This window comes from Alphaproteobacteria bacterium, assembly GCA_025800285.1.
Taxonomy (GTDB): domain Bacteria; phylum Pseudomonadota; class Alphaproteobacteria; order JAOXRX01; family JAOXRX01; genus JAOXRX01.
Genome location: JAOXRX010000062.1, coordinates 1 through 57,671 on the forward strand (window position 1 = coordinate 1; position 57,671 = coordinate 57,671).

A 57,671-nucleotide genomic window follows, 5' to 3' on the forward strand; every position below is an offset into this window, starting at 1 on the left:
ATTCTTTAACTTTATGCTCATTATTCGTTCCTTTCCTTCGTTAAATTCATCTTCTTATATTTAACGAAAACTGTCCACGAATTATTTAACATCTACAAGAATGACGAAGTAAGAAAAACTATAAAAAAACTTATTAATTAAAGTTTTTCAATATACTCTCAAAAGGATTTGGAGAGGTTTGACCTAAGCCGCAACGATTAAGATTCTGATCTTTCATCATAATTATCATATCTTTTACATCATTCATTCTCTCTTGAGTCATGTTACCTGCTCTTATAGCTTTAACAGCAGCTAAAAGCTTAACATTGCCTAGAGGACAAACAGAGCATTGTCCGCAACTCTCGTGAACAAAGAATTCCATGAAATTTTGCAAAATCTCCAGCATATCTCTGGATTTATCAAACACCATAATAGAGCCTCCACTAAAAATATCTTCATAACCCATAATTCTATTATCTAATTCATCTACTGTTATGCACTCACCTGCGGCACCACTTATTTGAACCGCTTGTACATTCGATCTATCTATACCTATAGCATCAAAAAGCTCAGACGGTTTGCATCCACAACGATATTCATAAACACCTTTTTGCTCTACAGGTATGTCTCCTGATATAGAGTATAGTTTCGGACCAGTAGAACATTCTGAGCCCTGCTCTAAAAACCAGTCTGCTGATTTCAATATTATAGTGCTACACCAACAAAAACTTTCGACATTATTGACACAGGTTGGTTTTCCCCATAAGCCTTCTTCTGTTAATAAAGGGAATTTCTCTCTTGGGAAACCTGGTTTACCTTCTATTGACTCAACTAGAGCTGATTGTTCTCCACAAATATAGGCTCCCGCTCCCATGCGAATTTCAATGTCAAAATTAAGCCCAGAGCCTAATATATTTTCTCCTAATAGGTTTTTATCTCTTCTTTCTTGCAAAACAGAGTTTAATTTATCTTTCATATACTCATATTCGCCTCTTAAATATAAATAGCCTTTTTTAGCTCCAATTGTATAACCACATATAGTCATTCCCTCGAATAATAAGTTTGGAGTAGTTTCTAATACTTCTCTGTCTTTGAATGTACCTGGTTCTCCTTCGTCTGCATTACATAATACATATTTTGTTTGTGATACAGCATCATAAGCATTCTTCCACTTCATCCCTGTAGGAAATCCGCCACCGCCTTTGCCTCGCATTTTAGATTTACAAATCTCATCTACAATATCTTTTTTATCTGTGTTTAGAGCTTTTTTCAATGGCTCTAGTTTTTCTATTTCTATAAATGTTAAAGGACCTTTTTTAAGCATTTTTATACTCCTTTATTATATCAGAGATTTTATTAGATGTTAAAAACCCATAAGGCTTTTCATTTATTAACATGGCAGGAGCTTTATCACACTGCCCTATGCATTCTGTTTGCACGATAGAGAATAACCCATCAGGAGAAATTTCTCCAAGTTCGTTAACTCCTATTTCTTTCTTTATAGAGTCAATTATGCTATCTGCTCCTGCTATTTTACAGCAGGCAGTTTTGCAAACTCTTATAACATATTTGCCTTGAGGCTTTTTCGATAACATATCATAAAAATCAATAACATCTTCAACCTCTATATCCATAATACCTAACTCTTTAGATATTGTTTGCATGGCTTCTGAGGATATATAGCTATATTCTTTTTGTATTTCTCTTAATATCTCAATTAAATAACTTCTATCTTTTGGATATTTACTTATTATTTCTGTAAATTTATTCATTTCTTGACCTTAAAATATTTGATTTATAAAACTAATATATAAAATTTTGTATTAAAAAGTCCAGTATTTTTTTAAAACTCTGGTTTTGAGTATTTTTTTCTACTATGTTGCTTGTTATTTTTTATAATGTATTTATCAGGAAGCATACTAACAGGTATTATAACATTTGGGTCATGTATTTCAATTTCAACTATTTTATTTTTTGATTGCTGATTTTTAACTATTTTAGATATTTTATCCTTATCAGATTGAAACTCTTTGTCCCAAACCTCTTGCTCTGGAGCAAAAGCATCTTCAACCCAATGCATAGGAACTTCTATGGTATGTTTAACATTTTTACTGTTTATACAACCAGCAGAAGCTCCCGTCATTAGTATAATTGATAAAGATATTGCTTTATTTTTTAACTTAGAGGTCAAACCCATTCTTTAAACTTTCATTTCATTTAAATCAGTTAGTTTTGCTATTACTCTTTCTTCTTCAGCTTTAGGCTTATTCTGCTTTGTTGCTTTATGTTGCTCTCCATCAGGTAAACCTGCTTTAGGAAGAGATGTTGCAATATCATGATCACTAGGAGCCTTTTTTTGCTCTGGTTTAGGATCTATCATATCTTTTTTAGTTGATTCAGCTTTAGAATTTTGATTTTCGTCCTTAACTTTAATAGGTTCTTTTTCTTTAACTTTAGAATCTTGTTTTTTATTATCTATGTTTTCTATATCTACTCCATAAAGTGTTTTGTAAACTTCTCTTTTAGGGTTTATTAAAAATTTGCCACCTTTAACAATAGCTTTACCAGCAGTAACGGGTGCTAAAGCAATGTCTTTTAAATCTTTACCAACTCCAACAACTGGTTCTTTAACTAAGTCTTTAACCCCATTACCAATTTTAGAACCTCCTTCTTTAAAATTTCCTTTACAACATTCATATAAACCTCCAAAGGTTCCTTTTAAAAAGCTCCCTCCTCCTTTTATAACACCACTAACTGTATCACTTGCAAAACGAGGAGTTATACTGTGAGCTGCATCTTTAGTTTCTTTTAAGGCTGAATCTACATCTCCTTGTGCTAAATCTACAATTCCTCGAACAGCATTATCAGCAGGACCTAATAAACAATCACCTACACCACCAACAGCTTCTCCAGTTAGTGTAGAGAAATTACCTGTGTTTGGTCCTTCGTTTTTTCCTATTCTTTTAAAGAATGCACTAAGGAATCCATCTTTTTCTTCTTTTTTGTTTTCTTCACTCATTTTATATCTCCTTTAATTTTTAAACTTCCATGCCCAGTTTTTTTAACTGCTCTTTGGTTAAGTTTTGTTTGTTAATTTCTCTATTCAACTCTTTATGACTAGCTATGCCAATTGGAATTGCTCGTTTTGGTAATTTATTATTTATTTCTTCTGCTTTAGATCTTTCAGCATCGTTTAGTTCAATCTTTTTTGCTGTTTTCTCTTCTATCTTCTCTTCAATTCTAGTTTTACTTACTTGTTCTGTGTTAGCAGCAATATCAACAGTTTGTTTATTTTCTAAACTTGCGGATACTTTAGCTTCATCTGAAGAAGAAGATGCAACATTAGAGGCAACGGAAGATTTATCAGAAGACTCTGGAGCTATATCCGAGCTGAACTGTGCCTCTTCTACTTGTTTGCTATGTTTTTTTTGTTCAGTAATCATAAATACCTCTTTTTCTTAGTTTTTATAGTATGTATTATAATTCTTCTTTAAGAAAAAAACAAGAAAAAATTGATTTTTTAATTTAAAAGCATTATACATTATTCATATTTATCAATTGAATAAGAGGGAAATAAAATGAATGACATTAAAATAATGAAAGAAACTTTGCTAGAAGAAGCTAATGCAATGATTAAATTAGCGGAAACTCTTGGAGAAGAATGCTCTAAAATTATAGAACTTATATTAAATATAAAAGGTAGATTAATTATAACTGGAATGGGTAAAAGTGGGCATATCGGTAAAAAGATAGCTGCAACACTTGCTTCTACGGGGACTCCATCATTTTTTGTACATCCTGGAGAAGCTTCTCATGGAGACTTGGGCATGATTACTTCAAACGATGCGGTTATAGCTATATCTAACTCAGGAGAATCAAAAGAATTAGGAGATATAATAACTTACACAAGGAGGTTCTCAATACCTTTAATTTCTATATCTAGAAATTCAGAGTCAACATTAGGAAAAGCAGCAGACTATCACATCAATTTAAATTATGAGAAAGAGGCTTGCCCTTTAGGAATTGCTCCTACAACATCAACAACACTAACTTTAGCTATTGGAGATGCTTTAGCTGTAGCTCTATTGAAAAGAAGAGGTTTTTCTGCAGAAGATTTTGGCAATTTCCACCCAGGAGGAAAACTAGGTGCAGCTTTAATTAGAAATGAAGAAATTATGCATGATGATTATGATTTACCATTAGCAAAAGAAGATGATGCTATGAATAAAGTTATAGAAATTATGTCTAATAAGAAAATGGGTTGTGTTGGAATTGTAGATAATAGCAACAAGTTAGTTGGTATTATTACAGATGGAGATATTCGTCGTCATGTAGAAGATATAATGAATAAAACCGCTAAAGATATAATGACTGCTAATCCGATTACAACAACAAAATCATGCTTATCTGCAGAGGGGTTAGCGATTATGAATAACAAATCTATTACAGCTCTTTTTGTTGTGGATGAAGCTAATAAAGCAATAGGTATCATACATATGCATGACTATCTAAAAAATGGGGTTATGTAAAATCAATTCATCTAAATAATAACAAAAGATTTAACAAAAAAAGGCACTTAAAAAAGTGCCTTTTATTATCAATTTTAACTTAAACTATGATTTTGCAATTTTTTATAGTATGCAATTCTAGAGTTAGACATTGCCGCATCTTTAATCTTAATAGCTGGGATTTCTTTTTTAATCTCAATTGGTTTAACTTTTTCTTCAGTCTTTTTTTCTAATCCTTCACAAAGGCATACCGCTAAAGCTAATGAAATTAATACATCTTTTGCCATATCTGTTGCTTTATAATTCTCTTCCATATTTTCACCTTTCTATTATTTTTTTCATTGTTATATATGAAAAATATAGTTAATACTATCATAAAAAAAATGTAATTTCAATAACTTTACTAGTTTTTTATTGAAATAAAAATACTTTCAAAGCTTAAGGTTTTAAAATAACTTGACAAAGGAGCGATTTTATTGTATATAGAGTGCTTAAAAATTACTACAATTTATCAAAGAAAGAATCAACAAAAATGAGTACTGAAAATTTAGAATATTTATTCGCTCCTAAATCAGTTGCGATGATTGGTGCTTCCAATAGAGAACAATCAATTGGAAGAGTTGTTACAGAAAACCTAATTAAAGGTGAATTCCAAGGGGAATTAATGTTAGTTAACCCTAAAGGTGCTGAAATCTGTGGTATGCAATCATACCAAAGCATAGATGATTTACCTACAGTTCCAGAATTAGCTCTTATAGCTATTCGTCCAGATTTTATCCCAGCTACATTAGAGTCTTTAGGTCAAAAAGGAACTAAAGTTGCTCTTATCATCACTGCTGGTTTCGGTGAAATGGGAGAAGAAGGTAAGAAAAAAGAAGCAGAATTAGTAGAAATCGCTAAAAAATATGGCATGAGAATTGCTGGGCCAAACTGTCTTGGTGTTATGACTCCAGAGGTTGGACTTGCTGCTGGTTTCGTTATTTGTCCTCCTTTAAAAGGTAATATCGCTTTTGCTGCTCAATCAGGAGCTATCTTAAGTTCAGTTGTTGATTTAGCTATGGCTAAAAACATTGGTTTCTCACATCTACTATCTTTAGGTAACATGGCTGATGTTGATTTCGATGATGTTCTAGAACAATTTGGTAACGATGATGCAACAGATGCTATAATTATGTATATGGAATCTGTTAAAGAAACAAGAGAATTTATGAAAGCTGCTCGTGAAGCTGCTAAGAAAAAACCTGTTATTTTAATCAAATCAGGTAAATCTGATGCTGCTGCAGAAGCTGCTGCTTCTCATACAGGTGCTCTTGCTGGTTCAGATGCTGTTTATGATGCTGCATTCAAAAGAGCTGGTTTAATTAGAGTTGAAAACCTAAGCGAAATGTTCCAAATTGTTGAAATTATCGCTTCAGGTAAAAAAATTAATAATAACAAATTAACTATTGTTACAAATGGTGGTGGTATTGGTCTTCTAGCAACAGATGCTTTGATTTCTGATGGTGGTGAACTAACTGAACTAAACCCTGAAACAAAAGCTAAACTTGATGAAGTGCTACCTGAAACATGGTCTCATGCAAACCCAATTGATATTATTGGTGATGCTCCAGGAAAAAGATATGAAGATTCTGTAAGAGAAGTATTAGAAGATGAGAACGATGACTCAGCTGTTTTAGTTCTTAACTGCCCTCTTGCTGTTTGTGATTCTGCAGATGGTGCAAATGGTGTTGTTAATGCTATTAAAGCTACAAACTCTGATAGAGTTGTTTTAGCTAACTGGTTAGGTGCTGGTGCTGCAGAAACTTCAAAGAAAATATTTATGGATAACAAAATTCCTTCATTCAACACTCCTGCTGAAGCTACAAAAGGATTTATGTATCTTGCTAACTATAAAAAAGATCAAGACTTTTTAAACAGCCCTGCTGTTCCAGTTGCTGATGCTGAATACGATTATGATGCAGTTAAAGCTATTATAGATGGAGCAATTGCTGAAGGAAGAGAATGGTTATCAGAATATGAAGCTAAGAATGTAGCTCATGCATATTCAATCCCTGTAGCTAGAACTATTAATGTAGCTACTACAGAAGAAGCTATCGAAGCAGGTGAAGATCTAGGTTATCCTTTAGTGTTAAAAATCTTCTCTCATGATATTACTCATAAATCTGATGCTGGTGGTGTTGTTCTAAACATTAAAACTCCAGAACAGTTGAAAACAGAATGTGAAGAAATGCTTGTAAGAGTTGGTAAAAATTGTCCAGATGCAAAAATCGAAGGATTCTCAGTTCAAAACTTTGTAAATCTTGATCACTATCACGAATTAATCGTTGGTGTTAATGAAGATGCTCAGTTCGGTCCTGTTGTTCTATTCGGTAGAGGTGGTACAGCTGTTGAAATCATTAAAGATACAACTTTAGAACTTCCTCCAATGGATATGAATATTGCAACTTCTATGATTAATAGAACTAAAGTTTCTGAACTTATGAATGGATACAGAGATGTTCCAGCTGCAAGAAAAGACTTAGTTGCTAAAATTATGGTTAATGTTTGTAAACTAATTGAAGATTTCCCAGAAATCATTGAATTAGATTTAAACCCTATCTTTGCTAACCACGAAGAAGCTATTGCTCTTGATGCTAGAGTATTAGTAAAACCTTTCAATGGTGAAGATAGAAGTGCTAGATTTGCAATTAATCCAAAATCTACATCAAAAGATACAGCTGGTATTTAATAAATACTCAATCTGTTAAAGAAAAATACCTCTTGCAATTTGCGGAGGTATTTTTTTTAAAGTTGCATTTTTCAGCTTTATATGCTATTCAAAAAATATAGGTTTAATTAATATTAAAGGGAGACTCCATATGAAAAAGCTTTTATTTATAGCACTTTTATTAATTAGTGCATGTGCTAAAAACATAGATTCTAATGTTTACAATGAAAGAGAAACTCTTCAGACAAGAAGCATTTTAAAAGGTAAGATTCTTCAAGTATTACCAGTTAAAGTAGAAGGTGATAAAGTTGTTGGAACAGGAAGTGGTGCTATAATCGGTGGACTTGCAGGATCAACAGTTGGAGAAAATGATACAATTAAGGTTCTATCTGCATCTTTAGGAGCATTAATAGGCTCTGGCATAGGGAGAACTATCGATGGTTGGATTACAAACCAAGGCGGATATCAGTATATAATTGAATTAAGAGCTACAGGAGAAGTTATCTCTATAGTTCAAGGTGATGCTAATCCGTTAAAACCAGGTGATGAAGTTCTTCTTTTAGAGAACAGAAACCAGACTAGAGTTATAAAAAGTGAATTAAAATAATAGATTCATTTATAATATTAGTTATAAAAAGCAGTCTATAAATTTAGATTGCTTTTTTTTTATAAATATGATAAAAACAAGCATATTAATACAATATATTTAGGAAAGAGAAGTAATGAAAAAAGAATTAGTTGAAAGACTTATAAGTGATGATTTACCTTCAATCGCAGAAATTGAAGCTAAATACCCAAAAAGAAATCTGCCAGAAGGAGCCGTTGTTAGTAGAACAGGACCATCTCCTACTGGATTTATGCATATTGGAACTATATATCAAACAATGATATCTAAAAAGCTTGTAGAGCAGACTAATGGAAAGTTTTTCTTGAGAATTGAAGATACTGATACAAAAAGAGAAGTTTCTGGTGCTAGAGAAATAATTGTTGATTATCTTATTAAATATGGATTATTAAACAAAGAAATTGATGAGGGACCATTTTTAAATGATTCTGATAAAGATAACTATGGACCTTATACTCAAAGCAAGAGAGCTAATATATATAAAGCATACATAAAATATATGCTTGAAAATGATTTAGCATACCCTTGTTTTTGTACAACAGAACAGTTAAATGAAGTTCGTGAAGGACAAAAGAAAGAAGACTTAAGAACTGGATATTATGGTAACTTTGCTAGATGTAGAAGATTATCTGAAGAAGATATTATAGCTAAACTTGATGCGGGATTAGATTATGTAATTAGATTTAAATCTAATGGTAAACACTCAAATAAAATCCTAATTGAAGACTCTGTTAAAGGGAAAAGAAATATAGCAGAAAATGATTTTGATATTCCAATCCTTAAAGGAGATGGACTGCCAAGCTATCATTTTGCTCATTTAATTGATGACCATTTAATGGGAACCAATCTTGTAGTTAGAGGTGATGAATGGATATCATCTCTGCCTTTACACTTACAACTATTTGAAACAATGGGATGGGAGGCTCCTAAGTATGCTCATATATCCCCTATTGAAAAAATGGATGATGGAAAGAGAAGAAAGTTATCAAAAAGAAAAGATCCAGAAGCAAGTGTTGTTTATTATGATGAAGTTGGATATCCTGTGCAAGCAGTGTTGGAATATCTATTTAATATAGCTAATTCTGACTTTGAGCAATGGAGAAAACAAAACCCTTTAGCTGATTTAAAAGACTTTGAATTAAAAGTGAATAAGCTAAATAAAAGTGGAGCTTTATTTGATTTTGATAAGTTAAATCATGTTTCTCAAAATTATATATCTAGATTAACTAAAGATGAAGTCTATAATGAATTAGAGAAATGGGCTATTAATAGAGATGCTCACTTGCATAAAAAAATGGTGCAGAATAAAGATTACATCAAAGAAATAATTAATATTGAGAGAGAAAATACAAACAAACCAAGAAAAGACATTACTATGTGGTCTCAAGCTTGGGATACTATGTCTTACTTCTTTGATGATGAATTTTCTCTGACAAAAGAAGAGTTTATGGAAAAAGCTGGCAACCCAGATCCTGCAGTGGCAAAAGCTATTGTTATTGATTTTATTGCTGATTATGATAAAAATATGGCTCTAGATAAATCGGAATGGTTTAACTCATTTAAAGAGCTAGCAGAAAAACATGGATATTGCACAAATGGTAAAGAATATAAGAAGAACCCTGATGCATATAAAGGTTCAATGGCTAACTTTGCCAAGATATTCAGAGTTCTGTTAACAGGAGAGCCTCAATCACCAGATTTATACTATATGATGCATGTAATGGGCAAAGAAAGAGTATTTAAAAGAATATCTATATAAATTCTTTTAACCTAAATCAATTTTTCTGCAATTCTGACGAGCGGAGATGAGAAAGTTGTAGTGTCATTTTGAGCGACTGCAAGGAGTCGAAAAATCTTTTTATCATGCTATCTTATTCTATCGTCATTCTGAGTGCAACGAAGAATCTTTTCATGCCTGTGTAATATTGATTTACATCCTGCATCATAATGAGATTCTTCACTACCACACAAGTGTGTCCGTTTAGAATGACGGACTGAGTATTAAGGTAGTGTTTTTTTAGATAATGTCATTCTGAGTGTAACGAAGAATCTTTTCATGCCTGTGTAATATTGATTTACATCCTGCATAACAATGAGATTCTTCACTACCACATAACTGTGTCCGTTCAGAATGACGACAAATAGAAAGTTTGGCACTTCTTTAGCATAGTGAGATTCTTATTCGCTCTGCTCATCAGAATAATGAATAGGAAATATTGGAAGAATAGAATAACAATTTTACTGTCTCAAAAAATCTTCCAATAGACTTTTAAACAATACTGGTATTTGTTTCATCTCTTTTAGCTCTCTTACATAGGATATTCTCATTTGAGTTCTCCCCGGATTCTTAGATAATTTCTTCACACTATAAAATCCTAACATTGGAGATAAAAATAGAGTCCTATAATTCCCTTTTATTTTAACTTTACCATTTGCTGCACAAAACTTAATAAAGTCAACACAATTAAATTTTTCATCAACAATATTTCTAACATCTATAACGGAGTATAAAGAAGCTTCTGCTTTTGATACTATAATATCAGGCAGCTCTTTTTTAAAGCCCTCTTCTACAGCGGTTGCGATTTTATAATAATGCTTTCTTTGCTTCTCATACCATCTGTTTAATTCAGATTTTTTAGCTTCAGCAAGAGCTCCAAATATATACTGTCCAATAGAATTTGCACATAAATTAGCAGTATTCTCTGAAACAGACTTTTCTATAAACTCCTTGTTATCGGTTATAAGAGCCCCTATTCTCAAACCGCAAGCATTCCACATTTTAGAGCTTGTCTCTATAGATATTCGCCTTCCTTCAATTCCAGGAACTTCTTTATCTGTAATTCCCCAAATACTAATAACTTCTTTATCTTTAGTGTATATAAGCTCTCTATAAGCTTCATCACTTAGCATCCAAATATTATATTTAACACATAACTTTGCTAAATCTATCATTTGTTGCTTAGTAAACTTTTGTCCAGTTGGGTTATCACAAGGTATCACCAATAAAGAGTTAGGCTTATGCTTCTTTATTGCTTTCTCTATTTCTTTGATACAAGGAATAGCAAAAAGCCCATCTTCATTCAGGTGCCTAGTAATAGAAACAGTTTTTCTGCCTAATCTTCTTGCTATAGACATATAGTTAGTATAAGCAGCATCCATTACCATAAGAGGTTTATTCTTTTTGCCTGCTTCTCCGCATATACCTAAAATAGCTAATTCCATGGCCTTTGAACCACCGTCTGTTATTTGAGTATAAAGATTACTAATATCAAACCCTTCATGTTTTAATATATTCAAAAAAGCATTGTTAGCCTCTTCTGTTCCTCTAGTACAAGTATAACTGTTTACCCCATTCGCAAAGGGTGATGTCTCATTACATAAATTAAACATCCTTTTTTGTAAAATCTTAGGCATAGGCAAAGATACATTACCTACAGATACATCTAATACATTAATTTCATTTCTATCTTCTCTTTTTGAGAATTCTAATCCAGACAATCTAATTGCACTTGGCTGTATAGAGTCAAAATATTTTGACATTCTTGGCATATTATTTTTCATTTTTTTCTCGCTATATATTATATATTTTTCATACTTATAGCATAAAAAAATATTTTTTCAAACTAATTTTAATGTAATCAGGCATATACTTTTTATGAATTTTATGATATAATACTCCATAATTAAAAAGGAATGTAAAAATATTATGTCATCAGTATTAACAGTAGAAGATAAAAAGATAATTAATAGATTATCTGAAATTGAAAACTTTGATAATTACAAACCTGTATCTTCTAAAATTTTAAAACAAAAATTAAGGTATGAGTTTGAAAAAATACACTACACTTTAGACAGACTGTATAACTATAATAATGAAAAATTAGAGATAAAAAACTTTCCTATTCAAAAAATTAAGAACACTAAACAAAATAAATATTATTTTTATATGAATCCTCATAAGAAATGTTTGCAATGGGTCTCTGAAGAATTAAGAAAAGATCATGGAGAACCAGATTTCATACCAGAAAATTGGAAATCAACAGTATTATTAGCAAATATACTAAAGATTTCTAACAATAGACTCTATACTGAAGTAAAAAGAATATATGAAAACAAAAACTCTTGGGACCCCCAAAAAGAGGGGTTTGAGTTTCCTATTAAAGAAGGTCAAAAAATTAATAAAAAATATACAAAAGGATATTATTTAAATCCTGATAAAAAAGTAATGGAATGGTTTAAAAATATAGTAAACAAATCTCTTAAAAATAAAACTAAAAGAAGGGTTAATAATAGCTTTTACATAACTCCTTAAAAACTTAGCTGTACTTTTATTAAATAATGTGATATTATTATATAATATTTTAATAAAAGGAGATAGGTAAAGTGAATAATATTATAATAAATCACAACTGGTTATCCTCTGAAGATTTGGCTAAAAGATATAATATAAAAGTATTTGATGCCTTAGATGTAATAGATAAGTTAAAGAAACAAAAAGAAAATTTAGAATATATAAAAGTCGGTAGAAAAAAGAAAACAGATTTTGTTAATAAAACTTTTATTTCTCCAGAAGAAGACTTTTTAAAGAAAGTAAAAAAAGAATTACAAATAATTCATAAGAAGAGAATAGCTATATCACAAAAAATAAAAATAACAAAACAAAAAAGTTTAAGCAAAAAAAGAAATAGAGAGAAGGAAAAAATATAAAAATTTAGTTCCTGAAGATAGCTTATCTGCAAATGATTTAGAGAAAATTACCAAAATTAGAGCAAACACAATTAGAAAAATTCTAAAAGAATTATATAAATTGAAAGGTTCATGGGGGGCTCAAAAACTTTTCCCTTCCCTATAGTAAAAGGCTTAAAACTAAGAACTTCTGGTTATGAAGGGTTGTATATATTGGCAGATAAAAAATCAAAGAATTGGGCTTATAAGCAATTAGGAGCTAACATAAAATCATACATAGATGATTCTTTTTTAAGTTATAAAGATATATCTGAAAAAACAGGTTTAGATACCGAGCTAATCAAAAACTTTCTAAGAAATTCATTTGAAAATAAAGAAAACTTAGATAAGTATTTTAAGAACTCTATAGTAAAAGGAAGAAAAAAACATCATTCTTCTACACAAATTTATTTAGACTCTAGCGAAGAGGCCTTAAACTGGTTCAAGCAAGAAATAAAAGTAAAAAGACCTTCAATTGAAGAGGCTAAAAAGACTAAAATAGTACCTATCTTAAACACAAAAAAAGTTATATCTGAAAGTCTTGTTATATAATTTTAGTTAAGAACTAAATCGTTCTGTTTATTTATATTATCTTTACCGCTATTAGCAATGTTAATAATCTGCTTATTGTATTCTTTCATTAATTTTGGATTATTTCTAATTCTCTTTTTATAATTATTGATTCTTAATAAGCTATTTACACTACCTTTGTTTAAATTACCTTTTAAAAATGACTTTAATAAATCTTTATTTTTACTTTTAATAATTTTTCTTATAAAAAAAACTTCATAATCTTTAATTACAGGTTTTTTAGCATCTAATCTTTCTTTATAAGAGCTTAAACACTGTTTGTATTCACTGTTTTCTTCTAACAACAGATTAAACTTTTTTTCTTGTCCTACATTTATAATTTTAGGAGAAGCTGCTACAACAATAATAGCACCTAAAACAAGAGTTACATTTGATTTTAATATTTGTTTTAACATTTTTTCTTCCTTTTTTTACAGTATTTTATCATAAAAAAGAGTAAAAATCAACATAAGGTGGTAAATTTACCACCTTATGTTATTAAAAATTAAAAAATAAATTAACTTTAACCTAATTTTTCTTTAAGTAATTTATTTGCAATACCTGGGTTTGCTTTACCTTGAGACTTTTTCATAACCTGTCCAACAAAGAAACCAAATATTCTATCATTACCACCTTGATAGTCAGCTACTTGAGTTTGATTTTCAGCAATAACCTCATCTACAATAGCTTCAATAGCTCCAGTGTCTGTAACCTGTTTCAAGCCTTTTTCTTCAACTATAGTAGAAGGATCTTTGCTTGTTTCAAACATAACTTCAAACACTTGTTTTGCTATCTTACCAGATATAGTGTTGTCCTCAATTAACCCCACTAATTCACCTAATTGTTTCGCTGATATAGGGCTATTTTCTAACTCAATTAAGTTTTTGTTTAATATCCCTAATAATTCTGAAACTAACCAATTAGAAACAAGTTTACCATCTTTCCCTGCAGCAGCTTCTTCATAAAAATCTGCACGGTACTTCTCTTGAGTTAAGATATCTGCATCATAATCTGTAATTCCATATTCTTTTACAAATCGTTCTCTTTTAGCATCTGGAAGCTCTGGTAAAGTTTTTCTAACATCCTCAATAAACTCATCAGTAATTACTAAAGGAAGCAAGTCTGGATCTGGGAAGTATCTATAATCATGAGCATCTTCTTTTGATCTCATAACTCTAGTTTCTCCTTTGTTTATATCCCATAGAAGAGTACATTGATCGATAGTTCCACCAGCTTCAAGAGTTTTAACTTGATACATAGACTCATAAGCAATTGCATTTTCAATATGCTTAATAGAGTTCATATTTTTAATTTCACGACGAGTTCCTAATCCTTCACCCACTCTATTAACAGACACATTAACATCAGCTCTCATAGAACCTTGATCCATATTACCATCACATGTTTCTAGATATCTAACTATGGATCTTAGTTTTCTAAAGTAAGCACCAGCCTCTTCCGCAGAATGAATATCTGGCTTAGAAACAATTTCCATTAGACAAACACCTGAACGATTTAAATCAATAAATGTTTTTCTTGGATGCATGTCATGAATTGATTTACCAGCATCTTGCTCGATGTGTAACTGCTCAATTCTAACTTTTTTAATATAGTCTCCCATATTAACCTCGACAACACCCTCTCCTACTAGAGCTTGTCCAGCTGGCTGAGTAATCTGATAACCTTGAGGTAAATCAGCATAGAAATAATTTTTTCTAGCGAAAACTGATTTTTTATTAATAATAGCATTAAGACCAAGCCCTGTTTTAACAGCTTGTCTAACACATTCCATATTTACAACTGGAAGCATCCCCGGCATAGCAGCATCAACTAATGAAACATTGCTATTTGGTTCTGCACCGAATGTTGTTGGAGCTCCTGAGAACAGTTTACTATTTGAAATAACTTGAGCATGCACTTCAAGCCCGATAACTATTTCCCAATCTCCAGTATTTCCTTTTATAATTTTTCTCATTTTTTATTCCTTTTACCTCTTTTTTTTAATACTCTCCCCCTGTGGGAGGGTCGAAACTAGTTTTGCTAGTTTCGGGGAGGGGTGCAATTTTCATTGCATATTACATCATTTATTCTTTCAATGCAACCCTCAATATTTTCTAATATATCGTTGTTCCAAAATCTTAAAACTTTAAAATCACGATCTCTCAAATCTTTATCCCTTTGTTTGTCCTTTTCGCTACCACAATGTTGGCTACCATCTAATTCTATAATCAACTTTCTTTCTAAACAAATAAAGTCAACAATGTATTTATTGTCTAAGACATACTGTCTACGAAATTTAACTCCCAATTGTTTATTTCTAATAAACTTCCACAATATAATTTCTTCTTTTGTTGATGCCTTTCTCATATTTCTTGAAAATGTTTTGATATTTTCTTTTATTTGAGTATGACAAGGATTATCATATATAGAGCTATTAACCATATATACCCTCCCCTTGTGGTAGGGTCAAATCTGCGAGCAGATGTGGGGAGGGTTGCATAATTGAAAAGATAGAACTAAACACTTATATTGCACCCCTCACCCAATCGAGCTTCGCCCTTCGACAAGCTCAGGGAACTTGCTCTCTTGGACTCTCCCACAAAGGGAGAGTATTTAATGCATGTAATTTTCCTTTTGATAATTTTTCTTATCATTTGTTTGCTTTCTTTTATTTTTTATAAAAAGGTGCTATAACCTTTTTAGTTTCCCAACTAGAATCTCCTGTTAAAGATAAAATCTTATTAGTAAGCTTAACCACTTCTTTTATTTCTTTATTTTTAAATGATGTGTGAAAAACTTTACTAAATTCTTTATACATTTTTTCATCTTGCTTATTTAAAGCTCTTAATCTATGTTTTTCAACTCTAGTAGTTGACCACATTTTGTTATATCTTAAATAAAAATCAGAAAGAGTCCCATACAACAAACTAAGAGAAGTATAAAAATCACTTTCATTCTTTGCACCAATAACATCATCTCTAGCATCAGCTATTATATGTTTATAAGTGTATATTTCTTGTTTAGACAATACTTTAGGACCTTTTTTAAGAAGTTTCTTAGCTTTGTTCTGTATTCTTTTACTTACTTTGTTTTCTATCATAGGTTTAGCAAAACCTAACATATATAAAGCTCCACCGGTCCCCAAGTTCCTAGCTCTTTCAAACCATAAATTAAGGCTTTTTTCAGAATTAAAGAATAATTCAACAGGGAAATCTTTATAATAAAAACTTTTTCTATATGCTTTAGGTAAATCTTTATCTGACATAATTATTTGTATATCTATATCAGAAGCTTTTGTTTCTAATCCACTTGCAAAAGACCCGCATAAAAATACAGTTTTAGCTTTTGGATATTTCTTAATTATATCATTAACTATTTCTAAATGTTTCATATTACCCTCTTATATCTGGAGTTAATTCAAAGCCTGCTACTCTTTCAAGAGCATCTGCTACTTTTATAACTGTTTCTTCATCAAAAGCTTTACCTATTAATTGAACACCAATTGGTAATCCATTCTCTGCTTTAGCAACTGGAACTGAAATACCTGGCAAACCAGCCATTGATGTAGGAATTGTAAATACATCCCCCATATACATTTCAACTGGAGACAACTCATCTTCAATTGCATATGCTGTTGTTGGAGTAACTGGAGTTAATATAGCATCTACTTTCTCAAATGCTTCTTTAAAGTCTTGAGATATAAGAGTTCTAACTTTTTGAGCTTTTGTATAGTAAGCATCATAATATCCTGCAGAAAGAACATATGTTCCAACCAATATTCTTCTTCTTACTTCTTCACCAAAGCCTTCTGCTCTAGTTTTTGCATACATATCATCCAGAGAAGAAACTTTCTCTTCGGTTCTGTGTCCATATCTAACACCATCATATCTAGCTAAGTTAGCTGAGGCTTCAGCTGGAGCTACGATATAATATGTTGAAACAGCATATTTAGTATGAGGTAAAGAAATATCTATTATTTCCGCACCTTGTTTTTTTAATAACTCTGCTGCTTTATCCCATGCTGATTTAATTTCAGTTGACATATTATCACTTCTGTATTCAGCTGGAATACCAATTTTCATTCCAGCTATATCTTGCCCTATCATAGCAGATAAGTTTGGAACTGGCAAGTTAACTGATGTAGAGTCCTTTGGATCAAACCCCATCATGTTCTCTAGCATTAAAGCTGTGTCAGCAACTGTTCTACACATTGCACCTGATTGATCAAGAGAACTAGCAAAAGCTACAACTCCCCACCTTGAACATCTACCATATGTTGGTTTCATTCCCACAATACCTGTAAATGATGCAGGTTGTCTAATTGAGCCACCTGTATCAGTTCCTGTAGCTCCAATTGCTGCGAAAGAAGCAACTGCTGCCGCAGAACCACCTGATGATCCTCCTGGGACAATATGAGCATCTGTTCTTGTTTTATCTTTCCATGGGTTCATAACTGGTCCAAAATAAGAAGTCTTATTTGATCCTCCCATAGCATATTCATCATTAGAAACTTTTCCTAATAAAACCACACCGGCATCAGCAAGATTTTGAGATACTGTTGATTCATATTCAGGAACAAAATTCTCTAGCATTCTTGATGCTGCTGTTGTTTTAATACCTTTTGTGCAGAATAAATCTTTCATTGCTATTGGCAAACCATCCATTGGCAAAGCTTTACCTTCAGCTCTTCTTTTATCTGATTCTTCTGCTTGTTTTAAAGCTACATCTCTAGTTTCTGTTATGTAAGAATTTAACTCTTTTGTAGCATCCATAGCATCAAAATAAGCTTTAACTAGTTCAACAGCTGTAAAATCTTTGTTTTCTAGCCCTTTTAGAGCATCAATCATTGTTAGTTCATTTAATTTCATATCTTTTTACTCCACTACTTTAGGAACAGTGAAGAATCCCTCTTCCGCCTCTGTTGCATTTGATAACACTTTTTCAGGATAATTCCCATCGTTAATAACATCTTCTCTCTGTCTTAAAACCATATCATAAGTTGATGTCATTGGTTCAACTCCATCTGTATTAACTTCAGCTAATTGTTCTGCTAGTTCTAAAATAGTTGATAAGTCATCTTTATACTCATCTAACTGTTCTTCTTTTATCTCTATTCTAGCAAGCTTAGCAATCTTCTTTATATCTTTTGTTTCTAATGCCATTCTTAAACCTTTCTAATTTATAAAATAGATTTTATTTTATTAACATTTTTATACTCTAAAATCAAGTTTTATTAACAATATTTTTTCTCTCAGATCATACAATAAGATATAATACACCTGTTATAAAGAATAAAACTTCTAAAAAAGTAAAAAAAGCCAAAAGATTTTGCTTAAACTAAATTCATAGAGTTTTTTATACTATGTTCTAGAGTATCGTAATGACTCATCCCATAAACAACTAGAACAACATCCTCCGAGATAAAAATATCCTCAATTTCATCTAAAACTTTTTTGTCTCGGATTTTTGTTAAATCTCCTGATATTGTTGAAATTTCATCTCTGTCAAATGGAGCGGTCATATTTGATTTATAATTATCATAACTTAAATCTTTTTTATATTTAGACTTAAACCAATTTTTGAATTTATCAAAAGATATTTCATCTTTATCTAAATTTAAAATTTTAATCCTATATAAATAAAATTTATCATCTTTATAAGCTTTTGCTCTTTTTATAAAATTATCTTTATATTTTTCTATCTTAAAATTATTCAAATACCTTAAGTAATAATAAAAAGCTATATCTATTTTTTCATAACCCAACTTTATTAACTCTGATATTTGTTCATCAAAACAAGGCTCACCAAAAACTATCCCTCTCCCTCCACATTTATTTATAGCATAAGAAAACTCTGAACATTTTTGTTTTTTATCTAATATTTTTTTAATAAAAGGTTTAAAACTTTTATCTCTTTCTATTATAACCTTATCAATCTTAAACTCTTTAAAAGCTTTATCAATTAAAGAAAAAGTTTTAGCATTTTCCCCATGTTTTGCTGCGACAAATATTAGAGTTTTAGTATTCTTATTAAAAACATTAATTGAAGGCTCTCTTCTTGGAGAACTTATTTGAGAGAATCTTTTAATTAAATCTTTGTCAAACTTTATCTTCATAAAGAAACTATACATTTAAAAACACTATAAAACAAGTTTTTTATTGCCTTTTTCTATACTATGGTATATTTTTAATTCCTATGACACATAACTCAAAAATAATAATAGATAAGAATGCTATAAGATATAATACATCTGTTATAAAAAAGAAAACTTCTAAAAAAGCTAAAATATCAGCTGTTATTAAAGCAAATGCTTATGGTGTTGGAGGTCAAAAAATTGCTCCACTACTTTACCAAGAAGGAATTAGAGACTTTTTTGTAGCTCATTTTAAAGAGGCTAAAAATATAAAAAGATCTCTAAAGTTTAAAAAGGCAAACATATATATACTATATGACTTTGCAGAAGATAATTATAAAAACATAATTAGAAAAGCTTTTATTCCTGTATTAAATACTCCTGAGGATATTATCCTATGGCATAAAGTAGCTAAAAACAAACCTTGTGTTATACATTTAGATACAGGATTGTCTAGGTTAGGAATTGATGAAGAAAAAATTAAATCTTTAAGAAATCAAAATATATTTGAAGAGCTAAACATAGCTTATGTTATGTCTCATTTCTCTTCAGCCAATATTGAGGATTCATCTGCTTGTGAAAGAGAATACAAAGAATTTAGACGATTAGTAAAATACTTTCCTAAAGGAACTAAATTATCTATCGCTAACTCTGGAGGTATATTTAGAAATAAAAAATATCATTTAGATATGGTTAGAGCTGGAAGAACTTTTTATGGTTTATCTCCATTATATAATGAAAACAATGAACTAAAATCAGCTATAAGCTTAAAAGCAAATGTTTTACAAATAAAAGAAGTGAAAAAAGGTCAAAAAATTGGTTATCTAGGGACATATAAAGCTAAAAAGAATGGTAAAATAGCTATTGTCAATATAGGATATGCTGATTCTCTTCTAAGAGGACACTCTAATAATGGGTTTTTATATTTCAAAGGGCAGAAACTTCCTATAATAGGGTTAATATCTATGGATGTTGCAACCGTAGATATTAGTAACTTAAAAAATGAAGAAATAAAGCAAGGAGATTTTTTAGAAGTATTAGGAGAAAATCAATCTGTTGATGAGTTAGGATCTTGTGCTAACACAAATGGTTGTGAAATCTTAACAAAGCTATCTACAAGATATGATTGGATTTTTAAATAAAAACCCCTTGATTTTTTAAAAAACTTATGATATATTCTTTTCAAGAAATTCAAAAATAGGAACGAATAAAAAATTATGACAAAAAATTACTTACTTCTTAACAACCTTCTACTGCTTCTTAGGAAAGCAGAGTTTTGTGTTGAATAAGTAATTAAAAATTTCAATTTAAAAACTCTGCTGATTAAAAAGCAGAGTTTTTTTTATAACTAATTAATAAGGAGAAAAAATAATGACAAAAGAAATTAATAAAAATAAAGCTATTGGAGCAGCTGGAGTTGATGAAAAAATTAAGAGACATCCTCTTTACAGACCTGTTTTAAATTGGAGCAGGCAAGATAACAAACAACATAAATCTTCTACACCAAGTAAACAAGCGGGGTTATATCAACCAAATTAAAAAAGCACTTAACTAAAATTTAAAGGAAAAGAACATGTCAGAAAAAACAAAAGATGAAATTGTAATTTTTTCTTCAGATACAGTGCAAACGGGCAAACCATTTATTGACCTTGATGATCCAAAAGTTCTCAAAGAGTTCCAAGAAGCAGGTAAAAGAATGAATAAAATAGCAGGCTACCCTTCATTGCACCCTAAATACAAAGGGAAAAAACCAGATACACCTCAAAACACATAAAAAAAGACCTTTTCAGGTCTTTTTTTGTTGATTTTTACTTTAATTTTAATTATACAATATAGCTAAATTCAAGGAGATAAGCATGAATAGTAAAATGGTTATAGCAATCGACGGTCCTGCGGGTGCGGGAAAAGGCACAGTAAGCAAAGCATTAGCAAAAGATTTAAACTTAGCATATATGGATACAGGAGCTCTTTATAGAGCCGTTGCATACTCAATGCTGGAGAACAATGCGAATATTGAAAATGCAGAAGAAGCAGGAAAATATGCTAGCATGCTAGGAAATGAGATATCTTTTGATGTTTTAAACTCTCCAAATTTGAGAACAGCTGAAGTTGGAATCGCTGTTTCTAAAATCGCAGCGATAACTGAAGTTAGAAAAGCTCTTTTTGAATGCCAGATTAATTTTGCTAAAAACCCTCCTTTAGATAAAAATGGAAGCATATTAGACGGAAGAGATATAGGTACTGTTATATGCCCTACTGCAGATTTTAAATTATTTGTAACAGCATCAGCTGAAGTTAGAGCAGAAAGAAGACATAAAGAATTGCTTGAAAAAGGTGAAAATATTGCATTTGAAACAGTATTAAATGATATTAGAGAAAGAGATGAGAGAGATTCAAATAGAAAAGATGCTCCTTTAAAGCCAGCTGAAGATGCAATAATTATTGACACAAGTAACTTATCAATACTTGAAGCAATCAATAAATGTAAAGAGAATATAAAATAAGCTCGTAAAATAACAAGGTATAAAAATGAAACTTTCAAAAAAAAATTTATTAAAAGCTAGTGTTTCTGGTGCTATTGCCATATCTTTTATATATGGTGGCAAAGCCGTTTATGAAAAATACTTCAAAATAGAAAGAATTAATTTAACTACTGAAATTTTAAGAGCATACAATGCAGACAAGATAAAACATTGCGAAGAATTTAGAAGCGATGTATATATGTGTTATAAAAAAGCCCCAACTATAGGATATGGAACTAAACTCCCTTTAACAAAAGAAGAGATGAAAATAATTAATATAAATACTAAAAATCCTAAAAAAATTAAAAAAGCTCAAGCTGAAATGCTATTATTTAAAAGATTAAACGATAGCAAGAGATATTTGTCCAAATATTCATTTTATAAAAATGCTCCAGATAGTGTGAAAATGGCATTAACAGATATGTGCTACAATATGGGAATTGGCAGTCTATTAACTTTTAAAAACATGATAAGATGCATAAAGAGTAAAGATTTTGATCAAGCCTCAAAAGAATGTATGAATAGCAACTATGGAAGAGAATTAACCACTAGAGCTTTATCAAACTCTTTATTAATTAAAAGAGCATGTTCTTTTAATGAATTACTAAATCAAGCTCCAAAAATTGAGAGACCAGATATTAAAGGCATAAACAAAATAGACTTTCCTTTAGATGTTTGTATAAATAACCTATATTAAACTAAAAAACTTGCTTTTTATAAAAAAAACTGTTATAAAATAAGCTCTTCTTTTTAGAAGAACTGGTTAGTTTAGGATTATGCCCGTAGTCGGGGTCTTAACGGCCTATTACCGCTCCGAAAACAGGAGCAAAAAAAGGAAATCATAAAAATTATGACAAAAAAAGAAACAGAAGAATTCATACTAAACGAAAGCTTCGAAGATTTATTAAACGAAACTATCGGTAAAGATACAAAATTTGAAGGATCAGTTGTTAAAGGAACTATCATTGAACTAGATAGCGACTTCGCTACAATTGATGTTGGACTGAAATCAGAAGGTAAAGTGCCTCTGAAAGAATTCAATGCTTCAGCTAAAGACCTAACTGTTGGAGATCAAGTAGATGTTTACATCGAAAGAGTTGAAAGCAAAAATGGTTCTGCTGTTCTTAGCCGTGAAAAAGCTGTTAGAGAAGAAGCTTGGGTTGAACTAGAAAAACTTTACAACAATGGTGAACATGTTGTTGGAACAATCTTCAATAAAATCCGTGGTGGTTTTGCTGTTGATGTTATGGGAACAGTTGCATTCTTGCCAGGTTCTCAAATTGATGTAAGACCTATCAAAGATGCTACTCCACTAATGAACAACCCTCAACCATTCGCAATCGTGAAAATGGACAAACAAAGAGGAAATATTGTTGTTTCTAGAAGAGCTATCTTAGAAGAAAACCAAGAAGAAACAAGAGCTGAACTACTTTCAAAAATGGAAGAAGGTCAAGTTGTTAAAGGTATCGTTAAAAACATCACAGATTATGGTGCATTTATCGATCTTGGTGGTATTGATGGACTACTTCATGTAACTGATATCTCATGGAGCAGAATCAATCACCCTTCAGAAGCTTTACAAATCGGTCAAACTATTGATGTAAAAATCACTAAGTTTAATAAAGAAACTAACAGAATATCTTTGGGAATGAAACAATTAGAAGAAAACCCATGGATTGATGTTTCAAAAAGATATAAAGTTGGACAAGTTGTAAAAGGTAAAGTTACAAACATTACTGATTACGGTGCATTCATAGAACTTGAAAAAGGTCTTGAAGGTCTAACTCATGTTTCTGAAATTTCTTGGACAAAGAAAAATATCAACCCTGCTAAAGTAGTATCTACTTCTCAAGAAGTTGATGCTATGATCCTAGAAGTTGATGAAGAAAAACAAAGAATTTCTTTAGGACTAAAACAATGTACTCCAAACCCATGGGAAAGCTTCCATAATGAGCACCCTGATGGAGAAGTAATTGAAGGTCCAGTTAAAAACATCACAGAATTCGGTCTATTCATCGGTTTAAACGAAGAAATTGATGGAATGGTTCATTTATCAGACATATCTTGGGATATCTCAGGTGAAGAAGCTGTTAAAGAATACAAAAAAGGTGATATCGTTAAAGCTAGAATCTTAGATGTTAATATAGAAAAAGAAAGAATCTCTTTAGGTATTAAACAACTTACTGAAGATACTTTCGAATCTTCTCTAAAAGGCATTAAAAAAGGTTCTGCTGTAAAAGGTAAAATCTCTAAAGTATTAGAAGAAGGTGTTGAAGTTGAAATCAATGAAGAACTTCACGGTTTTGTTAAAGTTACAGATTTAGCTAAAGCTAAAGCTGACCAAGATGTAACAAAATACAACGAAGGTGACGAGATTGAAGCTAAAGTTATTTCTATAGACAGAAGCTCAAGACAAGTTACTCTATCAGTTAGAGCTCTTGAAATAGCTGCTGAAAAAGAAGCTATTGCTGAGTACACAAAAAATGAAGAATTTACTTCATCATTTGGTGATATCTTAGACAATGCTCTAAATTCAAAAAAATAATAATTTAATAATTAATTAAATTAATTTTAAGGTGAGAATTATAAAGTTCTCACCTTTTTTTCTCTCAAAACATATAAAACACAAATTATTAACTTTCTTATCTTTTTTATTGCTTTTTGTGTTATTTTATGCTACAAGAAGTTAAAGATACGGCAATTATAATAAATAAAACAATGATTTGCATTGTTACCAAGGATTTTTATGGGGGAAAAATGATAAAATCTGAGAATATGTTACCAAGCAATATTGAAGATGAGTTTTTATACTTAATAAATGAATTAAATGAGTGTTTTTATGACTCCATAGATAAAGAAATCTTAGACACCTATGTGGGGGACAACCTGATTTATCAAGACCCTAATTTTTTTATAAAAATGATACATCCTCAATACATGCCTCATTTATTAAGAACAGAAGGTATGCAATCAGCCTTATATGATGAAAGAAGAGAAATCAATGATTCAGATGATGAATACAAAGAACCAGAACTTTTAATATCAATTATTAATAAATTAAACATTGAAGGCTATGGCGATGAGCTATTAGATAACTTAAGTGCTTTAGCTGGTGAATTTAACAGAGAAAGTGCGAGAGATATAATAAAACATTCTGAAAGTACTATTAGTTATCGATTACCTGAAAACAAAGGTATTATGAGAAGACTAAAAGACGATTTAAAAAACGGCAGATTCTCTTGTTTATTTGCGATAATGAACAATGTAAATAAAAACAAAAGCTTATCATATAGACAATCTATGGATTTAATTGAAGATATATTACCTGGAGAGTTTGTTACTAAAAGTTTTAAATATATGATTAACATGATACCAGAGATGGTTATAGGATATGCTATGACTCTCCCTCAAGTTCAAAAAAGTTTCATTAATGAAAGTAAAGAAGATAAGTACCATATTTTTGAGGATTTAATGTATTTGATACAAAACTTTGAAAGTCAAGAGCAGAAAGAAATATTAAATAATTTACCAAAGTCATATTTAAAAAAATCTGAAGTATCTTCTATCATAGATTATAGATTTTTACATAAAACAATCACTTATGACATAAGAGATTGTGAATTAAATACAATGAAGTCTAATGATAATTATAGACAAACTGATAACTCTAGAAAGAGTATAAATATAAATAATTATGATATAAGACTAAAGACAAGAGGTTCTCAAAATGCTGAAAAAGCTAATTTTTCATTTACAAGCATTTAAATTAAAAAGCTATAACCTTATATCCTTTATCTGACAAATTTAAAGAATCTATTATTTTACCATTCTTATTAATAATAGCGGAAATACCGTAATTCCCTACTCTAACGACTGGTAAGCCCGTTGCTATTGCTTGAGATTTAGCTATACCAAAGTGTTGATAAGGACCTGATGATATACCGTAAAAGGTATCATTTGATACATTGAATAAAAACTCTGGTTTTGAAGACTTATTTATAACTTTATTTGGAAAAATCATTTCGTAACAAACTAAAGGAGAAAATGATGGTATCCCTTCAACTTTAACAGTTTTTACCCCACTGCCTTTTGAGAACATAAAATTAAACCCTACGATTTTCTCTATATCAATATATTTATCAAATGGCATATACTCTCCAAATGGAACCAAGTGAGATTTATCATAATCTGCTATTATTTCACCATCTGAGTTTATAACAACTATAGAATTATAATATTTACCTTCTTCTTCTCTGATACTACCTGTCATTAAAACTACACCCTCTGGTATTATATCAGACAAAAGAGATAGATATTCTGGATAATTGTTTATCGCAAAAGGTATAGCTGTTTCTCCCCATACAATAGCATCAATAGAATCTTCTTTAGTTATCGCCTCTTTAGTCATTAAATAATATTCATCAAAAGTTTTCATAGAATCTAAATTAGATATTTCTAATGATAAAGATGGCTGAATAAATAATATATTTTTATTAAATGGTTTATATACTAACTCATCATTTTCTATTTTTTTATCACCAATAATAAATAAAAATACAATTGTAATAACAGATATCGCATTAATTAATACCGCTAATTTAAACTTACTCTTATTAAAGAATAAATAAGGTGTTGAGAATATTAATATGCTTAAAAAAGAAAATCCATACACTCCTAAAAAGTTAATATTCTGAAAAATAGAAAGGTAATTCTCCCAAGTATAAGCAGTTAGATTCCAAGGAAAACCTGATAAAAGAATCCCTCTTAAAAACTCAAATATAAAATAAGTAACTGCAAAAGATAACATCAAAATAAAATCGTTAGATGTTTTATTGGATATAAATTTTGTTATATATCCAACCGCCCCTATATAAATCGATAGTAAAGCAGGAATCCCCAATAAAGCTAATGGCAACAAGTATGGAAAATCATTAGCAATAGCATTAGATATCCAGTATAAGCCAAAAGTAAAATACCCCATTCCAAACAAAAACCCACTTAAGAAAGCTGTTTTATTGTTTATAGAAGTCTTAAATAAGTATAAAAGAGTTGGAAAAGAGAAAAATAATATAGGGAAAGCACAATACGGAGGCATTGCTAAAGCAGATAAAGCACCTAAAACTAAAGACAAAAGATATCTATTTTTCGTTAAGAATAGCTTTTTATTAATTTTAAACATTTGTTTACTCTTCTTCTGTGATAATTTCTTTAATCTTAACCGTTTTAATAGTTCTAGGATTAGCCTCTAATATTTCAAAAACAACTCCGCTATTCAAAGATATTAACTCTCCCTTTACAGGGATTCTTCCAATTTCATCAACAATCACTCCACCAACCGTATCAATATCATCATCATCTGTTAAGATTATACCTATTTCTTTTTGCAGATCCTCAAGTTCTATTCTCGCATCCAAAGTAATAGTACCATTTTTGTGTCTATTAATACCCTGCATTACATCTTGGTTGGAAACTCCTTTAATTTCACCAACAATTTCTTCCATGATATCAGCAGCTGAAATCAACCCATCAATACCACCAAATTCATCAACAACCAAAGCTGTTTTAATATTCTCTGTTCTCATTTTTAATAGCAAGTCTAGTACAGGCATAGCTGGAGATATAAATACACAGTCTATCATTACATCAGTAATTTTTAGTTTTTTAGTATGAATCATGTGAATTAGAAGCTCATTTAATCTAACCATACCCAATATCTCATCAAGAGAGTCTTTATATACAGGGTAAATAAAATGAGGATTTCTTTTAACTTTCTCTAAAACTTTCCTATGAGATTCATTTTTATCTATACCTACAATATCAGCTCTAGGTATCATTATATCAATAGCTTTCAAATTTTTTAAATCTAAAACATTATCTATAATTAAGAGCTCATTCTGGTTAACACTACTGTCAACTTCTTCTTTAATAGTATTCTTTGTAATCATAACTTTAACAATCTACAACAATTTATACGGATTTTCAATATTTATTTTTGATAAAAGCTCTATTTCTAAACTTTCCATATCTTCTGCTTCATCATCGTATATATGGTCGTAACCTATTAGATGTAAAATACCATGTATTAATATATGCATACAATGATTATAAAAAGTTTTCCCTTGTTCATTTGCTTCAACATCTATAACATCAAATGCCAAAAATAATTCACCTAGAATATAATTATCTGAACCATCATCATTAAATGCAAAAGTTAAAATATTAGTGCTTTTATCTTTACCTCTATAGTCTCTATTTAACTCATGAACCTTATGATTGTTTGTGAAAACTATACTTATCTCTTTATCAGAGTTAAACTCATGAGACTTTTCAACTAGATCAACAGCTATCTTAGCCATATTATCTATGTCAAAATCTTTCCATTTATTTTCTTCAAATATATTTGTTTCTATTTTTATCATAACTGTTAATAGTTATAAATTAAAAAGATTATTTGTGCAAGTTTTTACTTTACATTTGCCTTTAAAGAATGTATCCTTTGGCTCATATGGATATTATTACAAAAACAGACGAGCTAAAAAAGTTTTGCAAAGAATGCAGAAAATCATCATACTTAGCTATAGACACAGAGTTTATCAGAAGAAGCACATACAGAGCTATATTATGCCTAATACAGGTTAATAATGGCAAAAGATGTGTTGCTATTGATCCAATGTCTCTAAAAGATTTAAAACCTTTTTATAGATTAATTAATAATACTCCAAAAATAGTTAAAATATTTCATGCTGCAAAACAAGATTTAGAAATATTCTTTAATGACTCTGGTAAAGTGCCTAGCAATATATTTGATACTCAAATAGCTGCTACAGTTTGCGGTTTCCCAGACTGTGTTGGATATGCTAGTTTAGCAGAAAAAATATGTAATAAGAATTTAGAAAAACAATATCAGTCTTCTGATTGGACTAAAAGACCTTTAAATAAAAAACAGGTTAGGTATGCTATACAAGATGTTGAATATCTGCCAGAAATATATTTTTATCTAAAAAGAAAAATAGAAAAAAACAATAGAAAATCTTGGATAGAAGATGATTTATTAGCTTTATCTAATAAAAAGAACTTTAAGCCAAACCCTTCTGAATGTTGGAAAAAATTAAAAACAAGAGCTAAAACTCCTAGCTATCTAGCAATATTAAAAGAGCTAGCAAGTACAAGAGAAAAAATAGCAATAAAAAATAATATCCCTAAAACATTTGTTATAACTGATGAGGGTATTATTAAAATATCTCTTATGGAGTCTCCAACTGTTGATGAGATCAAAAACTCTTGCAGGATAAAAGAAGAATATGCAACAAAACTATTAAATGCATTAAAAAGAGGTAAAAAGACCAAGGAAAAAAATTATCCTACAATTCAAAGAAGAAAAAAAACTATAAAGCCTTTAGAACACATGTTAAAGCTGGTTTTAACTTTAGTTTCTGATGATTTAGAAGTTGCAGGCAAGGTTATTGCTACTGGAGATAATTTAGCAGATTTAGCCTCAAAAAATCCTTCTCCTGAAAACCCTTGTATGCATGGCTGGAGATACAATGTATTTGGCAAGTATTTAGAGGGCATAAAATCTGGAAACATCAGAATTGGTTTAGATAAAAAAGGAAAAATGAGGATATTTGATGAAAGTTAAGGTTATAAATCAAGAAGAATTATTAAACACAGGCTTTTTAAAAGTCGATAAATATACTCTTGAGCAACCTTTAGCCGATGGCAATACAATACAATATCAAAGACAATGCATGTTCAGAGGCAATGCTGTTGCCATTGTTCCATACGACAAAAAAAGAGAATGTGTAGTAATGATAAATCAAATAAGAATTGCTAATGTTGTTGATGGAGGACACTCCCCTTCCCTAGAATTTCCCGCAGGCATGATTGATGAGGGAGAAGACCCTTTGCAAAGTGCCACAAGAGAACTATATGAAGAAACTGGGTTAGAGGCTTTAAATATTGAACAAACTTACTCTAATTCAATATATACTACTGCTGGAGCATCAAATGAAAAGATGTACTATTTTTTAGCGGAAGTTGATTCATCTAAAGTTTTAGCAACAACTGGAGAAATTGGACAACATGAATACATTGAAACTTGTGTAATTCCTGTTCAAGAATTGTTTAAAATGGCATTTGAAGATAACTCTTTATTAAATGCCTCAACAATTATAAATACATTTATACTAAAATCTAAAATTAATAATGATTAGGAGTTTCTTCTACTCCCCAAGGATCATCAACATCTACTAAAGATATTTCTATATCTGAAACAGATATTCTTAGTTTTTTATTATCTGAAAAAATAATGATAATGTATCCATTCTCAAAACATATATCTAACAATGAAAGCTTTTGCTTTCTATCTGTTATATCAATATTTTTTGTTTGCATAGCATTAGCATTAAGAATTGAAAACACTGAATTAGATCTTTGCTTTTTGTCATTAACTTCCCAACAGTACCTATTTAAAGCAAACATAACTTTATTTTCCTGCTTTATATAAGCAAAATCCCCTATTGGTAATATCGCATCTTGTATTAGAGATGCAATAACTTTTAAATCTTCTTTTGTTTTAGCTTTCAATTTAATCATATTTTTTTGTATCACATATTAAATTTATAAGCAATATATATTTAAATTTATTTTTAAAAGAAATCAAGAATAAAATTCTATTTTAATAAAACTTTAGCCAAGCCTAAAACATAAACTTTACACCCTTTTTTATGCTGTTTATGCATAGCTTTTATACAATTATTAATCGTAGCTCCAGTAGTAATAACATCATCTATAAGTAAGATATTTTTATTATTTAAATCATATTTTGCATTAGCTTCAAAAGCACCTTTTAAGTTATTTTTCCTTATAGACCTGCTAAAATGGCCTTGAGGCTTTGTATGTTTAACTCTAATTAAAGCATCTGCTATAAACTTTTTATTAGCTTTTTTAGCTATAGTTTTTGCTAACAATGCTGATTGATTATATTTTCTTACAAAAAGCCTTTTTCTATGCAAAGGCACTGGAATTATAACATCAATTTCCTTTAAAATGTCTCTACCAGCTCTTATCATAAAATCAGATAGCACCTTCACAGTATCAGTTCTATCTCCATACTTTAAAGAAAGTATTATTTGTTTTGCTTTATCATTATAGACAAATACATTTCTCATCTTTTCAAAACATTGAACTTCTGATAAGCACTCCGCACACAAACTATCATCTTGAACAGCAAAATCAAATGGTGTACCACATTTATTACACATTGGTTCGTCGATAAAGTCTAGTTCTTTCCAACAATCTATGCAAACACCACTATTTAAATCAAATAATCTAGTTTGACAAGATATACAAGTTGCAGGCAATATTACATTAAGAAGCTTTTTAAGTAACATTTAAGCTCCCTGTAGGAGGATTATCATTTTTTTTAGCTTGAATTCCTTTTTTTATTTTTTCATTGTGAGCAGCCAATCTTCCTTCCCAACTTGAAATAGCCTTTTTTCTTTTCATTCTTTTTGCTCTTTCAACAACTTTTTGTTTTCTATACTGTTTATAAACAAATTCCGAAGGGCTACCCTCCCGATTCTGCATATTATTTATAACATTCTGCCAAATATCTTCAGCTTTAATATTAATGCTTATTCCATTAATTTTGAAATTAACTTCTTTAGTATCTGTTAAAGGCATGACAGATATAATTCTTTTTAGAACATTTTTTACTTCATTCTCATTACACACATACTTCTTTTTTTTCTTAAAATTTGATATAAATTTCAAAAAGTTAATTGGCATAATCTTACTCCTTATATATAGTAAGATAATGCCATAAAAATATTTCCTTCTCAAGAAAAAAAATATTTAAATATTAATTTTTTGCTAATTCAACTAATTTATACAACTGATCTAGAGCTTCTCTTGGAGATAAATCATCAACTTTTATCTCATTTAGAGCATCTACTACTGGATGATTATCCATAATTTCAGGAGCTGATGAAAATAATGGTAAATCATCTTCTAATCTTTCAATAGCTCCAGATCTTTCATCCTTTTCAAGCACCTTAAGAACATCTTTTGCTCTTTGAATTACAGATTTAGGAACTCCAGCTAATTGAGCAACATGAATACCAAATGAGCCTTTTGCTTCTCCTGCAACGACAGAATGTAAGAATATGACATTTTCTTCCCACTCTTTTACATCCATTGTATGACATGAAAGTTTATTTAGTTGACCTTTTAAATATGTCAATTCATGATAATGAGTAGCAAATAATGTTCTACAATTTGAAACTTCGTGTAAGTATTCAACACATGCCCAAGCTATAGCTAATCCATCAAAAGTAGCTGTCCCTCGACCTATTTCATCTAAGATTACAAAAGATCTATTCGTTGCTCTGTTTAAAATAGCTGCAGTCTCTACCATTTCAACCATGAATGTTGATTTACCTTTTGATAAATCATCTGAGGCTCCAACTCTAGAAAAGACTTTGTCAACTATACCAATAGTTGCACTCTCTGCTGGCAAATACAAACCAGCTTGAGCCATAATAACAAGTATTGCATTTTGTCTTAAGAAAGTAGATTTACCCGCCATATTAGGACCAGTTAACAACCATAAATTACTGTCCTCTTCCAAGTTACAATCATTAGATATAAAATCTTGATTTTGAGATTTTAAAGACTCTTCAACAACAGGATGCCTTGCAGATTTAACATCAAACACATAGTCATCTGTTATAATTGGACGACAATATGAGTTTTCTTTAGCAAAAATTGCAAAAGATGATGATAAATCAACTTTAGCAAAAGAATTAGATGCTTTTAAGATATGATCTTTATCTTTTAGAACTCTAGCAACTAACTCATCATAAATTTTAAGCTCAATTGCTAAAGATTTCTCTTTTGCATCAATAATCTTAGTTTGCAAATCAGAAAGCTCTACAGTGGTAAACCTAACTGCATTAGCCATTGTTTGCCTATGAATAAATAATTCATCTTCCATAAGAGCATCAGCATTTTTTGCTGTAACCTCTATAAAATAACCAAGCACATTATTATGCTTTATTTTTAACTTATCAATTTTAGTTCTTAGAGAATATTGTCTTTGCAAATCATTTATCATAGCTCTGCTTTCATCTCTAAGCCTCACAAGCTCATCAAATCCTGCATCATATCCTTTAGCAATAAAACCACCATCTCTTGATAACATAGGTAGTTCTGGCTTTAGAGCTCTAGTTAACATATCAATCAATATAGTATGTTGTCCAAAATTTCTTGTTATGTCAATTAAGCATATTGATTGATCTAGCCCATTATGCATATAATTTTTAACAATAGCTACTTTTTCTAATCCTATTTTTAATGCTTGTAAGTCTCTAGGACCTCCTCTACCTACAGCTAATCTACCTATAGCTCTTTCTAAATCTGGCAAGCCTTTTAGAATATCTGTAACTTCATAAGCATATTTCATATTATTCAAGAAGAAATCTATAACATCAAGCCTATCTCTAATTTCAACTTTATCTATAGATGGATTAGATAATCTTTCTACTAAAAGCCTTGTCCCTACTGCTGTTTTTGTCTTTTTCAAAGCAGATAACAAAGAGCCTTTATAATTACCAGATAGTGTTTGAGTAATTTCTAAATTTCTTCTTGTTGATGAGTCCATTTCTAAATAACCACTAGCAAAAACTTTGCTCGGCTTTGATATATGCTTTGCAGTACCTTTTTGTGTTAGGTTAATATAATCAATTAATACTCCACAAGCTGTGATCTCAGCATTTGAAAAAGTTCCCAGAGCATCCACATCTGATATGCTATAGTATTCTAATAAATTCTTTTTGGCATTTAAGAACTCGAACCTTGCATCACTTTGTACTGTTATGTTATCTTTCCAAAAATTAAATGTTTCATATAACTCATCATCTTCATAAATTCTATTAGGCAATAAAATTTCGCTTGGATTAATCCTCGCTAAGTTTGCATCAATATCTCTTTCATATATATCACAAACAAAAAAATCCCCTGTTGATATATCCATCCATGCACAAGCATATTCAGAGTTATTTAAACAAACAATACTTGCTAAATAGTTATTACTATCAGAGTTTAATAGATTATCCTCTGTAATAGTCCCTGGAGTAACAATTCTGACAACATCTCTTTTAACAATAGCTGAAGAGCCTCTTTTTTTAGCCTCTGCCACTGATTCAACCTGCTCACATATTGCAACTTTATAACCATGCTTTGTTAATTTAGCTAAATAACTTTCATAAGCATGGAACGGTACTCCACACATTGGTATATCTTGTCCATCTGTTTTGCCTCTTTTTGTTAAAGTAATATCTAGCACTTTAGATGCTATTATTGCATCGTCCATAAATAATTCGTAAAAATCACCCATTCTATAAAAAAGCAGACAATCTTCATGTCTCTCTTTTACTTCTAAATACTGAGCCATCATTGGAGTTAGTTTTTTAGTAGCCATATTTTAATTTAACTCTTCCTCTTTTGTATCCTCAACCTCAAAATCAAATGTAGTAGCTATATACTTAATAGTATCTAGCATTTTCTTTCTAAGATTAGGATCTAAAATTTTTCTATATGCTTTCACTAGATCTAAAGCTTCTCTATTCATAACTTCATTTTCATCACAATCATAACTGTCATTATCATCACACAGCCTTCTTTTATTGTAATTTCTTGGTAAATCTTTGAAAAAGAAAGAAACTGTAGTATCTAACATAACAGACATTTCATAAAGTCTGCTTGCTCCTATTCTGTTTTTACCTGTTTCATACTTCTGAACTTGTTGAAAAGTTATTCCTAAATAGCTAGCTAATTCCGACTGAGAAATACCTAGACTAACTCTTCTTTTTCTAATATTTTGCCCAACATGTATATCAATTGGATGAGCTTCTGTAGTCATATTTTTACTCCTTAAAATACAATTATAAGTTTAGTTACTCAATATTATACAACTATGAGTTAAATTGCAAGAATATTTTTCTCTTGTTTTTTCAAATAATAAGTGTTAATTCTGTTTTATGGTATCATTAAACAAAATAAAAACTTTAAGAGGTGAGACTTCTCCTTTAGGAGCAAGCATAAAAAGGAATGGTGTTAACTTTTCTATAGCTTCAAAAACAGCTCAAGAAGTGTATTTATGCTTATTCTCGGAAGAGAAAGAAACTCATAAGATTAAGCTCCATAAAACAGGTCATGTATTTCATATATTTGTAGAAGGCATTAAAGCTGGTCAGTTATATGGATACAGAGCAAAAGGTCAATATTTACCTGAAAAAGGATTAAGATTTAACTTTAATAAATTACTTATAGACCCATATGCAAAAGAGCTATATGGAGAGATAGTTCATACTCCTGATAATAAGGATAACAATGATACAGATAATAAAAACAATATACCTAAATCTGTAGTTATTGATACAAATTTTGATTGGGAAGAAGTTTTAAAACCTCAAACACCATTAAAAGATACAATAATATATGAATCTCATATTAAAGGCATGACAATGCTACATCCAGATGTTCCTAAAGAACACAAAGGAAAGTTTTTAGGAATGTGTCATGACTCTATTATAAAACACCTTAAGGATCTTGGAATAACAGCTATAGAGGTTATGCCTATACAAAAATTTATATCAGAAGAATTTCTCATAGACAAAAAACTATCTAATTATTGGGGATACAGTCCTCTTAACTACTTCTCCATACATAATGATTACGGAACACTAAATGAGTTTAAGTATATGGTAAAGAAATATCATGAAAATGGCTTAGAAGTAATAATGGATGTAGTTTACAATCATACATGTGAAGGAAATGATGAAGGAGCCACCTACTCTTTTAAAGGTATAGATAACCCCTCTTATTATATACTAGCTAAAGATGCTATTGCATGTAATTATGAAAACCATACCGGTTGTGGAAATAGCTTCAATATTGATAGTGAAATAGGCTTAAAAATAGTTATTGATAGTATTTTATACTTTTCAGAAGAATGCAAAATAGATGGTTTTAGATTTGATTTAGCTACTACTTTATTAAGAGATTTAGGAACCCTTGATAAATCTAGACTCTTAACAGAAATTGCGAGCAATAAAAAACTAGCTAATTTAAAGCTTATAGCGGAGCCTTGGGACATAGGACCTAACGGGTATCAACTAGGTAGATTTAAGAGTAAATTCTGCGAATGGAACGACTCATTCAGAAACGGTGCTAGAGCATTCTGGAAAGGTGATGAATGCGAGGTAAAAAACTTTGCTAAAAACATTTCAGGTAGCGAAAATATCTTTAAAAATCATGAGCATGGAGCATTGTCTTCAATTAACTTTATAACTTCACATGATGGTTTTACTCTTGAGGATTTAGTATCGTACAACGATAAACATAATGATGCAAACCTTGAAGAAAATCGCGATGGAAATAACTATAACCTATCATGCAATTATGGAATAGAAGGCAAGACTTCTAATAAAGAAATAAATAAGTTAAGGCTTAGACAAAAGAAGAATTTAATAACTACAAACATACTATCAAAAGGTGTCCCTATGATACTCTCTGGAGATGAAGTTGGGAACTCTCAATCAGGAAATAACAATGCTTATTGTCAAGATAATGCAATTGGATGGATAAATTGGGATGAAGTTAAAAAACAAGATTGCGAATTTTATAATTTTATTAAAAATATAATAAAATTCAGAAAAATAAATGGAAAATTAATAAACAACGACTTTCTAACACCAAATAATGCTAAGTGGTATTCATCGACTGGAGATGAAATGACTGATGAATGTTGGGATACACCTTATGTAAAACATCTAAATCTAATAACAGATAATAAGTTTATATTTTTATTCAATTCTCATACAGAAGATATTGAATTTAAACTACCTTATACAGTATCAGGCAAGATTATACTAGATACCTATTCAAAAGATAGTTTCAATAAAAAAATATTAAACATATCATCTTCTGTATTAGTAAGAAATAGAAGTATCGTAGTAATAAAAATTAAATAGGAGAATATATAATGAGTAATGAAAAAGATATGAAAACAGCTTTTGATTTTTTTAATATAGATTCTGATTACTATGATGCAATGGGGGGGCATCATACTTTGAGTCATGATTATAAAGTTAAATTTTTAAATATTTTTGGTTTAAAAGAAAATAATATTCAGGAAGAGTTAGAGAAACTACAAAACAAGGTTTGGCTTACCCCTCTTGAGCCAATATATGTAATAAGAGAAAACAAATCAGAGTTTAGAATCTACTTTTATGAAAAAGTAAATTTCGACTATAATCAAGCACAGCTTTATATCAACAAGACTCCCTACCCTGTAAGCTGGCCAGGCAAAAGCTCTGAATATAGGCTAATTGGCAAAGATATATACCATAAGCACTATTTTGATATTCCTCATTTAGATATAGGATACCACTCTATAGAACTAGTTATAAATAATAAAAAACATAAATCAACATTGGTGATAGCTCCAGAGTTTAGCTATTTACCAGAAGATATAGAAAATGGTAAAAATATAGGAATAGCTTGTCATTTATATTCTTTACACTCTAAGAATTCTCAAGGTATTGGAGATTTTTCAGACTTAAGCAAAATCTTAAAGAAAACAAAAATCGCTGGAGGAAACATATTATTAACTCAACCAAGTCATTATACATCCATTTTAACAGATGACAATCAAAGTCCCTACTATCCTTTAAGCAGATTATTTTTAAACCCTTTATATATTGATTTAAAGCAATTAGGGATAAAAATAAAAAACAACCTTAATTTAGGAAGCTATGTAGATTATAATCAGGTTATAGAATATAAAATTCCACTTTTAAAAAAATACTTTAAAAAATTCACTTCAGATAAATCTTTTATTCAGTTCAAAAAGAGTAATAAAATGCTAGAAAGTTTTGCTTGTTTTTGTACATTATATGAAAAACATGACAAAATATCTTGGAGAGACTGGCCTAAAGAGTATCAAAAGCCCAATACTAAAGCTATAAAAGAGTTTATATCAAAAAACAAATCAGAAATAGATTTTCATAAGTTTTTACAATATATAGCTTCTCAGCAGTTAGAAGATAATTATAAATTAACTCAAGAGTTAAACATGAGTATTGGTTTGTGTAATGATTTAGCTCTAGGAGCTGGACATCATAGCTTTGAAGCCTGGTATTACTCTAAGAGTTTTGTTTTTAATGCAGAAGTCGGAGCTCCGCCAGATGAAATGAATATACAAGGACAAAGTTGGGGCTTCCCTCCTTATAACCCCATTGAACTAAGAAAATCTGCTTATAAAGTATATATAGATTTACTTAAAAAGAACATGAAACATTTTGGAGCAATAAGAATAGATCATGCAATGCATATTCTGAGATTATATTGGAACATTAGTAAAAAGCATAATGATATGATAGGCTCTTATGTGTATTATAATATTGATGAGATTCTAGGTATAATAGCTTTAGAAAGCCACCTGAACAAATGTATTGTAATAGCAGAAGACTTAGGAACTGTAGCAGAAGGTTTTAGAGAAAGGTTAAAAGAAGAAAAGATATTAACAACTAAAGAGTTATATTTTGAATTGGATGAAAATAGAGATTTCAAAAATCCAGAAGAAGAATATGAAAAATTATCAATATCTACAATACATACTCACGATACAGCAACTGTTGAAGGCTATATAAGAAATCATGATTTAGATATTCAGTATAATTTAGGAATTTTAAACAAATCACAATATAAGTCAGAGAAACTAGCAAGACAAACAGCAATTAAACACTTGTTAGAAAAGCATAATACAAATGACAAAAAAGAATTAAAATCTATCTTTAATAATATGATAATAAATTCAAAATCATGCATTAGCTTACTATACATTGATGATTTTACAGATGAACTAGAACAGTTAAATTTACCGGGAACAACTCATGAACATAGGAATTGGAGTCATAAGTTAAGCAAGTCTTTAGAAGAAATTGAGATAAAATTTGAAAAAAAGCTTGATAAATTTTAAAATATAAGGTATAAAATAGTTCTTGAAAAAAGGCGCGGTGGCGGAGAGGCTACGCAGAGGTCTGCAAAACCTTGTACACCGGTTCGAGTCCGGTCCGCGCCTCCATAAAAAAGCAACCCTTTTGGGTTGTTTTTTTGTGGTCTGGTCGGTCGTGACGAGAACCGCAGGTTCGACAATTGTTCTTCATTTCGCAGGACAGAGTCCGCACGAAATGTTAGAAATTGCAACTTTTAGAAATGCGAAGCATTGAATAAAAGAAGTCCTAGGTCCGCACCTCCATAAAAAAGCAACCCTTTTGGGTTGTTTTTTTTGTGGTCTGGTCGGTCGTGACGAGAACCGCAGGTTCGACAATTGTTCTTGATTTTAAAAATATATTAGTCTATAAATTATATTAATAATTAAAAACTTAATTAATGTATAGGTAAAACACAATGCTTCCACAAGAAATTATAATAAAGAAAAGAAAAAAACAAAAACTCTCAAAAGAAGATATACAAGAATTTATAGATGATATAATATCAAATACAGCTGACGATGCTCAGATAGCGGCATTTACCATGGAAGTATTATTAAACAAGCTTTCAAAAGAAGAAAGAGTTAATTTAACCATGGCAATGGCTAACTCTGGTAAAGTTTTAAGCTATAAAGATTTAAATTTGAAAAAACCAATTATAGACAAGCACTCTACAGGTGGAGTTGGAGATAAAGTATCACTAATGTTAGCTCCTATAGTTGCATGTTTAGGAATATGCAACCCTATGATTGCTGGCAGAGGCTTAGGTCATACCGGAGGAACTATAGATAAACTAGAATCAATTCCAGGATATAACTGCTACCCTAATGAGAAACAATTTAAAAAAGTAATAAAGAATGTCGGTTGTGGAATCATGGGAGCAACAAAAGATATAGCTCCTGCAGATAAAAAAATGTATGCAATAAGAGATATCTCTGGAACAGTTGAGTCTATGGACTTAATAACCGCATCTATATTATCTAAAAAACTTGCTGCCGGATTAGAAGGCTTAGTTATGGATGTCAAATTTGGCAATGGAGCTTTTATGGAAAATAAAAGAAAAGCAAAAAAGCTTGCTAAATATATAGAGTCTGTAGGAAAAGGAGCAAATCTAAAAATAAAAGCTATACTAACAGATATGAATTCAGTATTAGGGAGAAATGTCGGAAACTCTCTTGAAGTAATTGAGGCAATTGATTTCTTAGAAGGGAATTATGATAAAAAGTTATATAAAGTAACTGAGAAACTAGCTGTAGAAATGTTGCTATTAGGTAACATTTATAAAAATAGAAAGCATGCTAAAGAAGCAATTTATAAAGTAATTCACAATGGCGAAGCATTAAATAAGTTCCAAGAAATGGTTTCTGCCATGGGAGGACCCAAAAACCTATCTAAAAAAGATTTAAAAATAGCTAAATATAAAAAAGATATATACCCTCAAAAAACAGGTAGAGTTAAAAAAATAGATACTCATGCAATAGGAATTGCTTTAATAGAGTTAGGTGGCGGAAGAACAGATCCAGAACAAGATATAGACTCTTCTGTTGGGTTTGAAAACTTTTGCCAAATTGGAGAAAAAATAGGTAAAAACATAAAACCAATAGCTACTATTTATGCAAATAAAAAAGAGGATATCAACAAAATTTCAAAGACATTAATACTAAGTGTAAAAAATTAAAACTTTTATTGCTTTCCTCTTGTTTTTATGATATATTATTTCTTTAAATAAAGGATGTAATATGTCAAAAAACAAAATGATTCAAAATGTAAGAAGAAGGTTAAACCGAATTCATATATTATCTGATGATAGAGAAAAAATGAGTGGAATACACGATTTGAAAAAATCTATAGATGAGCAAATAGAAAATCAAAGCAAAGCTTTTCAAGCACACTTAGCAAAAACTTTAATCAACAATGGTGTAAAAATGAATTACTTTGCTGATACTTTTTTGAAAAATTCATATCCTAGACTAATACCGGATTTAATAGATACTCTTAATCAATGTGATGACTTTAAGGTAAATGAAATAGCAGATTTAGCTATTGAGCTTACAGAATCTGATGTTCTAATAGAAACTTTTATGGAACTAATGAATTGTGAAGATTTTAAAATAAATGATTATGCGGAAAAAGCTATGAAAAAATGCTCATCACCTGTTGAACTATATTTTTTAGTTTCTATTATGGAAAGAGATAGTGAATTTGATAAAAACAAGTTTCACGATATAGCTGAAGAAATTACTTCAGATGGAAGGAGAAAGAAATTAAAGAGATCTAAGCAAACTGATACTAAGAAAATAATAACCTGTAGTTATTAATTATAAAAAAGAGATATAAATTTATCTCTTTTTTTTATTTATTGAATTAATTGAAAAAAACACAATTTTTATGTTGATAAAAATTTAACTTTTATGTATAAGATAACTATATACATAAAATTAATAAGGAATAAATAAAATGGAAGAAATTGAAGATTTAATGGGATACGGCAAAATGGTTGAAAAATCTTTAAAAGCTGTTGTTAGAGAAAGTTTGAAAAAGGTTGAAAAAGATGGGCTTATGGGCTCTCATCATTTTTTTATAACTTTTAAAACCAATGCTAAAGATGTTTCAATATCAGAAACTTTAAAAAACAAGTACCCAGATGAGATGACAATAGTTCTACAACATCAATTTTATGATTTACAAGTTGATGCATCTCAGTTCTCTGTAACTCTAGGTTTTAACGGAGTAAATGAAACTTTAGTTGTTCCTTTTAATTCTATTGTAGTTTTTGCCGACCCTTCTGTAGAGTTCGTACTACAATTTCAACATCTAAGTGAAGGTGAAGCTGAAGAAATAATGGGAGAAGCTGAAATAAACAAAGCCTCTCTTTTAGAAGAAGATAACTTCAAGCCTGCAGAGATAGTATCTCTAGATTTTAAAAAGAAAAAAGTAAATAAATAAAGGAGCGAATTCTAATGAATTCTAGTAAAAATAGAAGTAAAACAACAAAAAGACAAACAAAAATTATAGCAACTCTAGGACCATCATCATCTACTTATGAAGAGATTGAAAATATTTTCTTAGCTGGTGCAGATGTTTTCAGATTAAATTTTTCTCATGCAACATATCCAGAACACCAACAAAGATATGACTACATAAGACAAATAGAAGAAAAACATAATACTCCAATATGTGTTTTTGCAGATATGCAAGGACCAAAAATAAGAGTTGGAACTTTCAAAAATCAGTGTGAGTTATTACAAGTTGGGCAAGAATTTACATTTGATCTAAAAGATGAAGAAGGTGATAACACAAGAGTTAAGCTTCCTCATCCAGAAATTATTAAAGCTGTAGAAGTTGATACTTGCCTATTAGTTGACGACGGCAATATAAGACTTAAAGTTAAATCAAAAAGTGATACACACTTATTGACAGAAGTAATTGTAGGCGGAAAAATTTCAGATAAAAAAGGTGTTAATATTCCAGAAACAATAATTCCAGTTAATGCTCTAACAGAAAAAGATAAAAAAGATTTAGAATATGCTCTTAATATGGGAGTGGATTGGGTAGCTCTTTCTTTTGTTCAAACAAAACAAGATGTAGAATATGCAAAAGAAATCATTAAAGGCAGAGCTCCAATTATATCAAAAATTGAAAAACCATCTGCATTAACTCATTTAGACGAGATCATAGAAGTATCAGATGGTATTATGCTTGCTCGTGGAGATTTAGGTGTTGAAATTCCAGCAGAAAATGTTCCTGTAGTTCAAAAGAAAGTGATTACAAAAGCTAGAAAAGCTGGCAAACCTGTTATTGTAGCAACTCAAATGTTAGAATCAATGACTGAAAGACCAGTACCTACTCGTGCTGAAGCAACTGATGTAGCAACCGCCGTTTATGACGGAGCTGATGCTGTTATGCTATCTGCGGAAACAGCTTCTGGTAACTTCCCTACTGATGCAGTACAAATGATGCAAAAAATAGCTAAAAGAGTTGAAACAGATTCTTTATATATGCAAGAACAAAAAGAGCATTGTTTAACTCCAGATCACTCTAGAGCAGATGCTATTGCTTTCGCAGCATATCAAACAACTGTAGGATTAAACAGCTCTGTTGTAGCAACATTCACAGTTTCTGGTTTCACAACACTAAGAATAGCAAGAGAAAGACCTCCTGTGCCTATTATATCAGTAACAACAGATGCTAAAGTTGCTAGAAAACTTATGTTGGTTTACGGTGTTCAATCATTTATATTCGATAAAGTTGATAGCTTTAAGAAAATGGAAGAAGAAGCTCTAAAAATTGTTAAGAGATATAAGTATGCAGAAGAAGGAGAGAATGTTGTTATCACCGCTAGTTACCCTGTAGAAGACACTGGTGAAACAAATATGATGCATATCGTAAATATTTAATTGTAAAAGAATATTTTTATACAAACTAATTAAAACAACATGAGTTTTGTTTTTTAACTGTATGTCAGTTAAAAAATAATAAACAGAAAGGTAAAAAAATGGATAATGTTACTGCAAACTCTGATGCTTCAAAAGCAAGACTTAGATCTTACATTGAAAGAGTTGAAAGGTTAGAAGAAAATAAAAAAGAAATTGCTGAAGATATTAAAGAAGTATTCAAAGAAGCTAAATCAGAAGGCTTTGATACAAAAATAATGAAGCAAGTTATAAAATTAAGAAAAATGGATGCTGAAGATAGAATTATGCAAGAAGAATTACTTGATATATACAAGCATGCATTAGGAATGATTTTCACAGATCCAACAGAATAAAATTATATTTAATTTTTATTTCAAAAGATTCAAACCCCATTGTAGTACCGATATGTACAAGAATGGGGTTAAATTTTTGCCTAACAATTTATTTAAAATTTTTGATTTTTTTCCAGAACTCTAATCTTTTCTCAATTTCTCTTTCAAACCCTCTAGAGTTAGGAATATATAATTCTGTACCTTTAATTTCCTCTGGAAAGAATTCTTGTCCTGAAAAGGCATGAGGGTAATCATGATCGTATTTATAACCATCGTTATACCCCATATCTTTCATCATTTTTGTAGGAGCATTTAATATATGCATCGGAGGATTTAAATTAGATGTTTGTTTTGCTAGAGACAAAGCTGAATTATAAGCAGAATAAGAAGCATTAGATTTAGGAGCTGTAGCTAAATAACTAACAGCCTGTGCTAAACATATTTCCCCCTGAGGGCTTCCTATTTTTGAGTAAGCCTCCGCTGCAGCTGAGGCTATCAATATACCTTGCGGATCAGCATTCCCAATATCTTCACTAGCAATGATTATTAGTCTTCTGGCAACATATCTCATATCTTCTCCAGCAGCAACCATTCTAGCAAAATAATACATAGCAGCATCCACATCAGATCCTCTTATTGATTTTTGAAAAGCAGATATAAGATTATAATGTTGCTCTCCTGCTTTATCATGATTAGTGTGCTTTTTGTTTAATATATTTTGAATATCTTTTTCTGTTAATTCTTTATCTGTATCAATAGAAAATAATATTTCTAACATATTTAACAAGAACCTACCGTCGTTATGAGCCATAGAAACAACCATATCTCTAGCTTCTTCTGTAAGATTTATCTTTTTATCTTCAAGTCTTTCTGCTCTAGAAATTATTTCTAACAAACTATCTTTATCTAAAGATTTAATAGGAAATACTCTACATCTAGATAAAAGAGCAGAATTAACTTCAAAAGATGGATTCTCTGTGGTAGCACCAACCAAAACTATAGTACCGCTTTCGACTGCATGTAAAAAGGCATCTTGTTGAGATTTATTAAACCTGTGTATTTCATCAATAAATAAAAGAGTACCTTTCCCTTGTTCTCTTCTTATTTCAGCCTGATTAAGAGCTGCCCTAACCTCTTTAACTCCAGATAAAACTGCAGACATAGTCTCAAAATGCAATCCTACTTTACTTGCCAGCAATCTAGCTATAGTGGTTTTACCACAACCAGCAGGTCCCCAAAGTATTAAAGATATAAGCTTATTATTATCTAACATAACTCTAAGAGCCTTATTATCTCCTAGTATATGATTTTGCCCTAAAACTTCATCTAATGTTTCAGGTCTTAATCTCTCTGCTAACGGTGAAAACTTATCTTTATTCATAATAAATAACTTATACAACTTTTTTCTTTTTTTTTCAATATTTTTAATTGACAAAAGTGTATTTCTATATTATTTTTTGTGCATAGTTTTATATAGATAAATAAATAAAAGGAAATAAATATATGTCAGAAATGAAAAGAATTGGTATCCTCACTAGTGGAGGAGACTGTCCTGGTTTAAATGCAGCTATCAGAGCTGTATTTTTAGCTGCTAACAAAAAAGGTTGGGAAGTGTACGGTATAGAAGACTCAACAACTGGATTTGTTGAAGGAAGAATCTATCAACTAACAGAAGATCACTTCGCTGATGGTGTGTTAATGAGATTAGGAGGAACATTCTTAGGATCTACAAACAAAGGTGTTTTAGAAAACACTCTTGCTTTCCATATGCCTGACGGAACTATCAAAGATAGATCTGGTGAACTAAAAGATATGGTGCAAAAATTTAAATTAGACTATGTTATTGGTGTTGGTGGAGACGGAAGTTTCGCAATTATATCTAACTTAGCTAAATTATGTGGATTTAAATTCATTGGTATTCCAAAAACAATCGATAACGATGTAAGCAATACAGAATATTGCATTGGTTTTGATTCAGCTGTTTCTCTAGCTACTAAGGCTGTTGATGACTTACTTCCTACAGCAAAATCTCATAAAAGAGTTCAAGTGCTAGAAGTTATGGGTAGAGGAGCTGGTAATATTGCTCTGAACACTGGTATAGCAGCTGGTGCAGATGTAATTCTTATACCTGAAATACCTTATCATATTGATAATGTAATTAATAAAATTAAATCTGTTCACGATTCTGGAAGAAATTATGCTCTTGTAGTTGTTTCTGAAGCTATTAAAGATTTATCTGGTGCTGAAGTTGCTAAAATGCAAGATGGTATTCCAAGATTTGGCGGAGTTGCAAAACACATCAGAAATGAAATAGAAGAAAGAACAGGACTAGAAACAAGAGAAACTGTTCTTGGTGCAATGCAAAGAGGTTGTGCTCCAGGTGCTAAAGATAGATTAATTGCTTGTGCATTTGGTGCTAAAGCTGTTGATATGATTGCCAAAGGTGAAAACAACAAAATGGTTGCATGGCAAGCTGGTGAAGCTGTATCTATTGATTTAAACGATGGAATTGAAGAATATGGTGCAGTAAAAACTGATGGTCTAGGAGTTAGAACTGCTAGAGCTCTTGACATCTGCTTAGGTGATGAGTAAAATAAAAGAAAATTTAAAGCTCTATAATTAAATATAGAGCTTTTTTTATATAAAAGGACAAATTATTATGCCTAAAAAGAAAAAAGTTAATGTGATAACTATTAAATGGGGAACAGCATATAAAGCTGAAGAAGTTAATAGATTATATAACATGGTAAAAAAGAACACTACATTTGATGTAAACTTTTATTGTTTTACAGAAAAGAAAAAAGGGCTAGATAAAAACATCATTGTTAAGCCGTTACCTAAAATGAATATGAAATTAGCAGATTGTAAGTATGCCTATAGAAAAGAAGCTGGGCTTTGTGATGATAATCTAGGAGATTTAAATGGACAAAGAGTTCTATTCTTTGATTTAGATATGGTTATAACAGATAATATTGACGATTTTTTCACTTTACCTAAAAAAGATGAATTCTACATAATAAATGATTGGCATACAAATGGAACCCATGTTGGACAAGCATCTTGTTACTCTTGGAAAGTGGGGACATTAGGATATATCAAATCATATTTTGAAAAGAATCATAAAGAATGTATAGATAAGTTCTATACAGCTTCTCAAGAATACCTATCTAGTAAAGTTATTGAAAAATACGGTAATCTTAATTTTTGGCCAGAAAAATGGTGTAAAAGCTTTCGTTTCCATTGCTTACCAATAGGTATATTAAGAAGATTTATTTCTCCTAAGTTACCTGAAGGAGCTAAAATATTAGCATTTCACGGCTCACCTAAAGTTGATGATGCTATCGCTGGAATATGGGGTGGTCATAAAGATGCCCTAGGGAAGAAAAAGAACATATGGTGGAAAAAGCTGTTATATAAGAACCTAAGACCTGCTACTTGGGTAAAAGAATATTTTTAAATAAAAAGCTCCTAAAAAGGAGCTTTTTTAATAATCATATTTATTAATACTATTTAATAAACTTGATTTTATTTAATTTTTTATAAACATCTTCAGGAGTTAAATCTTTTAAATGCTCGACTTTCATAAAATCTACTTTATCTCCCGGAGGCAAAGATGCTTCGTTTGATTCTGTAGAAGCATATAAAACTAATGTAGGGCAATTAGCAACACCTGACATAATAGCTGGACCTGTATCATTAGATACACATAAAGAAGCCTTTTTACAAATCTCTCCAAGCTCGAATATATTTGTTTTAGAAGTTAAATCTATAGCCATTGAACAGTGATTCATTATCTCTGAGTTCTCTTTTTTCTCTGCTTTTGTTCCTATTAGAACAGGAGTATAGCCATGTTTAGCATACAACATATTTGCCAGTCTAGCATAAGATAAAGAAGACCATCTTTTTAAAGGTCTATGTGCAGAACAACCAGCAACTATTAAAACATATTTTTCTGGTAAATTAAATTTATTAATATCTTCATTTAACCAATCTAGATTAGGTTTCTCTTTATTAGGCAAAAGTTTTCTTTTAGGATATACATTAAATATTCTAAATTTCATTTTAGTAAACCTGCACCAGTCTGGCTTTTTTAGAGGAAATAGTAACCAATAATAAAACTTCATCCTATCATTACATTGCATATCAGCAACAAGATCTATACTTTTGAATCTGTATCTCAGTCTTTTATAAAACTCAAATATCTTCTTTAAGTTTTTCTTATTAATGTCTTTTTTCTTCACTCTATCATCTATTATAATTCTATCAAAATAGCCTGTTTTCTTAGCCATTTCCTTAAAAGGTTTAGTAGTTAATAAAGTAATTCTAGCATTAGGATACCTCTCTCTTATATACTTCATATCACCTAAAGCAAATAAAAAATCTCCGAAAGCAGAAAGCTTAATTATTAAAATATTTTTGTATTCTTTCATAAAGTAATTATTCATCCTCTAATAATGAGTTATAAACAGAAAATAAAGATTTTATCATAACATCTGATGAAAAATTCTCTTTAACATGTTTTTTAGCCTTATTTGCAAACATAGTTTTTTGTCTTGCAGTCATTTTCAAATATTTTTCTATATTATCAGCCAAAGCCTTAGAATCTTCTTTATCTATTAAAGCTCCGACTTTACCATCAACAACAGTTTCTAAAAAGCCTCCCAATTTGGTTGCTATAACAGGTCTCCCCATAGCAAAAGCTTCAATTGGAACTCTACCGAAACCTTCCTCTACAACTGAAAGGCAAGCTACAACATCAGATATTGTATAAGCTGTAGGCATATCATTTGTTCCACTTATCATATAGAAATTATCTTTTAAATCATTTTTTGCAATCTCATCTAAAAGCATTTGTGAGTATTCAACTCTCCCTTGATCAGATCCTAAAAAAACATAAGATACATCATTTATTCCTCTATCTTTAAGAATCTTAGCGGCTTCAATAAGAGTTTTTTGCCCTTTAATTTTAGATAATCTACCTGGGCAAAGCACAACAGGATTACCTTCTGGAATATGCCAATCATTGATAATCTTCGACATAGTTTCATTAGTAACTTTTTCTGGATTGAATTTTTCTAATTCAACTCCTCTAATTACAACATCAATCTTAGAGTTATCTAAAGCATAATTTTCATTTATATATTTCTTGATAAATTTTGATATAGAAACTACTCTATCTCCTTTTGCCATAACAGAGTTATATTTTCTCTTTATGCGATTTGAAAATTTATATTTAGCATGAAAAGTTGTTACAAATTTAGCTGTAGATTTTTTACAAGCAAAGTAACAAGACCAAGCAGGAGCTCTACTTCTAGCATGAACTATATCAACATCATACTCTTTTATAAGTTTTTTTAGAGCAAAAACATTTGAAATCATTTTAAAAACATTTTTTGTATGAACAGGAAGTTTAATATGATGAGCCTTAGCTATCATAATCTCATCTGCTATCTTGCCACCATTTGACACAACAATAGATTTACCTCCAGCTTTTGTTATAGCTTTAGATACATCTGCAGTACCTCTTTCTACTCCACCCTGTTCTAAATTAGGCAGAACCTGCATTATAACAGCAGGTTGACCATTTGCTTTTTCCAATAAATATTTTGACATTATATTTCTTTCTATTTTTCTTCTAGCATAGCTGTTAATTTTTCTGCTTCATCAGCAGCTATTAACGAGTTAACAATCTCTAACACTACTTCTTCATCACCCATCATAAATTTATCTAATTTATATAGGGTTAAATTGATTCTATGGTCTGAGACTCTACCTTGAGGGAAATTATAAGTTCTAATTCTTTCAGATCTATCTCCAGAACCAACCTGAGACTTTCTATTTGCAGATCTTTCAGCATCAGCAATAGCTCTTTGATGGTCATATAATCTAGCTCTTAGAATCTTCATACCTTTAGCTCTATTTTTGTGTTGAGACTTTTCATCTTGTTGAGAAACTACAATGCCTGTAGGTATATGAGTAATTCTAACAGCACTATCTGTTGTATTAACACACTGACCTCCTGGACCAGAGGCTCTATAAGTATCGATTCTTAAATCTTTATCTTCTATATGAATATCAACATCTTCTGCTTCTGGCAAAACAGCTACTGTAGCAGCAGAAGTATGCACTCTCCCGCCACTTTCTGTTTTAGGGACTCTTTGAACACGATGCACTCCTGATTCATACTTAAGCTTAGCAAACACATCTGTTCCAGAAATATTGGCTGTTGCTTCTTTGAAGCCCCCTATTCCTGTTTCAGAAATTTCCATAACTTCAAACTTCCAACCTTGAGTTCTAGCAAAATTTTGATACATATGGAATAATTCGGCAGCAAATAAAGCAGCCTCATCCCCACCTGTTCCTGCTCTAACCTCAAGAATAGCATTTTTTTCATCCGCTTCATCTTTTGGGATAAGAGCAATCTGAATATCTTTTTCCATTTCAGGTATTCTTTTTTGCAAATCAATTAACTCTGAATGAGCCATATCTTTCATTTCTGGATCTTCCAGCATAGACTTCAAGTCTTCAATTTCACTTAAAGATGATTGATATGCTTGTATTTTTTCAACTACAGAGCTAAGGCTTGAATGCTCTTTAGAAAGAGCGACTAATTCTTTACCATCCAGATTACTAGAGTCAGCCAACTTTGCATTGAGCTCTTCGTATCTGTGTAAGATTGGATCTAATTTTTCTTGTAACTTCATAATAGAGATTTATATCAAAAATTAATAATAAAATCAAGGGAAAATATACTTATTAATCTTCTTTATTAACTTTTCTATATCTTTCTTTTCTTAGGTTTCTATTAGAAAGAGAAATGTAACCTGTAGCTTCTCCATTTTCACCTAAAGATTTTAGCTGCTTCCCTTTGTAAATCAAAGAAACTCCACCAGCATTACCTGCATTTAATATCAAATCTTTTTTATTTGGAACAATAATTTTATCATTTTTATAAAAAGTACCAACAAATACACTTTTTCTTTCATCATTGTCGTAAACATCAATCCATGATGTATCATCTAAAGATATAGTTAGCAGAGAATCTTTAATAAACCTTTGACCATAAACAGAAGGCTCTTGCATTACTATTTCTTCTATACTTATTTGATGAGGATTAAGCATTGTCTTTTCGACCTCAACAACTTCTTCAACCTCCTCGGGCATTTTTTCAACTTCTAAAGAATCTTCCTCAATAAAATCTACTTTGTTATCAATAACAACAGGCATATCATTGGATTCAATAACCTCTTCCTCTGATACAATTGATGAAGTATTATACTCCACAACATCTGCGGTTTTATTAAACACTGAAAATAAAATTACTATAAGAGTTATAATTACAGCTAAAACAATTAATCCTAGATTACTAAAATCACCATTTTCTTGATGTATAAGTTTTTCATAAACAGGCTTTTTCTTCTTAATTGGCTCTATTTCTTGCCCCATTCTATTAAAGACATGAGCTTTTTTATTAGAGAATTGCTCTTTTATTAGCTGCTTAACAACATCATCACCATCTAACCCTAAATAATTTGCATAATTTTTAACAAATCCTGTCATATATGCATCACCAGGAAATTTAGAGTAATCATCATGCTCAATACCTTCAAGATATTTAACACTTATCTTAAGATCTTCTGAGATTGTTTTTAATTTGATTTTTTGTCTTTTTCTGGCATCCTGAATAACACAGCCGACAGTAAGGCCTAGTTCTAAAGTTTCTGTAATTTGTCTTTCATGATTATCAGTCATAAGTATCCACCCTTTTAATAAAAAGAAATGGTGGCCTCGGCCGGACTTGAACCGGCACGTCCAAAGGACACACGATTTTAAGTCGTGGGCGTCTACCAATTCCGCCACGAGGCCATTAATGCCATTTGAGAAAGACTATAACTCAATTTTAAAAAAAAAGCTAGTATTTTTTTAAAAAAAATGCTATTTTTTTTGCAAATAATAAAAAAGTACAAAAAACAACCATTTAACGAAAAGGAAATTATGAAAAAAGGCAATTTAAAGGTAGTATCTTTCGGGTGTAGATTAAACACTCTTGAAGGAGAGATAATAAAACAGCACATAAAAGATATAGATTTTGATCTCTTGGTAATAAATTCATGCGGAGTTACTAACGAAGCAGAACGACAATTAAGACAATTTATAAGAAAAGAAAAAAGACTAAATCCATCTTTTAAAGTAGTTTTAACAGGATGTGCTTCTGAAATAAACAGAGATTCTTACGAAAAAATGCCTGAAGTTGACTATATAATACCAGCAATAGCTAAATTAGATGAAAATATTTGGTCAAACTTAGATTCATTAGAATCTTATGTTGAAGACATGGATTATATGCTACCACCTATTATAGATAATTTTACAGATAAACAAAGAGCTTATGTTCAAATACAAAACGGCTGTGATCAAGCTTGTACATATTGTGCTACAAGATTAGCAAGAGGAAAAGCTATATCATTTCCTCCTAGTTATATAGTAAAACAAATTGATGCTCTAAAAAAATACAATGAGATTGTATTAACTGGAGTCAATATATCTTCATATAATTATGAAGGAGCTAAGCTTAAAGACTTAATAGAGCATGTATTGGATAAATGTGATGTTCCTCGCTTAAGACTATCCTCTTTAGATATAGCAGATATAGATGATGACTTTATCCAACTAATAGAAAAAGAAAATAGAATCATGTCTCATTTCCATTTCTCATTACAATCTGGGGACAATACTATACTAAATAAAATGGCAAGAAGACACACAAAAGAAGAAGTATTAGAAAAAATTGAAAAAATAAGAGCAATCAGACCTGATGCTACATTTGGAGCAGATATTATAACTGGTTTCCCTACAGAAACAGAAGAAATGTTTGAAAACTCTGTAGATGTGGTAAGAAAGGGTAACATAGCTTTTTTACATGTATTCCCTTACTCTGAAAAACAAAACACTGTTGCTGCTAAAATGAAACAAATAGAAAAAAAAGTTCGTAAAGAAAGAGCAAAAAGATTAAGAAGAGTAGCTCACTCACTGATGTTTGATTATTTAAAAACAAGAGTTGGGAAAACTACAGATGCACTTATTGAAGGTGGATTTATAGCAAGAGCCGATGACTACTCTAGAATCGTATTTGATGGGGATGCAGAAGTTGGTAGCATACAAAAAATAAGAATATTAGAAGTAAACATAAACAATGTGTTAAGAGGAGAACTATGTTCAGAAAGCTAAAACTAAAAGCAGGACTAGAAAAATCTACAATCAAATTATCTCAAAATCTAAAAACAGCCTTTTTATCAAAAAAAGTTGATGAAGAAATGCTGGAAGAATTAGAAGATAGCTTAATAATGTCAGATGTAAGCTTTTCTGTTACAGAAAAACTTGTGGGAAACTTAGCAAAAATAAAATTTGGCAAAGAAGCAAACGAACAAGAAATAAAAAAGTTCTTAGCAAATGAAATCAAAACTATTCTAGAACCTATAGCTAAAGATTTAGAAATAGATGAAAGCAAATCTCCTTTTGTTATACTAATGATTGGGATTAATGGCTCTGGGAAGACTACATCTATAGGAAAAATAGCTAATAAACTAAAAGATGAAGGTAAAAAAGTAATGCTAGTAGCCGGAGATACCTTTAGAGCTGCAGCTGTAGAACAACTTGAAGAATGGGGTAAAAGATCTGATATTCCTGTTATGAAAAAAGAGATTGGCTCTGATGCTGCATCTCTAGTATATGAAGCTTATGAAACAGCAAAAAAAGAATCCACTGATGTATTAATTATTGATACAGCTGGAAGACTACATAACAATTCCAATTTAATGTCTGAATTAGAAAAAATACAAAGAGTTCTAAGCAAACACAATGAAGAGCTACCCCATAAAACTTTACTATCAATAGATGCGACCACGGGGCAAAATGCTATTGTGCAAATTGAAGAGTTTAATAAATGTATAAATATAGACGGCATACTGTTAAATAAACTAGACGGGACAGCTAAAGGTGGAGTAACAATTACTATCGCTGATAAATTTAAAAACATACCTATAAATTATTTAGGTATTGGTGAGCAAATAGATGATTTACAGAGTTTTAATCCTGATGATTTCGCTGAAGATTTATTAGGCTTATAAAAAGCAAATACAAACTATTTAATATAAAAACAAATCCCATATTTAATTATGGGATTTATATTTATAAATAAATATTCAATAAAAAAAAGATTATTTTCTTTTCTTAGTTCCTTGTTTAGCTTTATTTCTAGGATTTTTAGGATCAATAACGATTAATTGACCTTTTCTTCTAATTAGCTTACAAGTTTTACTTCTTTTCTTTAGAGTTTTTAAAGAGTTTACAACTTTCATTTTTCTAACTTTCTTTTGGTTTTATTTCAAATAGAGTTAATTTATATACTTTTTTTAAGAATAAGTCAAGAGAAAAGACTAAGTATATAAATAAAAAAGTAATGGACGGGCTGTAAGCCGGGTTCTGTCAAAGATAACTATTCATCTAGATTATACATTACTGCATAATTCTTGCAACCTACCTATCGGTTATAAGGTGTGGGAATACACCTAAAGAACGAATCTTTTCCCGTTAATTTGGTCTTGCTCCTGATAGGGTTTACCTTGCCTGTAACTATCACTAGCACAGCGGTGAGCTCTTACCTCACCTTTTCACCATTACCAACAAAAGCTGGCAGTCTATTCTCTGTGGCACTTTCCCGTAGATTACTCCAGCTGGCCGTTAACCAGTATCATATTCCCATGGAGCCCGGACTTTCCTCAAGCACTAGGTTTCCCAATTGTACCCGCAGTTATCACCCATCCATTTAACATAACTTATAACATATATTAAATTATTAGGCAATAAAAAACCGCCCTACTTTACAATAGGACGGTTTAATTTACTTAAAAAATAATGCTTAAATTATTTTTTAGCTTCTTCTTTTTCAGTTTTTGCTTTTGGTAATTCAACTATTGTTATTTTACCACCAGCTTTTTCAACAGCTTTAACAGCTGCTTCAGAAGCTTTTTGAACTTCTAGTGTTAATTTAGCTTTTAGCTCACCTTTTGCAAGGATTTTAACACCGCCGTTTTCTAATTTATTGATGATACCAGCTTCTTTAAGAGCTTTAGCATCTAATTTAGCACCGTCTTTTATTTTCTTTCTGTCAACAAAGTCTTGTAAAACAGTTAGGTTAACAACAGCATATCTAGTTCTATTGATTGGTGAGAAGCCTCTTTTAGCAAGTCTTCTGAACATATTTGTTTGACCACCTTCAAAACCATTTATAGACACACCAGATCTTGATTTTTGACCTTTTTGACCTTTACCAACTGTGTGTCCACCTTTACCAGAACCAATACCTCTACCAATTCTAGTTCTGTTTTTTCTAGCACCTTGATTATCTCTTAATTCATTAAGTCTCATGTTACTTCTCCTCTACGATAGTTACAAGGTGTTGAACTTTATTGATCATACCTCTAACAGATGGAGTATCTTCCAAAGTACTTACACGATGCATTTTGTTAAGTTTTAAACCAATCAAAGTAGCTCTTTGATCTTTAGTTCTACCAATTGGACTTTTAACTTGTTTAACTGTAATTGTTTTCTTAGCCATTTTTATGCCTCACTTTCAGAAGCTTCTTCAGCTTCAACTGCATTATTTTTACCAAGAACTTCACTTACTTTGATACCTCTTCTAGCAGCAACACTTCTTGGGCTTGACATTCTTTTGAAACCTTCAAAAACAGCTTTAACCATGTTATATGGGTTTGAGCTACCGTTAGATTTCGCAACAACATCTTGTAGACCTAAAGCTTCGAAAACAGCACGAACAGGACCACCAGCGATGATACCAGTACCTGAAGGAGCAGATCTCATAAATACTTTACCAGCACCAAAGATACCCATTGTATCATGATGTAAAGTTCTACCTTCTCTTAGAGGAACTCTAACCATTGCTTTTTTAGCATTTTCTGTAGCTTTTTGGATTGCTGGAGCAACTTCTCTTGCTTTACCAGAACCGTATCCAACTCTACCTTTACCGTCACCAACAACAACTAAAGCAGCGAAAGACATATTTCTACCACCTTTAACAGTTTTAGCAACACGGTTAATGCTTACTAATTTTTCAATTACTTCTGTATTTTTTTCATTTCTAGCCATCTTTATGCTCCTTAAAATTTTAAGCCAGCTTCACGAGCAGCGTCTGCAAGAGCTTTAACTCTTCCATGGAATAATAGTCCGCTACGATCGAAAACTACTTCTGAGATTTTAGCTTTAACAGCTCTTTCAGCAACTAATTTACCAACAGCTTCTGCTGCCATTTTGTTACCACCATTTTTCAAATTTAACTCTTTTTCTAGAGATGAAGCTGAAACTAAAGTTTTACCAGCAACATCATCAATGATTTGAGCATAAATGTGCTTAGATGAACGATTAACAGATAGTCTTACTTTACCTTTAGAAACTTTCTTAAGGTTAGCTCTAGATCTATCTTTTCTTCTTTGTCTTCTATCTTGTATTTTAATCATATTAAAATCTTTCTTAAATTTAAATTAAACAATAAAAAAACCATCCTATTTATTAATAGAATAGCGATTTAATGTCGTGATTTATGAGGAACAAATCTTCCTCGGGATTTTCAAACATTATTTTTATAACATTACTTTTAAAAAAATGCAAGCTTTTTATTTATACGAAAGCTAAAATATTAACAGTGCAATACCCGACAATATTATAGCCGCAGAAAGAGCTCTAATCTTATTGAATTTGTTTTTAATAAACATATACTCCAACATAAATATAACAACCAACTCTATACTACCAATACCCGCAACCTTACCTATTGGTAAAAACTTATATGAATACATTTGAAGAACAACAGCTATAGTTAGCAAGAATCCCGTAAAAACCAATGGAATTGCATGTTTTTTAGATAGATTTAATATTTTTCTTACATTTTTATGCCTAACTTTATAAAAAAACATAAAGAATAAAAACATTATAAAATAAATACTCCAAATAAATGATATAACTGACCCTTCTAATATAGCTTTCTTTGATACAACTCCAATTAAACTACTTAGTATCATAATTAACACAACAAGCAACCAACCAGATCTTCTAAAATGAAATCTTGATATTCTCTTAACTCTGCTTAATTCTAACAATACAGTTCCCGAAACAACAACAAACATACCTAATACATTTAATAAAGAAAAAGTCTCTTTAAGAAAAAGAACTCCCATCAATGCCATCAATAATGGAGTAGATGCATTTAAAACTGTAATGTAAGATATATCAAACTTTTTTAAAGCCCTGTAATAAAGCAAAGTTTTAGATATATTCAATATAGATAATAAAAAAACATAGAACAAGAATAGCCCATTAGATAAATAATGAACTTGATTAAAAAACAAAAGAGGTATTGTCAAAAATAACAAAGGAACCAAGTTTCTATACAATCCCATCAAAACATAATCTATTTTTAACTTAGATATAATTCTTTTATCATTTACCTTTTGGAAAGCATAAACGAAACCCATTAAAACTGCTAATAAATAAGACATCTAAACTCTTTTCTTTAAATCTAAAATTACAATGATATATAATGCTTCTCTTCTAATATAGAATTACACATTTCCCTATCTATTTCCCCTGATATATTTTGTTGAAAAATAAATTTAAAATCTTTGTAACTAACATTTTGCCCCAACATCCACATACACTTTGAGCACACACACTCTGGGCTCATATCAAAAGCTTCAATTATATTTAAATTCATATTCTTTTGCTCTAATATTTTATACTCTGTATAAGACGTAGTTCCTTCTTTACAAGCACTAGCAACAATAACAGGAATTTCTCTTCTTCTCAAATTTTCTAAAGTATTAACAAAATTATTTGGCAATATTCCAGTTCCTAAAACCATAAATATAACCGCTTTTAATCTATCATCAGATAATTCTTTTAAAAATTCAATATCCATATCTGGAGTTAAAGATAAACATAAAACACTGTCATCAAACCCCTTTTTAAAATCTGGAGCTATATCATGCCTTACATACCTATCATCGTTTCTTTTTGAAGATAATGA

Annotated in this window: 60 protein-coding genes, 2 tRNA genes, 1 other RNA gene and 1 pseudogene (1 of these 64 running past the window's edge); 28 read left to right on the forward strand and 36 right to left on the reverse strand. The window is 30.5% G+C overall.

Going from position 1 to position 57,671, the window contains the following annotated elements:
• Window positions 1-133 precede the first annotated feature (133 nt).
• The 5 genes from OIF36_03160 to OIF36_03180 all read right to left on the reverse strand — a co-directional run bounded on the left by OIF36_03160 (window position 134) and on the right by OIF36_03180 (window position 3,422).
• Window positions 134-1,303 (reverse strand): iron hydrogenase, encoded by a 1,170-nt coding sequence (locus tag OIF36_03160; GenBank protein ID MCV6599461.1) that lies wholly within the window; start codon window positions 1,301-1,303, stop codon window positions 134-136.
• A complete protein-coding gene (locus OIF36_03165) occupies window positions 1,296-1,751 on the reverse strand; it encodes an NAD(P)H-dependent oxidoreductase subunit E (protein ID MCV6599462.1) in 456 nt (151 codons plus the stop codon). Before OIF36_03165 ends, OIF36_03160 begins: the two co-directional genes overlap by 8 nt.
• A 71-nt stretch (window positions 1,752-1,822) precedes the next feature.
• A complete protein-coding gene (locus tag OIF36_03170) occupies window positions 1,823-2,176 on the reverse strand; it encodes a hypothetical protein (GenBank protein ID MCV6599463.1) in 354 nt (117 codons plus the stop codon).
• A gap of 3 nt (window positions 2,177-2,179) precedes the next feature.
• Window positions 2,180-2,998 (reverse strand): hypothetical protein, encoded by an 819-nt coding sequence (locus OIF36_03175; GenBank protein MCV6599464.1) that lies wholly within the window; start codon window positions 2,996-2,998, stop codon window positions 2,180-2,182.
• A gap of 19 nt (window positions 2,999-3,017) precedes the next feature.
• On the reverse strand, window positions 3,018-3,422 hold the full coding sequence (locus tag OIF36_03180; protein MCV6599465.1) for a hypothetical protein: 405 nt from the start codon (window positions 3,420-3,422) through the stop codon (window positions 3,018-3,020).
• A 135-nt stretch (window positions 3,423-3,557) separates the two neighbouring features.
• Here OIF36_03180 and OIF36_03185 point away from each other — a divergent pair, with 135 nt between their 5' ends.
• Entirely contained in the window at window positions 3,558-4,508 is a 951-nt protein-coding gene (locus OIF36_03185) for a KpsF/GutQ family sugar-phosphate isomerase (GenBank protein ID MCV6599466.1), read from the forward strand.
• A gap of 74 nt (window positions 4,509-4,582) precedes the next feature.
• Here the strand turns inward: OIF36_03185 and OIF36_03190 are convergent, their stop codons facing one another.
• Window positions 4,583-4,801, reverse strand: a complete 219-nt coding sequence (locus tag OIF36_03190; GenBank protein MCV6599467.1) for a hypothetical protein — start codon at window positions 4,799-4,801, stop codon at window positions 4,583-4,585.
• Between the two features lie 218 nt (window positions 4,802-5,019).
• On the opposite strand from OIF36_03190, the gene OIF36_03195 reads away from it, so the two are divergent.
• The 3 genes from OIF36_03195 to gltX all read left to right on the forward strand — a co-directional run bounded on the left by OIF36_03195 (window position 5,020) and on the right by gltX (window position 9,578).
• Complete coding sequence (locus OIF36_03195) at window positions 5,020-7,215, forward strand: acetate--CoA ligase family protein (protein ID MCV6599468.1); 2,196 nt, start codon at window positions 5,020-5,022, stop codon at window positions 7,213-7,215.
• A gap of 130 nt (window positions 7,216-7,345) precedes the next feature.
• On the forward strand, window positions 7,346-7,801 hold the full coding sequence (locus OIF36_03200) for a hypothetical protein (GenBank protein ID MCV6599469.1): 456 nt from the start codon (window positions 7,346-7,348) through the stop codon (window positions 7,799-7,801).
• Between the two features lie 115 nt (window positions 7,802-7,916).
• Entirely contained in the window at window positions 7,917-9,578 is a 1,662-nt protein-coding gene (gltX, locus tag OIF36_03205; protein ID MCV6599470.1) for a glutamate--tRNA ligase, read from the forward strand.
• A 479-nt stretch (window positions 9,579-10,057) separates the two neighbouring features.
• On the opposite strand, the gene OIF36_03210 is transcribed toward gltX, so the two are convergent.
• Window positions 10,058-11,380 carry an aminotransferase class I/II-fold pyridoxal phosphate-dependent enzyme gene (locus OIF36_03210; GenBank protein MCV6599471.1) on the reverse strand — a complete coding sequence of 441 codons (1,323 nt, stop codon included), beginning with the start codon at window positions 11,378-11,380 and terminating at the stop codon, window positions 10,058-10,060.
• 145 nt (window positions 11,381-11,525) lie between these two features.
• On the opposite strand from OIF36_03210, the gene OIF36_03215 reads away from it, so the two are divergent.
• The 3 genes from OIF36_03215 (at window position 11,526) to OIF36_03225 (ending at window position 13,096) form a co-directional block, all read left to right on the forward strand.
• On the forward strand, window positions 11,526-12,131 hold the full coding sequence (locus OIF36_03215; protein MCV6599472.1) for a hypothetical protein: 606 nt from the start codon (window positions 11,526-11,528) through the stop codon (window positions 12,129-12,131).
• A 71-nt stretch (window positions 12,132-12,202) separates the two neighbouring features.
• Window positions 12,203-12,526, forward strand: a complete 324-nt coding sequence (locus OIF36_03220) for a hypothetical protein (protein MCV6599473.1) — start codon at window positions 12,203-12,205, stop codon at window positions 12,524-12,526.
• Window positions 12,527-12,637: 111 nt separating this feature from the next.
• Window positions 12,638-13,096, forward strand: a complete 459-nt coding sequence (locus OIF36_03225) for a hypothetical protein (protein MCV6599474.1) — start codon at window positions 12,638-12,640, stop codon at window positions 13,094-13,096.
• Window positions 13,097-13,098: 2 nt separating this feature from the next.
• Here OIF36_03225 and OIF36_03230 read toward each other — a convergent pair whose 3' ends face one another.
• From OIF36_03230 to OIF36_03260, 7 genes are all read right to left on the reverse strand, one after another.
• Window positions 13,099-13,530 carry a hypothetical protein gene (locus tag OIF36_03230; GenBank protein ID MCV6599475.1) on the reverse strand — a complete coding sequence of 144 codons (432 nt, stop codon included), beginning with the start codon at window positions 13,528-13,530 and terminating at the stop codon, window positions 13,099-13,101.
• A gap of 107 nt (window positions 13,531-13,637) precedes the next feature.
• A complete protein-coding gene (gene gatB, locus OIF36_03235) occupies window positions 13,638-15,089 on the reverse strand; it encodes an Asp-tRNA(Asn)/Glu-tRNA(Gln) amidotransferase subunit GatB (protein ID MCV6599476.1) in 1,452 nt (483 codons plus the stop codon).
• A gap of 65 nt (window positions 15,090-15,154) precedes the next feature.
• Window positions 15,155-15,556, reverse strand: a complete 402-nt coding sequence (locus OIF36_03240; GenBank protein MCV6599477.1) for an endonuclease domain-containing protein — start codon at window positions 15,554-15,556, stop codon at window positions 15,155-15,157.
• Between the two features lie 226 nt (window positions 15,557-15,782).
• Window positions 15,783-16,505 carry a nucleotidyltransferase domain-containing protein gene (locus tag OIF36_03245; GenBank protein ID MCV6599478.1) on the reverse strand — a complete coding sequence of 241 codons (723 nt, stop codon included), beginning with the start codon at window positions 16,503-16,505 and terminating at the stop codon, window positions 15,783-15,785.
• 1 nt (window position 16,506) lies between these two features.
• Window positions 16,507-17,982, reverse strand: coding sequence for an Asp-tRNA(Asn)/Glu-tRNA(Gln) amidotransferase subunit GatA (gene gatA, locus OIF36_03250; protein MCV6599479.1), 1,476 nt, complete (start codon window positions 17,980-17,982; stop codon window positions 16,507-16,509).
• 6 nt (window positions 17,983-17,988) lie between these two features.
• On the reverse strand, window positions 17,989-18,276 hold the full coding sequence (gene gatC / locus OIF36_03255; GenBank protein MCV6599480.1) for an Asp-tRNA(Asn)/Glu-tRNA(Gln) amidotransferase subunit GatC: 288 nt from the start codon (window positions 18,274-18,276) through the stop codon (window positions 17,989-17,991).
• A 170-nt stretch (window positions 18,277-18,446) separates the two neighbouring features.
• Window positions 18,447-19,229 (reverse strand): hypothetical protein, encoded by a 783-nt coding sequence (locus tag OIF36_03260; GenBank protein ID MCV6599481.1) that lies wholly within the window; start codon window positions 19,227-19,229, stop codon window positions 18,447-18,449.
• Window positions 19,230-19,309: 80 nt separating this feature from the next.
• Between OIF36_03260 and alr the strand changes: the two genes are divergently transcribed.
• The 7 genes and pseudogenes from alr to OIF36_03295 all read left to right on the forward strand — a co-directional run bounded on the left by alr (window position 19,310) and on the right by OIF36_03295 (window position 25,534).
• Entirely contained in the window at window positions 19,310-20,389 is a 1,080-nt protein-coding gene (gene alr, locus OIF36_03265) for an alanine racemase (GenBank protein MCV6599482.1), read from the forward strand.
• A gap of 229 nt (window positions 20,390-20,618) precedes the next feature.
• Window positions 20,619-20,786: a hypothetical protein gene (locus OIF36_03270; GenBank protein MCV6599483.1), complete on the forward strand. Its 168-nt coding sequence runs from the start codon at window positions 20,619-20,621 to the stop codon at window positions 20,784-20,786.
• A gap of 34 nt (window positions 20,787-20,820) precedes the next feature.
• Window positions 20,821-21,021: a hypothetical protein gene (locus OIF36_03275; GenBank protein MCV6599484.1), complete on the forward strand. Its 201-nt coding sequence runs from the start codon at window positions 20,821-20,823 to the stop codon at window positions 21,019-21,021.
• A gap of 82 nt (window positions 21,022-21,103) precedes the next feature.
• A complete protein-coding gene (gene cmk, locus OIF36_03280) occupies window positions 21,104-21,751 on the forward strand; it encodes a (d)CMP kinase (GenBank protein MCV6599485.1) in 648 nt (215 codons plus the stop codon).
• A gap of 25 nt (window positions 21,752-21,776) precedes the next feature.
• Entirely contained in the window at window positions 21,777-22,466 is a 690-nt protein-coding gene (locus tag OIF36_03285) for a glycoside hydrolase family protein (GenBank protein MCV6599486.1), read from the forward strand.
• A gap of 135 nt (window positions 22,467-22,601) precedes the next feature.
• Window positions 22,602-24,314 (forward strand): annotated as a pseudogene (locus tag OIF36_03290) (30S ribosomal protein S1).
• Window positions 24,315-24,526: 212 nt separating this feature from the next.
• Window positions 24,527-25,534 (forward strand): hypothetical protein, encoded by a 1,008-nt coding sequence (locus OIF36_03295; GenBank protein ID MCV6599487.1) that lies wholly within the window; start codon window positions 24,527-24,529, stop codon window positions 25,532-25,534.
• A gap of 1 nt (window position 25,535) precedes the next feature.
• Here OIF36_03295 and lnt read toward each other — a convergent pair whose 3' ends face one another.
• The 3 genes from lnt to ybeY are packed head-to-tail and all read right to left on the reverse strand — an operon-like array spanning window position 25,536 to window position 28,188.
• Window positions 25,536-26,948, reverse strand: coding sequence for an apolipoprotein N-acyltransferase (gene lnt / locus OIF36_03300; protein MCV6599488.1), 1,413 nt, complete (start codon window positions 26,946-26,948; stop codon window positions 25,536-25,538).
• A gap of 4 nt (window positions 26,949-26,952) precedes the next feature.
• Window positions 26,953-27,714 (reverse strand): CBS domain-containing protein, encoded by a 762-nt coding sequence (locus OIF36_03305; GenBank protein MCV6599489.1) that lies wholly within the window; start codon window positions 27,712-27,714, stop codon window positions 26,953-26,955.
• Window positions 27,715-27,726: 12 nt separating this feature from the next.
• A complete protein-coding gene (gene ybeY, locus OIF36_03310) occupies window positions 27,727-28,188 on the reverse strand; it encodes an rRNA maturation RNase YbeY (protein ID MCV6599490.1) in 462 nt (153 codons plus the stop codon).
• 86 nt (window positions 28,189-28,274) lie between these two features.
• Here ybeY and OIF36_03315 point away from each other — a divergent pair, with 86 nt between their 5' ends.
• Complete coding sequence (locus OIF36_03315; GenBank protein ID MCV6599491.1) at window positions 28,275-29,408, forward strand: ribonuclease D; 1,134 nt, start codon at window positions 28,275-28,277, stop codon at window positions 29,406-29,408.
• Window positions 29,398-29,982 (forward strand): NUDIX hydrolase, encoded by a 585-nt coding sequence (locus tag OIF36_03320; GenBank protein MCV6599492.1) that lies wholly within the window; start codon window positions 29,398-29,400, stop codon window positions 29,980-29,982. Before OIF36_03315 ends, OIF36_03320 begins: the two co-directional genes overlap by 11 nt.
• Here OIF36_03320 and OIF36_03325 read toward each other — a convergent pair.
• The 5 genes from OIF36_03325 to OIF36_03345 all read right to left on the reverse strand — a co-directional run bounded on the left by OIF36_03325 (window position 29,969) and on the right by OIF36_03345 (window position 34,691).
• Window positions 29,969-30,364 (reverse strand): DUF2948 family protein, encoded by a 396-nt coding sequence (locus OIF36_03325; GenBank protein MCV6599493.1) that lies wholly within the window; start codon window positions 30,362-30,364, stop codon window positions 29,969-29,971. The two genes, OIF36_03320 and OIF36_03325, sit on opposite strands and share 14 nt — an antisense overlap.
• A 77-nt stretch (window positions 30,365-30,441) precedes the next feature.
• On the reverse strand, window positions 30,442-31,161 hold the full coding sequence (locus OIF36_03330; GenBank protein MCV6599494.1) for a ComF family protein: 720 nt from the start codon (window positions 31,159-31,161) through the stop codon (window positions 30,442-30,444).
• Window positions 31,151-31,558, reverse strand: coding sequence for a hypothetical protein (locus tag OIF36_03335; GenBank protein ID MCV6599495.1), 408 nt, complete (start codon window positions 31,556-31,558; stop codon window positions 31,151-31,153). Before OIF36_03335 ends, OIF36_03330 begins: the two co-directional genes overlap by 11 nt.
• Window positions 31,559-31,631: 73 nt before the next feature.
• Window positions 31,632-34,250 carry a DNA mismatch repair protein MutS gene (gene mutS / locus OIF36_03340; protein MCV6599496.1) on the reverse strand — a complete coding sequence of 873 codons (2,619 nt, stop codon included), beginning with the start codon at window positions 34,248-34,250 and terminating at the stop codon, window positions 31,632-31,634.
• Between the two features lie 3 nt (window positions 34,251-34,253).
• Window positions 34,254-34,691: a helix-turn-helix transcriptional regulator gene (locus tag OIF36_03345; GenBank protein ID MCV6599497.1), complete on the reverse strand. Its 438-nt coding sequence runs from the start codon at window positions 34,689-34,691 to the stop codon at window positions 34,254-34,256.
• Between the two features lie 118 nt (window positions 34,692-34,809).
• Here OIF36_03345 and glgX point away from each other — a divergent pair, with 118 nt between their 5' ends.
• From glgX to OIF36_03385, 8 genes are all read left to right on the forward strand, one after another.
• A complete protein-coding gene (glgX, locus tag OIF36_03350) occupies window positions 34,810-36,804 on the forward strand; it encodes a glycogen debranching protein GlgX (GenBank protein MCV6599498.1) in 1,995 nt (664 codons plus the stop codon).
• Between the two features lie 11 nt (window positions 36,805-36,815).
• Window positions 36,816-38,813, forward strand: coding sequence for a 4-alpha-glucanotransferase (gene malQ / locus OIF36_03355; protein ID MCV6599499.1), 1,998 nt, complete (start codon window positions 36,816-36,818; stop codon window positions 38,811-38,813).
• 31 nt (window positions 38,814-38,844) lie between these two features.
• Window positions 38,845-38,918: transfer RNA gene (locus tag OIF36_03360), tRNA-Cys, on the forward strand.
• A gap of 326 nt (window positions 38,919-39,244) precedes the next feature.
• Window positions 39,245-40,504 carry a thymidine phosphorylase gene (locus OIF36_03365; protein MCV6599500.1) on the forward strand — a complete coding sequence of 420 codons (1,260 nt, stop codon included), beginning with the start codon at window positions 39,245-39,247 and terminating at the stop codon, window positions 40,502-40,504.
• Between the two features lie 61 nt (window positions 40,505-40,565).
• Entirely contained in the window at window positions 40,566-41,144 is a 579-nt protein-coding gene (locus OIF36_03370) for a hypothetical protein (GenBank protein MCV6599501.1), read from the forward strand.
• Between the two features lie 139 nt (window positions 41,145-41,283).
• Window positions 41,284-41,772: a ClpXP protease specificity-enhancing factor SspB gene (locus tag OIF36_03375; protein ID MCV6599502.1), complete on the forward strand. Its 489-nt coding sequence runs from the start codon at window positions 41,284-41,286 to the stop codon at window positions 41,770-41,772.
• Between the two features lie 14 nt (window positions 41,773-41,786).
• Window positions 41,787-43,223, forward strand: coding sequence for a pyruvate kinase (gene pyk / locus OIF36_03380; protein MCV6599503.1), 1,437 nt, complete (start codon window positions 41,787-41,789; stop codon window positions 43,221-43,223).
• 98 nt (window positions 43,224-43,321) lie between these two features.
• Window positions 43,322-43,594: a DUF2312 domain-containing protein gene (locus tag OIF36_03385; GenBank protein MCV6599504.1), complete on the forward strand. Its 273-nt coding sequence runs from the start codon at window positions 43,322-43,324 to the stop codon at window positions 43,592-43,594.
• Window positions 43,595-43,682: 88 nt separating this feature from the next.
• On the opposite strand, the gene OIF36_03390 is transcribed toward OIF36_03385, so the two are convergent.
• Complete coding sequence (locus OIF36_03390; GenBank protein ID MCV6599505.1) at window positions 43,683-44,954, reverse strand: replication-associated recombination protein A; 1,272 nt, start codon at window positions 44,952-44,954, stop codon at window positions 43,683-43,685.
• A gap of 122 nt (window positions 44,955-45,076) precedes the next feature.
• On the opposite strand from OIF36_03390, the gene OIF36_03395 reads away from it, so the two are divergent.
• Both OIF36_03395 and OIF36_03400 read left to right on the forward strand, forming a co-directional pair.
• Window positions 45,077-46,165, forward strand: coding sequence for an ATP-dependent 6-phosphofructokinase (locus tag OIF36_03395; protein MCV6599506.1), 1,089 nt, complete (start codon window positions 45,077-45,079; stop codon window positions 46,163-46,165).
• A gap of 67 nt (window positions 46,166-46,232) precedes the next feature.
• On the forward strand, window positions 46,233-47,030 hold the full coding sequence (locus OIF36_03400) for a hypothetical protein (GenBank protein ID MCV6599507.1): 798 nt from the start codon (window positions 46,233-46,235) through the stop codon (window positions 47,028-47,030).
• A gap of 49 nt (window positions 47,031-47,079) precedes the next feature.
• On the opposite strand, the gene OIF36_03405 is transcribed toward OIF36_03400, so the two are convergent.
• From OIF36_03405 to OIF36_03425, 5 genes are all read right to left on the reverse strand, one after another.
• A complete protein-coding gene (locus OIF36_03405) occupies window positions 47,080-48,003 on the reverse strand; it encodes a glycosyltransferase family 9 protein (GenBank protein ID MCV6599508.1) in 924 nt (307 codons plus the stop codon).
• Window positions 48,004-48,010: 7 nt separating this feature from the next.
• Entirely contained in the window at window positions 48,011-49,186 is a 1,176-nt protein-coding gene (locus tag OIF36_03410) for a glycosyltransferase family 4 protein (protein ID MCV6599509.1), read from the reverse strand.
• 11 nt (window positions 49,187-49,197) lie between these two features.
• Window positions 49,198-50,277, reverse strand: coding sequence for a peptide chain release factor 1 (gene prfA / locus OIF36_03415; protein MCV6599510.1), 1,080 nt, complete (start codon window positions 50,275-50,277; stop codon window positions 49,198-49,200).
• Window positions 50,278-50,329: 52 nt separating this feature from the next.
• Window positions 50,330-51,325 (reverse strand): DUF4115 domain-containing protein, encoded by a 996-nt coding sequence (locus OIF36_03420; protein MCV6599511.1) that lies wholly within the window; start codon window positions 51,323-51,325, stop codon window positions 50,330-50,332.
• A 28-nt stretch (window positions 51,326-51,353) separates the two neighbouring features.
• A tRNA-Leu gene (locus tag OIF36_03425) sits at window positions 51,354-51,439 on the reverse strand.
• A 129-nt stretch (window positions 51,440-51,568) separates the two neighbouring features.
• Between OIF36_03425 and mtaB the strand changes: the two genes are divergently transcribed.
• Together mtaB and ftsY are read left to right on the forward strand one after the other, a co-directional pair.
• Window positions 51,569-52,801, forward strand: a complete 1,233-nt coding sequence (gene mtaB, locus OIF36_03430) for a tRNA (N(6)-L-threonylcarbamoyladenosine(37)-C(2))-methylthiotransferase MtaB (protein ID MCV6599512.1) — start codon at window positions 51,569-51,571, stop codon at window positions 52,799-52,801.
• Window positions 52,786-53,700: a signal recognition particle-docking protein FtsY gene (gene ftsY / locus OIF36_03435; GenBank protein ID MCV6599513.1), complete on the forward strand. Its 915-nt coding sequence runs from the start codon at window positions 52,786-52,788 to the stop codon at window positions 53,698-53,700. The genes mtaB and ftsY overlap by 16 nt, the downstream gene beginning before the upstream one ends.
• 90 nt (window positions 53,701-53,790) lie before the next feature.
• On the opposite strand, the gene rpmJ is transcribed toward ftsY, so the two are convergent.
• From rpmJ to OIF36_03475, 8 genes are all read right to left on the reverse strand, one after another.
• Window positions 53,791-53,931, reverse strand: coding sequence for a 50S ribosomal protein L36 (gene rpmJ, locus OIF36_03440; GenBank protein MCV6599514.1), 141 nt, complete (start codon window positions 53,929-53,931; stop codon window positions 53,791-53,793).
• 97 nt (window positions 53,932-54,028) lie between these two features.
• An RNA gene (gene rnpB / locus OIF36_03445) (RNase P RNA component class A) lies at window positions 54,029-54,398 on the reverse strand.
• 98 nt (window positions 54,399-54,496) lie between these two features.
• Complete coding sequence (rplO, locus tag OIF36_03450; protein ID MCV6599515.1) at window positions 54,497-55,000, reverse strand: 50S ribosomal protein L15; 504 nt, start codon at window positions 54,998-55,000, stop codon at window positions 54,497-54,499.
• A gap of 1 nt (window position 55,001) precedes the next feature.
• A complete protein-coding gene (gene rpmD / locus OIF36_03455) occupies window positions 55,002-55,190 on the reverse strand; it encodes a 50S ribosomal protein L30 (GenBank protein ID MCV6599516.1) in 189 nt (62 codons plus the stop codon).
• Between the two features lie 2 nt (window positions 55,191-55,192).
• Window positions 55,193-55,738: a 30S ribosomal protein S5 gene (rpsE, locus tag OIF36_03460; GenBank protein MCV6599517.1), complete on the reverse strand. Its 546-nt coding sequence runs from the start codon at window positions 55,736-55,738 to the stop codon at window positions 55,193-55,195.
• A gap of 11 nt (window positions 55,739-55,749) precedes the next feature.
• Window positions 55,750-56,106, reverse strand: a complete 357-nt coding sequence (rplR, locus tag OIF36_03465) for a 50S ribosomal protein L18 (protein ID MCV6599518.1) — start codon at window positions 56,104-56,106, stop codon at window positions 55,750-55,752.
• Between the two features lie 171 nt (window positions 56,107-56,277).
• Window positions 56,278-57,144: a DMT family transporter gene (locus tag OIF36_03470; GenBank protein MCV6599519.1), complete on the reverse strand. Its 867-nt coding sequence runs from the start codon at window positions 57,142-57,144 to the stop codon at window positions 56,278-56,280.
• A gap of 26 nt (window positions 57,145-57,170) precedes the next feature.
• Window positions 57,171-57,671, reverse strand: partial view of an asparaginase domain-containing protein gene (locus OIF36_03475; GenBank protein ID MCV6599520.1) — the 3' end only. 570 nt of this gene lie beyond the right edge of the window; 501 of the gene's 1,071 nt are visible here — the last part of the coding sequence; its start codon lies off the right edge, out of view — the gene reads right to left on this strand; the stop codon is at window positions 57,171-57,173.

Bases quoted from the DNA above. Each gene is read 5' to 3' on its own strand.
- OIF36_03160 (MCV6599461.1), bottom strand. From the start codon at position 1,303: ATGCTTAAAAAAGGTCCTTTAACATTTATAGAAATAGAAAAACTAGAG.
- OIF36_03165 (MCV6599462.1), bottom strand. From the start codon at position 1,751: ATGAATAAATTTACAGAAATAATAAGTAAATATCCAAAAGATAGAAGT.
- OIF36_03170 (MCV6599463.1), bottom strand. From the start codon at position 2,176: ATGGGTTTGACCTCTAAGTTAAAAAATAAAGCAATATCTTTATCAATT.
- OIF36_03175 (MCV6599464.1), bottom strand. From the start codon at position 2,998: ATGAGTGAAGAAAACAAAAAAGAAGAAAAAGATGGATTCCTTAGTGCA.
- OIF36_03180 (MCV6599465.1), bottom strand. From the start codon at position 3,422: ATGATTACTGAACAAAAAAAACATAGCAAACAAGTAGAAGAGGCACAG.
- OIF36_03185 (MCV6599466.1), top strand. From the start codon at position 3,558: ATGAATGACATTAAAATAATGAAAGAAACTTTGCTAGAAGAAGCTAAT.
- OIF36_03190 (MCV6599467.1), bottom strand. From the start codon at position 4,801: ATGGAAGAGAATTATAAAGCAACAGATATGGCAAAAGATGTATTAATT.
- OIF36_03195 (MCV6599468.1), top strand. From the start codon at position 5,020: ATGAGTACTGAAAATTTAGAATATTTATTCGCTCCTAAATCAGTTGCG.
- OIF36_03200 (MCV6599469.1), top strand. From the start codon at position 7,346: ATGAAAAAGCTTTTATTTATAGCACTTTTATTAATTAGTGCATGTGCT.
- gltX (MCV6599470.1), top strand. From the start codon at position 7,917: ATGAAAAAAGAATTAGTTGAAAGACTTATAAGTGATGATTTACCTTCA.
- OIF36_03210 (MCV6599471.1), bottom strand. From the start codon at position 11,380: ATGAAAAATAATATGCCAAGAATGTCAAAATATTTTGACTCTATACAG.
- OIF36_03215 (MCV6599472.1), top strand. From the start codon at position 11,526: ATGTCATCAGTATTAACAGTAGAAGATAAAAAGATAATTAATAGATTA.
- OIF36_03225 (MCV6599474.1), top strand. From the start codon at position 12,638: ATGGGGGGCTCAAAAACTTTTCCCTTCCCTATAGTAAAAGGCTTAAAA.
- OIF36_03230 (MCV6599475.1), bottom strand. From the start codon at position 13,530: ATGTTAAAACAAATATTAAAATCAAATGTAACTCTTGTTTTAGGTGCT.
- gatB (MCV6599476.1), bottom strand. From the start codon at position 15,089: ATGAGAAAAATTATAAAAGGAAATACTGGAGATTGGGAAATAGTTATC.
- OIF36_03240 (MCV6599477.1), bottom strand. From the start codon at position 15,556: ATGGTTAATAGCTCTATATATGATAATCCTTGTCATACTCAAATAAAA.
- OIF36_03245 (MCV6599478.1), bottom strand. From the start codon at position 16,505: ATGAAACATTTAGAAATAGTTAATGATATAATTAAGAAATATCCAAAA.
- gatA (MCV6599479.1), bottom strand. From the start codon at position 17,982: ATGAAATTAAATGAACTAACAATGATTGATGCTCTAAAAGGGCTAGAA.
- gatC (MCV6599480.1), bottom strand. From the start codon at position 18,276: ATGGCATTAGAAACAAAAGATATAAAGAAGATTGCTAAGCTTGCTAGA.
- OIF36_03260 (MCV6599481.1), bottom strand. From the start codon at position 19,229: ATGAAGATAAAGTTTGACAAAGATTTAATTAAAAGATTCTCTCAAATA.
- alr (MCV6599482.1), top strand. From the start codon at position 19,310: ATGACACATAACTCAAAAATAATAATAGATAAGAATGCTATAAGATAT.
- OIF36_03270 (MCV6599483.1), top strand. From the start codon at position 20,619: ATGACAAAAGAAATTAATAAAAATAAAGCTATTGGAGCAGCTGGAGTT.
- OIF36_03275 (MCV6599484.1), top strand. From the start codon at position 20,821: ATGTCAGAAAAAACAAAAGATGAAATTGTAATTTTTTCTTCAGATACA.
- cmk (MCV6599485.1), top strand. From the start codon at position 21,104: ATGAATAGTAAAATGGTTATAGCAATCGACGGTCCTGCGGGTGCGGGA.
- OIF36_03285 (MCV6599486.1), top strand. From the start codon at position 21,777: ATGAAACTTTCAAAAAAAAATTTATTAAAAGCTAGTGTTTCTGGTGCT.
- OIF36_03295 (MCV6599487.1), top strand. From the start codon at position 24,527: ATGATAAAATCTGAGAATATGTTACCAAGCAATATTGAAGATGAGTTT.
- lnt (MCV6599488.1), bottom strand. From the start codon at position 26,948: ATGTTTAAAATTAATAAAAAGCTATTCTTAACGAAAAATAGATATCTT.
- OIF36_03305 (MCV6599489.1), bottom strand. From the start codon at position 27,714: ATGATTACAAAGAATACTATTAAAGAAGAAGTTGACAGTAGTGTTAAC.
- ybeY (MCV6599490.1), bottom strand. From the start codon at position 28,188: ATGATAAAAATAGAAACAAATATATTTGAAGAAAATAAATGGAAAGAT.
- OIF36_03315 (MCV6599491.1), top strand. From the start codon at position 28,275: ATGGATATTATTACAAAAACAGACGAGCTAAAAAAGTTTTGCAAAGAA.
- OIF36_03320 (MCV6599492.1), top strand. From the start codon at position 29,398: ATGAAAGTTAAGGTTATAAATCAAGAAGAATTATTAAACACAGGCTTT.
- OIF36_03325 (MCV6599493.1), bottom strand. From the start codon at position 30,364: ATGATTAAATTGAAAGCTAAAACAAAAGAAGATTTAAAAGTTATTGCA.
- OIF36_03330 (MCV6599494.1), bottom strand. From the start codon at position 31,161: ATGTTACTTAAAAAGCTTCTTAATGTAATATTGCCTGCAACTTGTATA.
- OIF36_03335 (MCV6599495.1), bottom strand. From the start codon at position 31,558: ATGCCAATTAACTTTTTGAAATTTATATCAAATTTTAAGAAAAAAAAG.
- mutS (MCV6599496.1), bottom strand. From the start codon at position 34,250: ATGGCTACTAAAAAACTAACTCCAATGATGGCTCAGTATTTAGAAGTA.
- OIF36_03345 (MCV6599497.1), bottom strand. From the start codon at position 34,691: ATGACTACAGAAGCTCATCCAATTGATATACATGTTGGGCAAAATATT.
- glgX (MCV6599498.1), top strand. From the start codon at position 34,810: ATGGTATCATTAAACAAAATAAAAACTTTAAGAGGTGAGACTTCTCCT.
- malQ (MCV6599499.1), top strand. From the start codon at position 36,816: ATGAGTAATGAAAAAGATATGAAAACAGCTTTTGATTTTTTTAATATA.
- OIF36_03365 (MCV6599500.1), top strand. From the start codon at position 39,245: ATGCTTCCACAAGAAATTATAATAAAGAAAAGAAAAAAACAAAAACTC.
- OIF36_03370 (MCV6599501.1), top strand. From the start codon at position 40,566: ATGTCAAAAAACAAAATGATTCAAAATGTAAGAAGAAGGTTAAACCGA.
- OIF36_03375 (MCV6599502.1), top strand. From the start codon at position 41,284: ATGGAAGAAATTGAAGATTTAATGGGATACGGCAAAATGGTTGAAAAA.
- pyk (MCV6599503.1), top strand. From the start codon at position 41,787: ATGAATTCTAGTAAAAATAGAAGTAAAACAACAAAAAGACAAACAAAA.
- OIF36_03385 (MCV6599504.1), top strand. From the start codon at position 43,322: ATGGATAATGTTACTGCAAACTCTGATGCTTCAAAAGCAAGACTTAGA.
- OIF36_03390 (MCV6599505.1), bottom strand. From the start codon at position 44,954: ATGAATAAAGATAAGTTTTCACCGTTAGCAGAGAGATTAAGACCTGAA.
- OIF36_03395 (MCV6599506.1), top strand. From the start codon at position 45,077: ATGTCAGAAATGAAAAGAATTGGTATCCTCACTAGTGGAGGAGACTGT.
- OIF36_03400 (MCV6599507.1), top strand. From the start codon at position 46,233: ATGCCTAAAAAGAAAAAAGTTAATGTGATAACTATTAAATGGGGAACA.
- OIF36_03405 (MCV6599508.1), bottom strand. From the start codon at position 48,003: ATGAAAGAATACAAAAATATTTTAATAATTAAGCTTTCTGCTTTCGGA.
- OIF36_03410 (MCV6599509.1), bottom strand. From the start codon at position 49,186: ATGTCAAAATATTTATTGGAAAAAGCAAATGGTCAACCTGCTGTTATA.
- prfA (MCV6599510.1), bottom strand. From the start codon at position 50,277: ATGAAGTTACAAGAAAAATTAGATCCAATCTTACACAGATACGAAGAG.
- OIF36_03420 (MCV6599511.1), bottom strand. From the start codon at position 51,325: ATGACTGATAATCATGAAAGACAAATTACAGAAACTTTAGAACTAGGC.
- mtaB (MCV6599512.1), top strand. From the start codon at position 51,569: ATGAAAAAAGGCAATTTAAAGGTAGTATCTTTCGGGTGTAGATTAAAC.
- ftsY (MCV6599513.1), top strand. From the start codon at position 52,786: ATGTTCAGAAAGCTAAAACTAAAAGCAGGACTAGAAAAATCTACAATC.
- rpmJ (MCV6599514.1), bottom strand. From the start codon at position 53,931: ATGAAAGTTGTAAACTCTTTAAAAACTCTAAAGAAAAGAAGTAAAACT.
- rplO (MCV6599515.1), bottom strand. From the start codon at position 55,000: ATGAGACTTAATGAATTAAGAGATAATCAAGGTGCTAGAAAAAACAGA.
- rpmD (MCV6599516.1), bottom strand. From the start codon at position 55,190: ATGGCTAAGAAAACAATTACAGTTAAACAAGTTAAAAGTCCAATTGGT.
- rpsE (MCV6599517.1), bottom strand. From the start codon at position 55,738: ATGGCTAGAAATGAAAAAAATACAGAAGTAATTGAAAAATTAGTAAGC.
- rplR (MCV6599518.1), bottom strand. From the start codon at position 56,106: ATGATTAAAATACAAGATAGAAGACAAAGAAGAAAAGATAGATCTAGA.
- OIF36_03470 (MCV6599519.1), bottom strand. From the start codon at position 57,144: ATGTCTTATTTATTAGCAGTTTTAATGGGTTTCGTTTATGCTTTCCAA.